Genomic DNA, 40,422 nt, shown 5'->3' with positions numbered 1-40,422 from the left:
CATGCGTCGAGTCTTACGAGACACCTCCAAGGGCTGAGGCCCGTCTCGCCGTTTCGGCCTCGAAAGCGCCGCGCGAAGCGCAAGTCTCGAGGCCGAAACGGCGAGACCAAGGGGGCCTCAACCCCGCGCGCCGAAGGCGCGCCAACTAACGCAGCATCTCCGCGACCAGGAAGGACAGCTCCAGCGACTGCTGCGTGTTCAACCGCGGATCGCAGGCCGTCTCATACCGCCCGGACAGGTCCAGATCGGAGATGTCCTGGGCCCCGCCCAGGCATTCGGTCACGTCCTCGCCGGTCAGTTCGATGTGCAGGCCGCCCGGGTGGGTGCCGAGCGCGTGGTGGACCTCGAAGAAACCCTGGACCTCGTCGACGATGCGGTCGAAGTGCCGAGTTTTGAAACCGGTCGAGGATTCGTGGGTGTTGCCGTGCATCGGGTCGCACTGCCAGATCACCTGGTGACTGGTCGACTGGACCTTCTGCACGATCGCCGGGAGGATCTCGCGGACCTTCGTATTGCCCATCCGGGAGACCAGCGTCAACCGGCCGGGCTCGTTGTTCGGGTCGAGCCGTTCCACATATTCCACCGCCTGCTCCGGCGTGGTGCTCGGCCCGATCTTCACACCGATCGGGTTGGACAGCAGCTCGGCGAGGGCGATATGCGCACCGTCCAATTGGCGGGTGCGCTCCCCGATCCACAGGAAATGCGCGGACAGGTCGTAGAGGGCCGGGTCGCCGGCCGAGTTGTGCGCGAGTCGCAGCATGGCGCGCTCGTAGTCGAGGACCAGGGCTTCGTGGGAGGCATAGATCCGCGCGGATTGCAGGCTGGGGTCGGTGACCCGGCACGCGGTCATGAAGCGCAGCCCGCGATCGATCTCGCCGGCGAGCGCTTCGTACCGCGCACCGGCCGGGGACTGCGCGACGAAATCCCGGTTCCAGTCGTGCACCCTGTGCAGATCGGCCATGCCGGCGTTGGTCAACGCCCGGACCAGGTTCATGGCGGCACTGGCGTTGGCATAGGCGCGTACGAGGCGGGACGGGTCGTGCTCCCGGACGGCCGCGTCGGCGACCAGGGAGTTGACCATATCGCCCCGGTAGGACTTCAGACCGAGGGCGTCGGTATCGGAGGACCGGGGTTTGGCATACTGCCCCGCGATCCGTGCGACCTTGACCACCGGCAGGCTGGCCCCGTAGGTGAGCACCACCGCCATCTGCAGCAGGGTGCGGATATTGCCGCGGATATGCGGTTCGGTGTTGTCGGCGAACGTTTCCGCGCAGTCACCGCCCTGCATGAGAAAGGCCTCACCGCGCGCTACCTCCGCGAGGCCTGCCCGCAGCTCGTCGACCTCCGCGGGAATGCAGATCGGCGGCACGCTCTCCAGTACGGTGCGCATGTTCGCCGCCTGCTCCGGATCCCAGGACGGCTGCTGCAACGCCGGGCGCGAGAGCGCGTCGTCGAGCTGTTTCCGCAGGTCACTGGGCAACGGCGGAAGCTCGGGCAAACGGTCGATGGGAACGTCGACGGTCCAGTTCACTCTTTCAGGATACGTTGCCGGGTTTATCGCCTCACCTCCGGCAGGGCTGGTCGCGGCCCTGGTCGTCGGCCGGTGGTGGTCGACCGTCCGGAGCGGGCGGAGGCTGCACGGGGATCTGTTCCCGGACCGGTCTCGGTAGGCTCACATCACTTGTTCGCTGCCGATGGGAACCCACCTTTTGAGATATTTCTACGATGCGGAGTTCATCGAGGACGGCCGTGTGATCGATCTGGTGTCGATCGCGTTCGTCTGCGAGGACGGGCGTGAGTTCTACGCGGTGTCCTCGGAGTTCGACGCCGGCCGCGCGGGCCCCTGGGTCAGCAGGCATGTGCTGCCGAAGCTGCCGCCGGAGACTTCTCCGCTGCGGCGGACCAGAGAGCAGATCCGCGAGGATCTGTACCGCTTCCTGATTCCGCGTCCGACCGTGGCGCCGGAATTGTGGGCGTGGGTCGGCGCCTACGATCATGTGGTGCTGTGCCAGCTGTGGGGGTCGATGGTGGATCTGCCCGCGGCCCTGCCCCGCTACACCAACGAGTTGCGCCAGCACTGGGAGGCGCACGGACGGCCCGAACTTCCGCCACCGCCGCGGGACGCCCATGACGCGTTGGCCGACGCACGGCACAATCTCGCCAAATTCGAGGCCATCGAGGCAGCTCGCCGGCTCGCGCGGTAGCAGCCGGCCGGATCAACGGCTTGTGGAACGACACAGGCCCCCTGTTTCCAGGGGGCCTGTGTGCGGTGCGCGGTACGGGTCAGTGCCCGTGCTGCCCGTTGCTGCCGTTCGAGCGCGCTTCCTCCTGTACTCGTTTGAGTACGGCGATCTGCTTGTGCTCTTCTTCCAGCTCGTTCGCGAAATGCTGTTCGCTCTCCCCGCGCGGGTCGGCCCGCAGGAAGCTGCCGGTACCCGGCTGGCCGGCCGAACCCAGCTGGTTCATCTTCTTGGGCACCACGGCACCCTGGTATTCCAGCGGCAGCGGGTGGCCGTGGGAGTCGACCGGACCCAGCGGCTGGTGCACCTCGATGTACTCACCGTGCGGCAACCGCTTGATCACGCCGGTCTCGATACCGTGTTCGAGGACCGCGCGGTCGCTGCGCTGCAGGCCGATGCAGAACCGGTACGCGATGAAGTACGCCACCGGCGGCGCGACGAGCAGGCCGATACGACCGATCCAGGTCGTCGCGTTCAACGAGATGTCGAACTTGAGCGCCAGGATGTCGTTGACGCAGGACAGCGTGAGCACCACGTAGAAGGCGATGGCCATCGCACCGATCGCGGTGCGGACCGGGACGTCACGCGGACGCTGCAGCAGGTTGTGCCGCGCCGTGTCGCCGGTCAGCTTCTTCTCGATCCACGGGTAGGCGATCAGCACCACGAACACCAGGCCCATGATCAACGCGACCCAGAACACCGCGGGCACGGTGTAGCGGCCCAGGTACAGCTCCCACGGCGGCATCAGACGGGCCAGACCGTCGGTCCACATCATGTAGAAGTCGGGCTGGGAACCGGCCGAGACCTGCGACGGGTTGTACGGGCCCAGGTTCCAGATCGGGTTGATCTGCAGCACGCCGCCCATGATCGCCACGAAGCCGAGGGTGAACGCGAAGAAGGCGCCCTGGTCGGCGGCGAACACCGGGACGATCCGGGAGCCGACCACGTTGTTCTCGGTGCGGCCCGGCCCCGGGAACTGGGTGTGCTTCTGGTACCAGACGATGGCCACGTGCGCCGCGATGAGCGCCAGCATGATGCCCGGGAACAGCAGCACGTGCGCGATGTAGAGGCGCGGGATGATGATCTCGCCGGGGAAGTCGCCGCCGAACATCAGCCAGTGCAGCCAGGTGCCGACGACCGGGACACCGATGGTGATACCGGAGAACGCGGCCCGCAGACCGGTACCCGACAGCAGGTCGTCGGGCAGCGAGTACCCGAAGAAGCCCTCGAACATCGCCATGATCAGCAGTAGCGAGCCGATCACCCAGTTCGCCTCACGCGGTTTGCGGAACGCGCCGGTGAAGAAGATGCGGAACAGGTGGATGATGATCGAGGCCGCGAACAGCAGCGCCGCCCAGTGGTGCACCTGCCGGACGAACAGGCCGCCGCGCACCTCGAAGGAGATGTTGAGGGCGGTCTCGTAGGCCCGCGACATGCCGACACCGCGCAGCGGCTGGTAGGCGCCGTCGTAGGTGACGTGCGCCATCGACGGGTCGAAGTACAGCGTCAGGTACACACCCGACAGCAGCAGGATGATGAACGCGTACAGCGCGATCTCACCCAGCAGGAACGACCAATGGGTGGGGAACACCTTGTTGATCGATCGCTTCATGAAGGCGGCGGCGCGGTAGCGCTCGTCCACTTCGTTGGCTTGGGCCGCGAGCTTGCGGCCGACTGCCTCTCCAGCACTCATGATCGACGCTCCCAGAAGGCCGGGCCGAGGGGTTCGATGAAGTCACCGTTGGCGACCAGGTACCCCTCTGAGTTTACGGTGATCGGCAACTGCGGCAGCGCTCGGGCAGCAGGACCGAAGATCGGCTTGCCCCATTCGGTCGCGGAGAACTGCGACTGATGGCAGGGGCACAGGATCCGGTTGGTCTGCTGTTCGAACAGCGAGGTCGGGCAGCCGAGGTGGGTGCAGATCTTCGAATAGGCGAAGTAGTCGCCGAAGTTGAAGCTCTCCTGACCCTTGCGTTTGATCGCGTTCTTCGCGTCCTCGGTGCGCAGCCGGATGAGCATCACGGCGTTGCGGATGCCGCGCAGCGACTGCAGGGTGGCGTGCTCGTCGCCGCGCCAGGATTCCTTCCACGGGAAGACGGTCTCCATGGCGCCCGCGTCCAGGTCCTCGGGACGCACCAGCACGATGTCCTGCGGACGGCCGGTGTCGCGACGCAGGTAGACGGTCTCGCCCGGGTAGTCCGGGGTCCAGCCCGAGACCCACAGCGGCGACTTCTCGCGCTGCGCCCACGGGTTCTTGACCATGCCACCGACGAACACCAGCAGCGCGCCGATGCCGAGGATGCCGACGCCGGCACCCGCGGTGCGGGTGATGAGCTTGCGACGGCCCAGGGTGGAGGTGTCGAGGGCGTCGCCCAATTCGGCGGCCAGGGTCCGCCGGTCGACCTCGCTGGACTTACCGTCGTGCCGGTCCTGGACCGACAGTTCCGCGGGAATGAACTTCTTGCGGATCAGCACCACCGCGATACCGATGGCCAGGATCGAGATACCGAAGGTCAGACCGTACAGCGGAGTGGTCAGCGAGTACAGGCCGTGCCCGCTGTCTTCCTTGCCCTTGTACTCCCAGGGCCAGAACAGGAAGACACCCACCAGCGCGGCCGCGGCCAGCCCGGAGATCGCGAACCACAGCGCGACCTGCCGTTCGGCGCGTTTCTCCGCCCGGGTGCCCGGCACCGGCCAGCGTTCGCGCCGATAGGCGACGTCCACGCCGTCACGGGCGGTACCGAGCGCGACCAGCTCTTCCCGCGACATCGCATCCAGTTCGGCCTCGGTCGGGTCGGCCGGGGTCGCGGCCGCGGAATGCTTGTCCAGGCCACCCATCTCGTTTTGCTCCTGTTCGCTCATGACTAGGTCCTCGATCCGATCCAGATCGCCGCACCCACGACCGCCACGATGCCGATGGCCCAGATGGCCAGGCCCTCGGTGGCGGGACCGAAACCGCCCAGACCCCAGCCACCGGGGGACTTCGCCTCGGCCGCGTCCTTCACATAGGCGATGATGTCGCGCTTCTCCTCCGCCGAGAGCTGCCGGTCGGAGAATTTCGGCATGTTCTGGGGACCGGTGACCATGGCGGTCCAGAGCTGCGCCTCGGTGGCCGGCTCCAGCGGCGGAGCGAACTTGCCCGAGGACAGGGCGCCACCACGGCCGGTGAAGTTGTGGCACGAGGCGCAGTTCATGCGGAACAGCTCGCTACCACGGCCGATATCGTCGCCGCGCAGCGATTCCTGCGCGATCTCGCCGTTCGCGTCGCGCGGCACCGTCGGGCCGCCGCCGTTGGCCGCCACGTAGGCGCCGAGGGCGTCGGTCTGGTGCGCGTCGAACTTCGCCGGTTTGCGCTCGGCCTGCGCTTCGTTACGAGTCATCGGCATACGCCCGGACGACACCTGGAAGTACACGGCCGCCTCACCGACACCGATCAGGCTGGGACCGCGGTCGGGTACACCCTGCAGGTTGGCGCCGTGGCAGGTGACGCAGGAGGTCTCGTACAGCTGCTGACCCTCGCGGATCAGCGCCACCGAATCCTCGTTCGCCGTGGCCACCTGGGGCTCGGGGGTGAGCGCCGAGGCGAGGAAACCGGCTCCGACGAGACCCACCATGAGCGCGAGGCCGCCCGCTATCCGTCGGCGGACGCGGCGCTGCCTGCGCGTTTTGCTGGCCTCGCCGTGCCCACCGCTGGCGGGCCCTGGCGCTGTCGGGGGCGATGAACTCATCTGTGTCCCTTTGGAGTAGACGGAACCTTGGGCAGTGTTGGCTTGGGCGCCCGAGCTACGCCTGCGTGGTGACGCTGCGCTACCTCCTCCGGCGCTGACGCTCGGACGCCGGCCGGCGTCACCGGACGAAGTAGATCGTGGCGAAGAGCCCGATCCACACGATGTCGACGAAGTGCCAGTAGTAGGAGACGACGATCGCCGCGGTGGCCTGAGCGGGGGTGAACTTGCTCATCGCGGTGCGCGCGAGCAGGAACAGGAACGCGATCAGACCGCCGATGACGTGCAGGCCGTGGAACCCGGTGGTGATGTAGAACACCGATCCGTAGGAGCTGCCGGAGATCGAGGTGCCCTCCGCCACCAGGTGGTAGTACTCGTAGCCCTGACCGCATACGAAGAACGCGCCCATGAGGAACGTGACGACATACCAGCGGCGCAGCCCGAACACGTCACCGCGTTCGGCCGCGAACACGCCCATCTGGCAGGTGAACGAGGAGGCGATCAGCACGGCGGTGACCGGGATGGCCAGCTTCATGTTCAGCTCGGTCGGCGGCATCGGCCACTCGGGCGCCTGACTTCGCGCGACGAAGTACATCGCGAAGAGGCCGGCGAAGAACATCAGCTCGCTGGACAGCCAGATGATGGTACCGACGCTGACCATGTTGGGCCGGTTCAGCGAATGCACACGCTGGGTTATGGCCGATCCTGAGGTACCTACTGCGGTCGTCACGGGGGTAAGTATGACTCTTCGTAGTACGACAGTCGAAGTCGGGTGCCGAACTCGATCTCCTGTGTCGTGATCGACCGGCCGCGTGCGTGTCTCACGGCGCTCCGGCGTGTCGGTCGCTCCCCCGCCGCTCGGGCCCACCAGCAGCGCCGATGGCGTCGTGCGGTCCGCGCGGCGGTACGCGGTTTAGGGTGTGCACAACCGTTCGGTCACAGATATCGGTGCGACGAGGAGATTGAGATGAGCGTGCGCAGCTGGCCCCGGATGCTCGGGGCGCTCGCCGACGGACAGGACCTCACCGCGGACGATACGACCTGGGTGATCGACGAGATCTTCACCGACAACTCCACCGCGGCGCAGATCGCCGCGTTCGGGGTGGCGATGAAGATCAAGGGCCCCACCCCCGCCGAGCTGGCCGGTATGGCCCGCGGCATGCTCGGGCACGCGCGGCTGGTGACGATCGACGGCGACGCGGTCGACATCGTCGGCACCGGCGGCGATCGGTCGGGCTCGGTGAACATCTCCACCATGTCCTCGATCGTGGTCGCGGCGGCCGGGGTGCCGGTGGTCAAGCACGGTAACCGGGCCGCGTCCTCCAAGAGCGGCGGCGCCGATGTGCTCGAGGCCCTCGGGGTGAAACTGGCCCTGGGACCCGTGTCGGTGGCGCGCTGTGTGCGCGAGGTCGGTATCGGGTTCTGCTTCGCTCCCCTGTTCCATTCGGGTCTGCGGTTCGCCGGCCCGGCCCGCAAACAGATCGGGATCCCGACCGTCTTCAATGTGCTGGGCCCGCTCACCAACCCCGCCCAGCCACGCGCCGGCCTGGTGGGATGCGCTTTCCCGGACCTCCTGGCGACGATCGCCGGGGTTTTCGCCGAGCGGGGCGCCGGTGCGCTGGTGGTGCGCGGCCGGGACGGCCTGGACGAGATCACCACCTCCGATGTCACCGATGTCTTTGTGGTCGCCGGCGGTGCGGTCACCGAGGCGGTGATCGACCCGGCACGTCTCGGGATCGCCCGGGTCGACCTGGACGAGCTGCGCGGCGGCGACGCCGAGGTGAACGCGGGGGTGGCCCGTGACGTGCTGGCCGGCAATCCCGGTGCGGTGCGCGACGCGGTCCTGGTGAATTCCGCCGCCGCCATCACCGCCTACGACCTGTCCCGCGGCGCGGAGGTGACGGCCGAACTCGACGATCACCTGATGGCCGGGATCGAACGCGCGGCCGCCGCGATCGACAGCGGGGCGGCCGCCGCCCTGCTGGATCGCTGGGCGGCGCTCACCCGGACCCTCGGCGACGACTGACCCGCCCGGTTCACTCGCCGATCGAGAACCCGGCCTCGACATCGGCGCGCGAATACGATTTGAAGGCGATATGGGTGACCGTGCGCTGGACGCCGGCGACCTTGTCGATCCGCGCGGTGACCACCTCGGCGACCTCCTCGTGGTCGCGGACCCGCACCAGCGCGATCAGGTCCACATCGCCGGCGCACGAGTACACCTCGGTCACGCCCTCGGTATCGGCCACCGCCTGCGCGGTCTCCGGAATGCGCCCGTTGTCGGCCTGGATCAGAACGATGGCGGTAATCATGGGACCAGCCTAAGCATGATGGCCGCGCGGCCCGGGCCCACACGGTCCGTCGCCGGTATGGACCCGGCAGCGCGGCCCTGGGAAAGCCCCCCTTTGTCGGCCCGAATCGAACCCGAGGCGCTGACCGGAGAACGACCCGAACGGTCGCTGCGCGGCCCGATCGCTCAGCCGCGTTGTTCGTCGTAGGATTCCGCGGCCCGGGCCGCGCCCGCCGCGGCGTCGGCGGCCTGGGCCCAGCCGATCCAGCGGCCCGCGCCGCGGGCAGGTTCGGCGTAGCCGTCGGTGGTACGCACGATCCGTACGCCGGGGCGTTCGAGCCAGCGCGCGATCACCGCGACCTCGTCCGGGGACGCGCCGAGCAGGGGCGGTAGCCGCGGATCGGCACCGGTCAGGAGCGATTCGTCCGCGGCCGACTCACCCGGCTCCGCCCCGGGGGAGCGCACGGTTTGCGCGGCGGCGACGATCCGCTCGACCACCGGCATCGGCGGAACACCGCGCGCGGCCGTGCCCGCGCCGGCCAACCGGCCATGCCGGATGACGGCGAATTCCCACCCGCCGGCGCCGTCGGGATGCGCGGCGATCAGTTCGGCGGGCCGGGCCACCGCGGCCAGCCGCTGGGTGCGGCGCAGCGCGCGGATGAGCGCCGCGGTCCGGTCCCGCAGCCGGGCAGCGGATTCGTACTGCTCGTTCGCCGCGTACTCCTCGATCCGGGTCAGCAGGGCGCGGACCGCGGAGTCGTCGGATCCGGCGAACAGAGCGCGCGCGGCCGCGGGGGCCCCCGCGTAGGCCGCCGCTCCGCGCGGCTCGGGGGCCGCGGCCGGGCAGCCGCCGACCGCCTCCGGCGCACAGGTGTGCAGGGCCGTTCGGGACAGACGGGTGGTGCAGGTGCGCAGACCGCAGTACTCGGCCAGTGTGGCGGCGATCTCGGCGGCAGCGGCCCGGGCGTGGAAAGGACCCACCGCCGGACCTCCGGGTTCACGCACCAGGGTCAGCCGGGGGAAGGCCTCGGCGGTGAGGGCGATCCACCAGGCACGTTTCGGGAATTTGGACCGCCGGTTGTAGGGCGGGGCATGCGCGGCGAGCAGCCGCAGCTCGCGGACACCGGCTTCCAGCCCGTGCGCGCACACCACATGGTCGACCCGAGTGGCCAGCCGCACCATCTCCCGAATCCGGCCCCGGGTCTCCGAGCCGGTGAAATAGCTGCGTACCCGACGGCGCAGATTCACCGCCGTCCCTATATAGAGGACTTCGTCCGAGGGCCCGCGGAACAGGTAGACACCGGGCGCGGCGGGCAGGTCGACGGCGAGGGCGCGTTTGGCCCGCTGGCCGGCGGTGACCTCGGGCAGATAGTCGATCAGTTCGGTGAGACTGTGCACCCCTTGGTTCCCCACCCGACCGATCAGCGCGTGCAGTACGTCCACGGTGGCGCGGGCGTCGTCGAGAGCACGATGGGTGGGGGTGGTGCCGGCCCCGAGCAGCTGAGCGAGTACCCCGAGCCGGACCGAGGGCGCCTCGTCCCGGCCGAGCACTCGCCGCGCGAGCCGGACCGTGCACACCACCTGGGCGCGCGGCCAGGAGGTATCGCAGCGCGCCGCGGCGGCTTTGAGGAACCCCATATCGAATCGGGCGTTGTGCGCGACGAGCACCGCTCCCGCGGCGAACTCCAGGAACCCCGGCAGTACCGCCTCGATCGGCGGCGCGGCCCGCACCATGGCGGTCGTGATGCCGGTGACCTGGACGACTGCCGGCGGCATGGCCCGGCCGGGGTCCACCAGGGTCGCGAATTCGCCGAGCACTTCGCCTCCGCGGACCTTCACCGCGCCGATCTCGGTGATCGCGTCGTCGACCGGGCTGGTCCCGGTGGTTTCCAGGTCCACCACCACGAAAGTCGTGTCGTAGAGGGGGGTGTCGAGCTGATCGAACGCCAGTTGCCGGGCAGGCAGCGGGGCGGGTTCGGACACGGCGGCAGGTTACTCGGCGGGTACGACAGGTTCGCGGGGCCGGATCGCCGGGCGCGACCGCGAGAGGGGCGTCGAATTCTCCCGTATCCCCCCTCCGGGCATCGCCACCACGAAACTGTGCGCCAGTTCACATTCGATGTCCGGTTGCTATTCAATTGCTCTATTTCCCGAAAAATGGTCGGGGAATCCAAAAGGCAGGGGCCGCGGCGGAGCGAACCGGAACGGACGTCCCGGCAAGACCCCTGTCCAGTACCGGACATCCGCCCGCTCGAACTGGGAAAAACGAGCGATTCCGCCGCCCGGACACTTCCGGCGGGAGAGCTACACGAACCCGTGCCCCATCCATACGTAACCTCGTCGCAATCCGGCGCGACCCTGTGATTTCGCTCGCACAATTTGCCAGGTGAAAGCTGCACGCCGCACGTTTATCGAGCCCAGGGGCTTTACAAATGACCGTGATCTGTTCGTAATCTTTTCGAGACCTCGCGGAGTTCGGCGCACCACCGGCGGTGCGACCGGGCGGGGAGATCGGAAGGACCGCATCATGGCGTTCAACACCGTCAAGCGACAGGCACGGCGCGTAGCCGTAACCGGAGCCGTCGGCGCTGCCACCCTGGGCGCATTCCTGCTCCCCGCCGCACCGGCCGCCGCCCAGCCGGTGACCATCGACGGCTTCGGCACGTTCGAGGTGCCCAACGAGATCCCCATCCCGGCGGGCATCCCCGGGATACAGGCGCCCGGCGCCGCTGTCGCGCCGCCGTTCGTCACCCCCACCAAGACCGCGGGCCAGCTGGCACTCGACGCCGCGCTCTCGAAGGTCGGCGCCCCCTACGTCTACGGCGCGGCCGGCCCGAACGCCTTCGACTGCTCCGGGCTGGTGCAGTGGTCCTACAGACAGGCCGGGCGCGAACTACCGCGCACCAGCGACGCGCAGCTCGCCTCGGGCGCGCCGGTCTCCATGGACAACCTGCAGCCCGGCGACGTGGTGTCGTTCTACGGCGGCGGGCACTCCGGGCTGTACGCGGGCGACGGCAATGTCGTGCACGCCTCCACCGCCGGCTCGCCGGTCGCGGTCGCGCCCATCTCGTCCATGCCGGTCGCCGGCGCACGACGGTACTGAGCGCCACCCGCGGGGCCTCCGCGTGCGATCCCCGGCTCCGGCCGCTCACCGGACAACCGTGCCGGGTCGTACTGGACACCCCGCGGGCCCGTCCGTAATCTAATCGAGACCTTTACGGGCTACTTCGCACAGAGCGTCATACGGAGAGCGGGGCACGGCAGGCTGTGGCAGGACACGAACAGCGGCAACGGCGTCGGCAGGACAGGCGGCGCGGGCCCGGCCACAGGCGAGACCGGCCTCGGGGACGTACCGCTCTGGCGGCCGGCCTCCTGGCTGCGGCCCTCTACGGTGGCGGCCCGGCCGGAGCCGATCCAGCCCCCGCGCCGACCTCCGCCACCGAAGCGGTCCAGCAGATGATCGACCTGTCCCGGCAGGCCGAACAGCTCAATCAGCAGGCCCTCACCGCGCAGGCCGACCTCGACGCGAAACTCGCCGTCCAGGCCGACGCCGACGCCAAGGTCGCCGCGGCCGGCGCCGCCGTCGACGCCGCGCGCAACGAAGTGGCCCGCTACCGGCCGATGATCGACCGCACCGCCATCGCGGCCTATCAGGGAGCGCGCACCAACCGGCTGTTCTCGGTGCTGGTCAGCGACTCCCCGCAGCAGTTGCTGGACCAGATGTCCACGCTGGACGTGGTCGCCACCCAGACCTCCGACCAGCTGAAACAGTACAAACGCGCCACCGACGCCGCGACGGCGGCGCAGTCGGCGGCCCGCGCGGCCGCGGATACCGCCCGCGCCGCCGCCGATCAGGCGAACACCGTGCGCGACGACGTCGGGCGCAAGCAGACCGATCTCCAGAACGCGGTCGCGCGGGTCATCGAAGTCTGGGGCAGTCTGTCGACCGCGGACCGGACCGCGCTGGCCGGATCTCCCTTCCCACCCGGATTCGACCGCGACAGCCTGCTCCGCGACCTGGTCCCCGGTAGCGGCACCAGCGCCCTGGCCGCCGGGCTCACCCGCGTCGGCGACCCCTATGTATGGGGCGCCACCGGACCCGACCAGTTCGACTGCTCCGGCCTGGTGCAGTGGGCGTTCAAGCAGGTCGGCAAGGATGTGCCGCGCACGAGTTCGGCGCAGGCCGCCTACGGCACCCCCGTAGGCCGCGACGAACTGCAACCCGGTGATGTCGTCTTCTTCTACGACGACATCTCCCACGTCGGTATCTACGCCGGAAACGGTCTCATGCTGCACGCGTCGACCTTCGGCGTCCCGGTGGCCGTGGCCCCCATGGATTCCACGCCCTATCACTCGGCCCGGCGCTACTGACACCCGGAGCGACTCGGCCCACAGCGCGCCAATACTGTGGTTCGTATGGCTCGAACTCTGCTGGTTACCAATGATTTCCCGCCGCGGCCGGGAGGTATCCAGTCGTATCTGCAGGCACTGGCCGGGCAGCTGCCCCCGGACGATCTGGTCGTCTACGCACCGCGGTGGCGCGGGGACAGCCACACCCGATTCGACGCGAAACAGCCCTTCCAGGTGGTCCGCCACCCCACCACCCTCATGCTGCCCACCCCCGCGGTGCTGCGCCGCGCCCGGAAAGTGCTGCGCGCCGAGGGCTGCGAATCGGTGTGGTTCGGCGCGGCCGCGCCGCTGGCCCTGCTCGCCGCGCCGCTGCGGCGCGCCGGCGCCCACCGGATCCTGGCCAGCACCCACGGCCACGAGGTCGGCTGGTCGATGCTGCCGGCGGCCCGGCAGGCGCTGCGGGTCATCGGGGACCACACCGACGTCGTCACCTATGTCAGCAAATACACGCGCCGCCGGTTCGCCGCCGCGTTCGGCCCCGACGCCGCCCTCGAATACCTGCCGCCCGGCGTGGATACCGAAACCTTCCGGCCCGATCCGGCCGCCCGCGCCGAACTGCGCGAACGCTACGGTCTCGGCAACCGGCCCACCGTGCTCTGCCTGTCGCGGCTGGTCCCGCGCAAAGGCCAGGACGTACTCCTGGTCGCCATGCACCGGATCAAGGAACGAATCCCGGGCGCCGTTCTCGTGATCGCCGGCAGCGGGCCCTACGAGGACCGGCTGCGCGGCTTCGCCGACGCCCTAGGCCTCACCGACGACGTGGTGTTCACCGGCCGGGTGCCCGCGGCCGAACTCGCCGCCCACCACACCCTCGCCGATGTGTTCGCCATGCCCGCCCGCACTCGCGGCGCCGGCCTCGACGTGGAAGGTCTCGGCATCGTCTACCTGGAGGCCTCGGCCACCGGCGTCCCCGTGGTGGCCGGAACCTCGGGTGGTGCCCCGGAAACGGTGCTGGACGGGAGGACCGGGCGGGTGGTGGACGGCCGCCGCGCCGACCACGTCGCCGACGCGATCGCCGATATCCTCGCCGACCGCGACGCCGCCGCCGAAATGGGCGCTGCCGGAAGGGCCTTCGTGGAACGCCGATGGCGCTGGGACGCCCTGGGCGCCCGCCTCCGGCAGCTGCTGTGATTTCGGCGCCGCCGATAACACCGCGCGCCGATGAGCGCCTTCTCCGCCATCTACTACGCTCACCCGGGTGAGCAGTATCCAGGTCGCGGACCAAACCTTCCTCGCCGCTCCCGGCGCCGCGGTGGCGGCCGCGCTGGCGGGCCCGGGACACTGGCGGCGCTGGTGGCCCGATCTCGAACTGGATGTCCGGGAAGATCGCGGTGACAAGGGAATTCGCTGGTCGGTGTCGGGCGCGCTGTCCGGCACCATGGAGGTGTGGCTGGAACCGTCATTGGACGGCGTGATCCTGCACTACTTCCTGCACGCCGAGCCGCCGCAGCCGCTGCCGCCGCGCAAACTGGCCGCCGCCAACCGGGCCCGCCGGGTGGCGGGCAAGATGATGTCGTTCGAGATCAAGGACCGTCTCGAGGACGATCGCCCGGCCGGAGTCGCTCCGCACGACAACTGACGGATTTCGTACCGCACCGCCGAAAGGAACCCCTGAGACCCAATGGCCGACCGGACCCAGAGATCGATCGTCATCGCGGCACCCGCCCGGCAGGTGATGTCAGTTATCGCCGATCTGGCGTCCTACCCCGAGTGGGTATCGGCGGCCAAATCGGTGGAAGTCCTGGAGACCGGGCCCGACGGCCGGGCCCGTACCGCGCGCTTCGTGCTGGACGCGGGCGTGGTGAAGGACACCTACGTGCTGGCCTACACCTGGCAGCCGGACGATCTGGCCGTGAGCTGGACGCTGGTGAGCGGTGAGCTGCAGAAGGTGCAGGAGGGCCGCTACGAACTCGTCGAGCAGCCCGGGGGCGGCACCGAGGTGCGATACGAACTGACCGTGGATCTGACGATCCCGATGATCGGCATGTTCAAGCGCAAGGCGGAGAAGGTGATCACCGATACCGCGCTCAAGGAACTGAAGAAACGGGTCGAAGGCTGACCGGGCCGCGGCGCTCGGGAGACGAAGTCCGCGGCGGCGGCCGGCCCGCTCGCGGCGCCCGGTCACGCACGCGGGTCGAATTGTTCGTCGGCAAGGGTGGTGTCGGGAAGACGACACTGGCGTGCGCGCGCGCCATGAGTTGCGCCCGAGCGGGTCAGCGGATTCTGGTGGCCTCGCTCGACCAGGCGCATTCACTCGGTGACGCGCTCGGTTTCCGGTTCGCGCACGATCCGGGCGCCGTCCCCGGGATCACCCGGGTCGTCCCGGGCCTGGAGGCGATCGAACTCGATTCGCTGGCGCTGCTCGAGGAGCGTTTCGGCACGCTCACCGACCTGCTGCGCACCGATCCGGGGCACGATCACGGTGTCGACCTGGCGGCCCTGGATCCGGCCGAGCTCACCGGCCTGCCGGGGGTGCAGGAGCTGCTGATGCTGGTGGAGATCGCCCAGTACGTGGCCGACGACGAATGGGACGCGATCGTCCTGGACTGCCCACCGACGGCCGATATGCTGCGCATCCTCACCATGCCCGAGACAGTGCTCGTGTACCTGGACCGGATCTGGCCGCCGCATCATCGGATGATGAGCTCGATCGGCACCGATCTCCGCCGGGCCGTCCTGGCGGCGACCGTGCAGCGGATCGTCACCGCGGTCGGCGAGGTCCGTGATCTACTCGCCGACCCCGACCGCACCAGTGCCCGGCTGGTCACCCTGGCCGAACGGGTCGCGGTGGCCGAATCGGCCCGGGTACGTTCGGCGACGGCACTGCTCGGGTTGCGGCTCGACGCGGTGGTGGTGAACAAGGTACTCGCCGCGGTACCGCCGCCGGGTCCGGAACCACAGCATCCGGCCGTGCGCTGGTATCGGAACCGCTGCGCCGAACAGTGGGATGTGATCTCCGGGTTGCAGCGCTCGATGCCGGAGGTCCCGGTGCTCGTGGCCGGACATACCGGCGCCGAACCGGTGGGCCTGGGCCCGCTGGCGGCGCTGTCCTGCGTGGTCGCGGAGCAGGATACGGCGCCCGGAAGCGGATACGACGGTGTCCGGCTCGACAGTGGGGGCACGGTGCGCGACGATCCGGGTTCGGCGCCGATACCCGGCGACGGCAGCGCGCACGCCGCGCCCGCGGTGCGACTGGAATCGGGTGCGGGGTTGCAGTCGGTGTACGCGATGCGTATCCATCTGCCGGTCGCCGATCCGGCGACCCTGCGCCTGGGACGAGTGGAGGACGATTTGATCGTGGGAGCGGACGGCGTCCGCCGCCGGCTACGCCTGGCGCCCGTTCTACGCCGCTGCACCGTCAGCACCGCCGAGTTGGACAACGGATACCTCGTCATCCGTTTCCGCCCCGACCCGCAGGAGTGGCCGAAGTGACCGGAACCCGCTACCGCCAGCCCGAGGGCGTCGCCGAATTCGCCGACGAACTGCGGCTGCTCGCCGAAGCCGTGCTGGAACGCGTCGAACCGGTCCTGCGCGAGGCCGCGGCCGAAGGACAACCGGAGTGGAGCAACTGCACCTGGTGCCCCCTGTGCGCCGCGGCCGCGCTGGTCCGCGGCGAACATCACGAGGTACTGGCCACGGTCGCCGCGCACGGCACCGCGATCGTCACCGTGCTGCGTGAGGCCCTGGCCGGGGTACCGGTGGATCCCGTGGTGGCGCACCGGCACGGGCCGGAAGACGGCTCCGCGCACGAAGATTCCCACCCCGCCGCACCCGGCGCCGACGCGGCGGCCGGCGACACCGATGATCCCGGCGCGGCGGCCGGCGGCACCGACGCGACCCCGCCCGGCGACCCCGCCGCGAACGCCGGGAAAGCGCGCTATGTCGGCATACCCGTGAACATCAAGCAGTGACCGGCACCCGCCCCGGTGCCCCGCTGACCGTCGGTATCGATATCGGCGGCACCAATATCCGCGCGTCGGTGGTCGACGCCGCGGGCGAGGTCCTCGACACGGTGCAGTACCCGACCCCGCATTCGGCGGTCGCCCTGGAGGCCGCGCTCGATCGGGCGGTCCGCGAACTCGCCGACCGGCACACGCTCGACGCCGTCGGTCTGGCCGTCGCCGGATTCATCTCCCAGGACCGCACCACCGTCCGGTTCGCCCCGCATCTGCCGTGGCGGGACGCGCCCGTGGCGAAACGGCTCACCGATCGTCTCGGTCTGCCCGTTCTGCTCGAACACGATGCCAACGCGGCGATGTGGGCCGAGTACCGGTTCGGCGCCGCCGCCGGCGGGCACAACGTGGTGCTGGTGGCGATCGGCACCGGAATCGGCGCCGCGCTGCTGCTCGACGGCACTCTGTATCGGGGCACCCACGGCGTGGCTCCCGAACTCGGCCATCTGCAGGTGGTCCCCGGCGGACGCGACTGCGGCTGCGGGAAACGAGGCTGCTGGGAGCGGTACTGCAGCGGCACCGCCCTCGCCGAAACCGCTATCGAACTGCTGGCCACCGATACCGCGCCCGCGGCGCTGGCCCGGGAGATCGTCGCCGACCCCGGTGCGGTCACCGGCCGCCGCATCGCCGACGCGGCCCACGACGGCGACCCGCTCGCGGTCCGGGTGATGGCCGATTTCGCCCGATGGCTCGGGCTGGGACTGGCCTTCGTCGGCGATATCTTCGATCCCGATCTGGTCGTCATCGCCGGTGGGGTGAGCAGTTCGGCGCCACTGTTCCTCGACGAGGCCCGGGAGGAGTACGCGGCGGCGGTCACCGGCCACGGCCACCGGCCGCTGGCCCGGATCCGGACCACCCAGCTGGGCGAGGCCGCGGGCATGATCGGCGCCGCCGAACTCGCCCGCTCGGCGCTCATCGCCGGCGTTTGAGGTGCGGAACATCCGGTTTGCCCGAAAAGAGTCTCGTCACGTTCACGTCACCGAAACGCACTGGTGAAATCTCGGCAGCGAGTGTGAGTGACATTGTTCCCGGGGCTTTGATGTGATCTGTGACCGGCGGTAGAGTCGGCTGACAGAGGCATTCCCCAAATTCCATCCCGGTTCTCGGAGTAAGGACGTCATGTTCTACTGGCTGCTTAAGTTTGTGCTGCTGGGTCCGTTCATCCACCTCTACAACCGACCCGAGGTGGAGGGCGTGGAAAACATCCCGGCCGAGGGCGCGGCCATCATGGCGGGGAACCACCTCTCGTTCGCGGACTGGCTTTTCGCTCCGCTGTCGAGCCCGCGCCGGATCAGCTACCTGGCGAAGGCCGAATACTTCACCACCCCTGGCCTCAAGGGGCGGTTCCAGAAGTTCTTCTTCAGCGCCTCCGGCCAGTACCCGATCGATCGCAGCGGTGCCGATGCCGCCGAGGACGCGCTCATCGCGGCACGCAAACTGCTCGACGAGGGCCGTCTGGTCGGTCTCTACCCGGAGGGCACTCGCTCCCCCGACGGCCGGTTGTACAAGGGCAAGACGGGGATGGCCCGGCTGGCCCTGGAAACCGGTGTTCCGGTGATCCCGGTGGCGGTGATCGGCACCGACGAGGTGAGCCCGCCCGGACCGTTCCGGTGGCGCCGGCGCAAGGTGACGGTGAAGTTCGGTAAGCCGATCGATTTCTCCCGCTACGAGGGTATGGGCGGCAACCGGTTCGTCGAGCGCGCGGTCACCGACGAGGTCATGTACGAGCTGATGCGGATGTCGGGTCAGGAGTACGTGGACGTCTACGCCTCCAGCTTGAAGAAGAACGTGCCCTCGGGCCCGTCCTCTCATCTCCCGCGCATTCCGGAGTCCGCCGCCAGCTGAGGGCGGCGCGTACCATGGTCGGATGACGGTTCGTGCCAAGATCTGCGGTATCCGGTCCCGATCGGACCTGGAAACGGTGGTGACCGCCGGCGCGGATGCCGTCGGATTCATCTGCGGGACAACCCATTACAGCGAAGACACATTGACGGCGGAGGTGGCCGCGGAGCTTTCCGCGGCCACGCCGTCGTTCGTGAACCGGGTGCTGGTCACCCATCTCGAGGAGGCCGGCGCCATCCTCGATCTGGCCGACCGGGTCGGTGTGGACACCATCCAGGTACACGGCCTGGTCGATCGCGCGACCCTGCGGGCCGTCCACGCCGCGGCGCACGGGCGCACCATTGTGCGCGCGGTCCACGTGACCGGCGCGGACGCGGTGGCCCGGGCCCGGGAGATCGCGGCGGACTCCGACGCGGTGCTGCTCGATTCCCGGACCGCCGACCGGCTCGGCGGCACCGGCCGCACCCACGACTGGTCGGTCAGTGCCCGGATCGTCCACGAGCTCGCCCGGATCGGGCGGCCGGTGATCCTGGCCGGGGGTCTGAACGCCGACAATGTGGAGCAGGCGATCGCCGCGGTACATCCATTCGGCGTGGATGTGAACAGCGGCGTCGAAACCGAGACCGGCGACAAGGATTTCACGGCCTGCCAGGCCTTCGTCAAGACGGCACACGAAAGCGATCGGGGCCGGCCAGTTCCAGTCCCACCGCGCCGAGTACCAGAGCTCCAGCGAGCAGGGTCGCGGCGGTGATATCGGACCCCACGACCGCCGCCCCGATCACCGTCGCCACCACCGCCTCGTTGAGTCCCACCAGTCCCGCCACCACTTCGTCGAGGTCCCGCAGCGCCAGCCAGTAGCAGGCGAAACCCGGGCCCAGGAGCATCGCGCCGATCCCCGCGAGAGCGCACGCCTCGCCGGGCGTGGGACCCGCCCCGGTGAGGGCGGCGACCGCGAGCAACGGGGCGCCCAGCACCGATGCGGTGAGCAGCTGCAGACCGGCCGCCGCACCACTGGGCCGGCCCGCCGATTCCCGCACCACCAGCGTGATCAGTCCGGCCACACAGGCCGCGCTGGCGACCGCGAGGACACAGCCGGCCAGCGCCGGCCCCCACGCGGTCTCCGCCGGTTGCTGCGCGGCCACCAGCCAGATCGCCACCCCCACGGCCACCAGTTCCGCCCCGACGGCGGCGGTGATCGCCCGCCCACGCCGGACGATCTGCGTAATGATCATGAGCACCGGCGCGGTGAGATGCAACGCCACCACCACGGGCAGCGGACCGATGTGCAGCGCGGCGACGTAACACACGAGATTCAGCACCTCCAAGGCGCCGAGCCGCAGGAACAGGCCGGGTGAGTTCCGCAGATCCCGCCACGGATCGGTGCCGCGAGCCATCGCGAAAGCCAGCAGGGCCACCGCGCCGCCGGCCGCGACCGGTGCCGCCGCGAACCCCTCGGCGCCCACCCAGGCGATTCCCGCGCTGGAGGCGCCCCACAGGCTGGTCGCCACCACCAGCAGGGTCAGACCGCGGCCGATGCTCCTCACGACAGGAGGAAGGTCACCACGGGCAGGATCACCGCGGTGAACGCCGCGAACACCGCCGCCGCGGTCCGCGCCTTGGGCACCGACGGCAACCGGGTCGCGATCCCGGTGTAGGTGCCCAGTGCCACGAACAACGTCCCCCACACGACCAGTGACCGGCTCACCACGGCACCGAGGTCGTCGGCGAACAGCACGGCCAGCACCGCGATGGTGACCCCCGCGGGCAGCGCCGCCGCGAGGGTCAGCGCACCGGCGTAGTTGTTCATCAGCACGACGCTCCCCTGGTAACCCACCACCTCCTGCGCGTCCCTGGGGTGCACACCCTGCTCCCGGCAGATCATGTCGAACACCGTCGCGGGGTTGACCCGCTCGTTGACCATGCGACGCACCGCGGTCATCGCCTCCAGACCCTGCACCGTCGCGTAGGAGGTCACGAAACCTTCGGTGGAGGTCCGGAAACCGCCCCGGACCGCCGACAGTTCCTGGGTCTCCTGTAGTTCCAGCAGCTCCACCAGGCCGTGGCGCACCCCGGGGTCGAAAACCGTCCGCTCGTCGGCAGTGACCACCGCACAGACCGCGAGATGCAGGCTCAGATGCCGCCAGGTGTCGGCGACCTCGCCGCGGCGGAACGGTTCCTCCTCCACCCGCGCCTCGCCGCGCCGCAGTCCGGCCAGCATGCGTTCGACGGTGAGCGCCCGGACCCGGTCGACCCGTTTCCCGCCCACCACGGCGATCTCCGGCCGGGACAGCAGCAGCGCGGCGTGCGCGCAGGCGTACATCGGCTGGATCCGCGGATCGTCCTCCAGCAGCAGCGAAACCACCAGGGAGGTGCCGTGCAGCAATGCCTCGGCGGCCGTCTCGTCGGCGCTGGCCAGGTCCGCGAGCGCGTGCAGCGCGGCGGTGGTGGCGGTCAGTGATACCGGGCCCACCGGGCCGGACAACCGCCAGCCCCTGGTCTGTGGGTCGCGTGCGGCCCGCAGTTCCCGGAGGCATCCCACCACGGCCGGGTCGGTGGGCGCGACATCCAGGCAGCTCAGCGCCCGCAGGCGCCAGGACAGGTCGATCGGCGACCGGAATTCCCAGGCCCCGCTGTCGGTGTCCACCACATCCCGCCGCACCAGGGTGCGCACCTCGTCGGCGCGCGGCACGGGACGGCCCGCCTCGGTGAGCGCCACCACCGCCTCGGCGGTGTTCTGCGGATTCGGCGGAACATCGGAGACCCAGCCCCAGCCGGCGCCACCGTGCCGGTCACCGAGCTGACCCCGATGCAACCAGTCCACCGCCCAGCCGATCCGCTGATCGATATTGGACACGCCGACCTCCCTCCCGCCCGTCGAGCCGTAATCGACAGGCGCTCAAGGACTTCGACCACCCTACCGCCCGGGTAGCGCGCGGACGGGTCTTTACGTCTACGCTGTGGAGCCGAGGCACGGCGGTGGGAGAACGTGCGGGCGGGGCCGGGAGGAGCTTTCGATGTTCAAGACACTGCTGGGTGCGCTGGGTGCGCAGACCGCCGAGGTGGAGACCGAATTGTCCACGCCCGGGGTGCAGCCCGGGCAGCCGGTGCACGGGATCATCCGGATGCGCTGTCACGATCGGCCGGTCCGGGTGAAGGGCGTCGCGGTGGAATTGATCACCCGGGCCGAACGCGAGTACGACGACGGCGAGGCGCTGGTGGACACGGCCTTCGCCCGGCAGCCGGTGTTCGGCCCGTTCGAACTGCTGCCCGGATATCCGCTGGAGGGCCGGTTCGAACTGCTCACTCCGTGGGAAACGCCCATCACCTTCTACAACGGCCGCCATCTGCACGGAACCGCCGTGGCCGTCCGCACCCGGGTGGATGTGGACGGCGGTTTCGACGCCACCGATACCGACCCCATCGGTGTGGGTGCGCTGCCGCCCCAGCATGTGGTGCTGGCGGCGGTGGAAGCCTGGGGGTTCGGCCTGCGGCACGCCGATGTGGAAGCCGGCCGGGTGGACCGGGTCCCGCATTCGCTGCCGTTCTTCCAGGAGATCGAGTTCGGCCCGTCACCGCGCTTCCCGCGCCTGAACCAGCTCGAAGTGACCTTCCTGGCCGACCGGCACGGAATGTACGTGGTCATCGAGGCCGACAAACGCGCCGCGCTCTTCGCACCCGGCCGCGATGTGATGGATACGATCCGAGTCGATTTCGCCACATTCGAGCAGGTGGACTGGGTCGAGGTGATCGGCCGGCGGCTCCACGGCCTGGCCTGAGCCCGAGCTACCCCACCGCACACCGCGGCAACCGGCCGCTCCCCCGCCGGCGCCGAACAACCCCTCCAAAACCCAGTATCGCCACGGCAGCCCAGCTGTGGTTAGCTTTCGGCCATGAGCACGCCGCACATCGTTTCTCCTACCGAGTATCTGCCTCGCGACACCGCGGATGTCGTTCGCACCGTGCGGAATTCCCGGGACCGCTCCAGGCCGCTCACCGTTCACGGGGGTGATCCCGCCACCGACGGCCTCACCCTGCCCGACCAGCAGACGGTGGTCTCGCTGCGCCGGATGAACGCGATCGTCGACCTGAATCTGGGCCGCCGGACGGTGCGGGTCCAGGCGGGGGCGCGGCTGTCCGATATCGACCGGCGGCTCGGCGCGCACGGGCTGGGGCTGCCGGTGGTCGGCGATCACCGGGACATCACCGCGGGCGGGTTCGCCTCGGTGGGCGGGGTGAGCACCGCCTCGCACCGCCACGGCCTGTTCATCGATCAGATCGTCGACCTCGAATACGTGGATACCGACGGCCGGATCGGCACCTGCGGGCGCACCCATCACACCGAGCGGTTCCATCGCATCCTGGGTGCCGGTGGCCGGGCGGGCATCATCACCGCGCTCACCCTCGACACCGTGCAGGTGGACAAGGACAACACCTGGTTGTCCACCGATTCGCACCGCTTCCTTGATTTCGACAGCTTCGTCGACTATGCCTACGCCGAGGTCACCCGTCCCCGGGACGCGGTGCTGCAGGTGGGCCGCTGGGTGGATACCGCCCCGCTGAAGGTGTCGCGCCCCGTGATCGCCGGTCAGGTGCAGCTCGGCACGGTGCGGTTCGGCCAGTGGTCCAGCCTCTACCCCACCGCGCCCACCCGCTCCCTGCGCGCTCGCCGTGAGGTCGGTAGCCGGGCCCGGAAATCGCTGGGCGCCATCGCCTCGGCGACCCCAGGTAAGGCCGGTATGCCGGTCCGCAACGCCGCCGCGGGCGCCGTGATGTTCACCCCCAAGATCCTGACCCTGCGCGACGCCGAGTACCTCGCCGATACGGTGATCAGTTCCTCCGAGCGCGGCCCGGCCTACCGCGTGGGCGTATTCGCCCCGCTGTCCAACTACACCTCGGTGTTCTACCGGCTGCACGATCTGTTCAACGGCCACCGGGAACGCACCGGCTGCTTCACCGTGATCTCGGCCATGACCTACGGGGTGCGCTCGCCGTACCTGCGAGCCGAATCCGCCGCCAACAACCTGCCCGCCACCGACCACGGCCTGATCACCTTCACCTGCCGGCTCCGCCCGCATGCCCTGCCGTCGGAGCAGCTGCGCGATATCGTCACCGGTATCGAGGAGATCTGCCACTCGGAGAACAGCATGCGCTACGAATCCGTCGACTGAGCTGTATCTATTTGCGCGCCTCCGGCGCGCGGGTCGGGGCCTTGTGACCCCGATTCTTCCCTCCTCCGCTCAGTCGCTGCGCTCCTTCCCTCCGTCAGTCCAGAATCGGGGGCGGGCCCCGACCATGGAGGTAGACCATCCGGAATAGACGGAAGGTGCATGCTGTCGTGCGCCTCGACCGGCCTGGGGAGGCTCACGTCACTGTAAGTCCTCTATGGTCACCGTTCTCTGGGCTGTCTGCTACACACGCTCAGTCGCTGCGTCAGTCCAGAATCGGGGACGGCCCCAACCACGGAGATGGACCATCCCGGAAAAGACGGAAGGTGCATGCTGTCGTGCGCCTCGACCGGCCCGGGGAGGCTCACGTCACTGTAAGTCCTATGGTCACCGTTCTCTGGACCTGTCTGCTGCACACGCTCCAGAAGCCGGAGGGGACGGGCCCACGGGGCCGCTGATCATCCGGAGTAGGCGGAAGGCGTTGCGGTCGTGTGCCCGGCCGAGCACGGGCGGGCCGACACCCACCATCATGCTCACCGTTCGTCGCTCTACGAACGGCAGACGCCCAGCCACCCCGCCGCTGCGGGTAACTCCTGAGGGCGTGCCGACCTACGTCTTGGTCGACGTGGGCGGGCTCACTTCACTGTAGGTGCTCAATGGTCACCGATCTATGGACGGCCGACCGCCCATCGCGGGAGACCGCCACCCACGAAGCGCGAAAAACCCCGCTGCCCGGAGGTCAGTTCAGCGGGGTTTGCTCATGCGGTGACCGGCGCCGGATGCGCCGCGCCCGGCTCAGTGCTTCTCGGGGCCCAGGTAGTACTCGAAGACCAGGCCACCGGCGGCGGTCAGAACCAGGATCACGCCGAGGCCGAGCAGCCACGGCTCGAAGAAGGCGAAGCCCAGGGCCGTCACCGAGGCGGCACCGGCCAGCAGAATGGGCCAGAAGCTACCGGGCGAGAAGAAGCCCAGGTCGCCGGCGCCGTCCACGATCTCGGCGTCCTCGTAGTCCTCCGGACGCAGGTCGAGCCGGCGGGCGACGAAGCGGAAATAGGTGCCGATGATCAGCGACAGGCCGGCGGTCAGCACGATCGCCGTGGTACCGGCCCATTCGATACCGGTCCGCGACTGGGCGGTGAAGAAGCCGTAGATGACGCCCACGAGAATGAAGAACACCGTGAGCAGTTCGAACAGCCGTGCTTCGATCCTCATCTCAGATCAGTCCTCACTTGCTTTCGGTGGTGTCGGTCTTGACCGTGCGATCGGTGTTGAACGGCTGGGTCGAGGTGGCCACCGGCGACTCACCGATGGACTCGAGCGCGGCGGCATTGGTCATACCCGATTCCCGCGCCTGGATGTAGCGCTGGAACTTGTCCGGCGAGACGGCGCGGACCTCGAAGTTCATCATCGAGTGGAACGTGCCGCACATTTCCGCGCAGCGGCCCACGAACGCGCCTTCCCGGTCGATCTCGCTGATCTGGAAGACATTGTCGGAGTTGTTCTCCTTGGGGTTCGGCATGACGTCCCGCTTGAAGAGGAACTCCGGAACCCAGAACGCGTGGATGACGTCCGCGGCGGCGAGCTGGAACTCGATCACCTTGCCGGTCGGGAGCACGAGGACGGGGACCTCGCTGCTGCTGCCGATCGTTTCGATCTTGTTGTAGTGCAGGTAGGAGAGGATGTCGTTCTCGGGACGGCCGTGCACCGGGCCGGGCTGCGGATGACCCTCTTCGTTGGTGCGGTCGGCGTACTCCTTCAGCTGCTGCTGATTGGCGTCCTCACGCACGGTGTCGACACCGTTGTAGGTGAACCCGTTCTTCAGGTCGACATCGCGGTAGCCGAACTTCCAGTTCCACTGGAACGCGGTGACGTCGACGACCACATCCGGGTTGTCGACCTTCTCGTGCACGTAGTTCTGTACGACCACGGTGAAGTAGAACAGCACCGCGATGATGACGAAGGGAATCGCGGTGTAGGTCAGTTCGAGCGGCACGTTGTAGCCGGTCTGCCGGGGGAACTCCGGCGAATTCTTCTTCTTGCGGTGGAAGACCACGGTCCAGAAGGTCAGACCCCAGACCAGCACACCCATGATGAGAGCGGCGACCACCGACCAGGTCCACAGTTCCCGCATCCGGTGCGCCTGCGGGGTGACACCCGAGGGCCAGCCGAACCGCAACCACACATTGTCGATCGAGCAGCCGGATACGAGCATGGTGGTGATCCCGAGGGATACCGCCAGCCCGGCCCGCCGCAGGACACGACCCCGCCGCCGGGCAGGCCGTGCCCCGATCTCGTCGCTCGCCTTGTGCGCCACGCTCAACGCCTTCCTGGTCGCCACACATTCCGACACCGCATCCCCGGGGCGGGAGCCGCCGGCGGGGATACTGACAAACAGCTGGTTCGGGCTTCCCGGGCGGCTCCGCGCACCGCGCGACACCACCCGGAGCAGTCCGAGTACTACGCAGCGTAGACCAAACACGCGTCCGGTATGCCGTCGGGTCGGCTCCGACACTCCGTATGGTGGCGGATCGGCCGGACGGAGGTGTATCGCACGGGGAATCGATACGTGCGGCATACTCGGACACTAGATTTCGCCCGCCGCGCCGGCTCCCCCGCGCGCGGATCCCCGACCAGTGGAAACGAGGTTAGCGCCGCAGTGTGTGGACTGCTCGGATTTCTGACGTCCGATACCGCAGCGCCGGAAACGGTGCAGCGGGTATACGACGCGCTGCACTGTGTGCGGCACCGCGGGCCGGACGAGCGCGGCACCTGGCACGACGACCAGCTGATCTTCGGTTTCAACCGGTTGTCGATCATCGATATCGAGCATTCGCATCAGCCGCTGCGCTGGGGTCCGGCCGATGACCGGCAGCGGTACGCGCTGACCTTCAACGGCGAGATCTACAACTATCTGGAGCTGCGCGAAGAACTGGCCCGCGAGCACGCGGCCGAATTCGGTGACGAACCCATGTTCGCGACCGAGGGCGACGGCGAGGCCATCGTCGCGGCCTTCCACTACTGGGGCCCGGAGGCGGTCCGGCGGCTGCGCGGCATGTTCGGCTTCGCGATCTGGGACACCCGGACCCGGGAGCTGTTCCTCGCGCGCGACCCGTTCGGTATCAAACCGCTGTTCCTGGCCACCGGTCCGGGCGGTACGGCGTTCGGCAGCGAGAAGAAGAGCCTGCTGGAGCTGCTGCCCGATCTCGGCCTGGACGAATCCCTCGACCACCGGGCGCTCGAGCACTACACCGTGCTGCAGTACGTCCCGGAGCCGGAGACGCTGCATGCCGGTATCCGCCGGCTGGAATCGGGCAGCTACGCGGTCGTCCGTCCGGGGACGCAGCCGGAGATCACCCGCTATTTCGTCCCGGGGTTCGGCGTCCGGCCCTTCGCCGCGGGCTCCGAGCAGGCCCGGTACCGGGAGATCGCGGCGGCGCTCGAGGATTCGGTCGCCAAACATATGCGCGCCGATGTCACCGTCGGTTCGTTCCTGTCCGGCGGTATCGACTCCACGGCCGTCGCGGCGCTGGCCATGCGGCACAACCCGAACCTGATCACCTTCACCACCGGTTTCGAGCGGGAGGGCTATTCCGAGGTCGATGTGGCCGCGGAGAGCGCGGCCGCGATCGGGGCCCGGCATATCGTCAAGGTCGTCTCCCCGGCGGAGTTCGCCGCCGCCATCCCGGAGATCGTCTGGTACCTCGACGACCCGGTGGCCGATCCGGCGCTGGTGCCGCTGTACTTCGTCGCCAAAGAGGCGCGTAAGCACGTGAAGGTGGTGCTCTCCGGCGAAGGCGCCGACGAACTGTTCGGCGGCTACACCATCTACCGGGAGCCGCTCTCGCTGGCGCCGTTCGAGAAACTGCCCCGCGGTCTGCGCCGGCTGGCCGGCAAGGTCTCCGACCTGATCCCGGACGGCACCCGCGGCAAGAGTCTGCTGCACCGGGGTTCGCTGTCGCTGGAGCAGCGGTACTACGGGAACGCCCGCAGTTTCAGCGACGCCCAGCTGCGGTCGGTGCTGCGGGAGTTCCGTCCGGAGTGGACGCATCAGGACGTCACCGCCGCGATCTACGACCGGTCGGCCGGCTGGGACCCGGTGGCCCGGATGCAGCATCTGGATCTGTTCACCTGGTTGCGCGGCGACATCCTGGTCAAGGCCGACAAGATCACCATGGCGAATTCGCTGGAACTGCGGGTGCCGTTCCTGGACTCCGAGGTCTTCCGGGTGGCCGAGCAGATCCCGCTGGAGCAGAAGATCACCAAGGACACCACCAAGTACGCGCTACGGCAGGCGCTCGAGGGCATCGTGCCGGGTCATGTGCTGCACCGCGCGAAGCTCGGGTTCCCGGTGCCGCTGCGGCACTGGCTGCGCGGGACCGAACTCTATGACTGGGCCCGGCAGCAGATCGCCGAATCGCAGACCGATCACCTGCTGGACAAGGGCGCCGTCACCGCCATGCTCGACGCGCACCGGGCCGGGGATTCCGATCACAGCCGCCGTCTGTGGACCCTGCTGGTGTTCATGATCTGGCACGGGATCTTCGTGGAGGAACGGATCAAGCCGGAGATCGCCGAGCCCACCTATCCGGTCCACGTCTAGTAGCCCCGCGAACACCGAGGGCCCCGCTCATCCCGATGAGCGGGGCCCTCGTGCGTTCCGTCGACGCGACCGTTCAGCGCAGGAGCGGCTCGATCTCGGCGGCCGCCTCCGCGCCGTATGCCTCGCCGAGCCGTTTGAGCGCGGCATCGGCGTCGAGGGTCCATTCCTGGGTGCCCACCGTCTCCAGCACGAGTACCGCGACCAGCGAGCCGAGCTGCGCCGCGCGTTCGAGGCTCAGGCCGGCGGCGTGGGCGGTGAGGAAGCCGGCCCGGAACGCGTCGCCGACGCCGGTCGGATCCACCTTGGCGTTCTCCGGCACGGCCTCGACGCGTACCTGGCTGCCGTCGGTATCGACCACCAGCACACCGTTCTTGCCGAGGGTGGTGACCCGCACCCCGACCCGGGTGGCGATCTCGTCCTCGGTGAGACCGGTCTTCTGCTTGAGCAGGCCCCATTCGTATTCGTTGGTGAACAGGTAGGCGCTGCCCTCGATGAGCTGGACCGCCTGGTCGCCGTCCAGGCGCGCCAGCTGCTGGGACGGATCGGCGGCGAAGGGCACACCCAGTTCCCGGCATTCGGCGGTATGCCGCAGCATCGCCTCGGGATCGTTCGCACCGACCAGGACCAGGTCGAGTTTCCGTTCCTCGGCCAGCGCCATGAGCGAGATATCCCCCGCTTCGCTCATCGCGCCGGGATAGAACGAGGCGAGCTGGGCCATGTCCTCATCGGTGGTGCAGACGAACCGGGCGGTGTGCGCGGACTCGGACACCCGGACCACCGAGCAGTCGACACCGTGGGACTCCAGCCACTGCCGGTACTCGTCGAAATCACGCCCCACCGAGCCGATGAGCAGCGGCGACTGCTTCAGCAGACCCATGGCGTAGGCGATGTTGCCGGCGACCCCACCACGGCGGATCACCAGGTCGTCGACGAGGAAACTCAGCGAGACATGCTCGAGCTGATCGGGCAGCAGCACATCGGCGAATCGGCCGGAGAAACGCATGAGGTGGTCGGTCGCGATGGATGCGGATACAGCTATGGACACGTAGGTCGGCCCCTTCGGAATCAGCGCGAACAAGAAAGTGAACGGGGCCTTGCCCCCGGGTTCACCGTATCAATTCGCCGGGGCTACGACTACGTGTCGTAACCGGCCTCGTGACATGTAATGGTCACGTAACCCGGATGTATCCAGAAGGCCGGGCCGGCGCTGTCACCGGCCCGGGAACACTCAGTTGAAGGAGTCGCCGCAGGCGCAGGAGCCGGTGGCGTTGGGGTTGTCGATGGTGAAGCCCTGCTTCTCGATCGTGTCGACGAAGTCGATCGCCGCACCCTGGACGTACGGTGCGCTCATCCGGTCGACGGTCAGGGTGACGCCGCCGAATTCCGCGGTCAGGTCGCCGTCGAGGGTGCGATCGTCGAAGAAGAGCTGGTAACGCAGACCCGCGCAGCCGCCCGGCTGCACCGCGATCCGCAGCGCGAGGTCGTCCCGGCCCTCCTGATCGAGCAGCGCCTTGGCCTTGCCCGCGGCAGCATCGGTCAGTTGCACACCGTGGGTGGTGGTGGCGGTGTCGTTCTGCACACTCATGAACTCTCCTATGGACAGCGTGGTCGGTCCGTGAACAGCGCACGGTTCCGGGTGTCACAACACCCTCGGACGGGCTGCTATTCCCCATCTTGCCATCTCCGGGGCCCGTGGCCACACCACCCGTACAACACTGAGCGCCATGTCCGGGTGAGCCGGGCCACTACCGTCCCGGCGGGTGACCGGCCGCACCCCGGCCACCGCCCCGTTCACGGCCGGGGTGAGTGACCGATTAGCCTGGTTACCGTGAAGTTGTTCCGACGCGGTGAGCCCAGCGGTACCGACGTGTCCGCTGACGGCTCGCGGGCCGCGACCGCCACCGCGAGCGCCACCGAGGCCGACGCGGCCCCGGGCAAGGCCGCGCCCACGGCAGGCAAGGGCCGGCCCACCCCGAGTCGGCGCGAAGCCGAGGGCAGGCGCCGCGGCCCGGTCGCCCCGCCTCCCATGACATCGAAGGAAGCGCGCGCCCGCCGCAAGGAGACCCGCGGTTCCAAGGAAGAGCGTAAGGCGGCCTCCGCCGAGCGTCGCGCCGCCGCCCAGGACCGTCGCGCCCGAATGCTCGCGGGCGAGGACAAATACCTACTGCCCCGCGATCAGGGTCCGGTGCGCGCGTTCGTGCGCGATATCGTCGACGGCCGCCGCAATCTGGTCGGCCTGTTCATGCCGATGGCGCTGCTGCTGATCCTGTCCATGTTCGCGGCTCCCGCGTGGCAGTCGATCATCACGCTGGCCATGCTGGTCATGATGGTGTTCATGATGGCCGAGGGCTTCCTGCTCGGCCGGATCGTCAACCGCCGGGTGCGCGAGCGGTTCCCGAAATCCACCGATACGGGGTTCCGGCTCGGCTGGTACGCGTTCGTGCGCGCCTCGCAGATGCGCAAGATGCGCGCGCCGAAGCCGCGGGTCTCCCCCGGCGACGCGATCTGATCCACGGGTGCCCGTCTCCACCCCTGGACAGCGCACCCTGGTACTCGGCGGTGCGCGCTCGGGGAAATCCGCGTTCGCCGAAGGTCTCGTCACCGGCGGCGCGGTGCGCTATCTGGCGACCGCGATCCCCGATCCCGCGGATACCGATTTCGCCGACCGGATCGCCGCGCACCGGGCCCGCCGCCCCGCCGACTGGACGGTGATCGACGCCGCCGACCCGGCGGCCGAACTGCGCCTCGCTCACCCCGGCGCCACCCTGGTCGACGATATCGGTACCTGGCTGACCGCCCGGCTCGACGCCCGCGCCGGCTGGGACGCCCCCCGCGGCACGATCGGCCCGGATACCGATGGTCTCGTCGACGCCGTCGCCGGCTATCGCGGCCGGTTGGTGCTCGTCACCCCGGAGGTCGGTCTCGGGGTGATTCCCGCGACCCGCTCGGGGCGTGTGTTCCGCGACGAGATCGGCACGCTGAACCAGCGGCTGGCCCAGATCTGTGACGAGGCTTTCCTCGTGGTCGCCGGACTGCCACTGCGCCTGAAATGAGCCCGGCGCGGATACCGCCGTACCCCTGCCGCGGACGCCCGGTCTGTCCGCCGCTCCTCTTGTCGGAGCCCGGTGCTTGAATCGTGCGGTGCAGACCATGCCCCGCGCCGATATCTGGGCGGCGATCCATCGGGAACGGGCCGCCCTGGCCGACGAACTCGCCGACCTCACCCCCGCGCAGTGGTCGGCGCCCTCCCTCTGTGGACAGTGGTCGGTGCGGGAGGTCGTCGCCCATCTCACCGCGGCCGCGAGCACCGGGCGCCTGCGCTGGATCCGCAGCATGATCGGTGCCCGCTTCGACGCCGACCTGCACAATCAGCGGCGCCTGCGGGAACATCTCGGAACCGGTCCGGCCGAGACGCTCGAGCGGTTCCGCGCGGCCGTCCCGAGCACGGCGGCGCCGTCGGGGCACACTGCGGCCTGGCTCGGCGAAGTCGTGGTGCACGGCACCGATATCCGGCGCCCGCTCGGACTACCCGGAGCCCCCGCGCTCTCCTCGGTGATCGAGGTCGCCCGGTTCTTCGCCGCCCGCGATTTCACGGTTTCCGGCCGCACCGCCATCGCGGGTCTGCACCTGCGGGCGACCGACGGGCCGTTCGACACCGGCACCGGTCCGTCGGTGCGGGGCAGCACGCTCGCCCTGGTGATGGCGATGGCCGGGCGCGCCGAATACTGTGCCGAACTCGGCGGCCCGGGGGTGCCCACCCTGCGCGAGCGAACAGGCGTCTGAGGCCGTACCGGGTTGCCCGCGCCATCGCCACCGACCCAGGACAATGAGGGTCGACCGGGTACCTCACGGCGGGCCCCGCGCACCGGGCAATATTGTCCGGAAGGTGGACCCGTCCGCCGGAGCGGATCCGGCGCGGCGCCACCGCGACAGCACCCGATCGGAAGGCTCGAACAGTGACAGAGGGATTCGCACCCGTTCCCCCGCCGGATGCCGGTGCCCGCGCGGCCGCCGAGCAGCGGCAGGCGTCGCTGACCAAACCGCCCGGCTCGCTGGGACGGCTGGAAGAGCTCGGCAACTGGGTGGCGGCCTGCCAGGGCGTGTGCCCGCCGAAACAGTTCGAACAGGCGCGGGTGGTGGTGTTCGCCGGTGACCACGGGGTCGCGCGGCACGGCGTCTCGGCGTTTCCCAGTGAGGTCACGGCGCAGATGGTCGCCAACTTCCGGGCGGGCGGAGCCGCGGTGAACGCGCTGGCCGGGATCGCCGGGGCCACCGTGCGGGTGGTGGATATCGCGGTGGACGCCGACACCGATCCCGCGGTGAGCGCCCACAAGGTGCGGCGGTCCAGTGGCGCGATCGACCGCGCGGACGCGCTCACCTCCGAGGAGGTCGCCACCGCGCTCGCCGCCGGTGCGGCCATCGCCGACGAGGAGATCGACGCCGGGGCCGATCTGCTGATCGCCGGGGATATGGGGATCGGCAACACCACTCCCGCCACCGCGCTCATCGCCACCCTCACCGGTATCGAACCGGTGCGGGCGGTCGGCCGGGGCACGGGTGTCGACGATCACGGGTGGATGCGCAAGGTGGCCGCCGTCCGCGATGCCATGTGGCGGGCCCGGCCTGTCGCCCGGGACAGTGTCGAACTGCTACGCGTCGCCGGTGGCGCCGATATCGCCGCCATGACCGGCTTCCTGGCCCGCGCCGCCGCCCGGCGGACCCCGGTACTGCTCGACGGTCTGATCGTCACCGCGGCCGCGCTGATCGCCGAAGATCTGGCGGCCGGTGCGGTGAAGTGGTGGGTGGCCGCCCACCGGTCCACCGAACCCGCGCACAACGACGCGTTGCGCAAACTCGCACTCACCCCGGTGCTGGATCTCGACATGCGTCTCGGGGAGGGTTCGGGCGCACTCACCGCGTTGCCCGTCCTGCGCGCGGCCGTCGCGGTCCTCGCGGAGATGGCGACCTTCGCCGATGCGGGAGTCAGCACCGCGGACGCCGAACCGGCAGCCATCCCGGACCTGCGGAAATGACCGCCGCGACGAGCCGGGCGCGATGCTGACTTCCCTGCGGCTGACCTTCTCCTGGCTCACCGTCCTGCCGGTGCGTGGGCCGAGCGAGGTGGACCGGCGGGCGGCGGGCCGGGCCATCGCGCTGGCGCCGATCGCCGGGATCGGGCTCGGGCTGGTCGCCGCGGGGCTGCTCTGGGTGCTGGCGCCCACGGGCATCGCCGCCGGATTCGTCGCCGTCGCGGCCCTGGCGTTGCTGACCCGGGGTATGCATCTGGACGGGCTGGCCGACACGTTCGACGGTCTCGGGGTCTACGGGTCGCCCGAGCGCGCCCGGGAAGTGATGAAGAGCGGTGGCGCCGGACCGTTCGGGGTGGCCGCGATCGTGCTGATAGCCGGCATCCAGGCGGGCGCGTTCACCGCGCTGGCGGGCGCCGGGTATTGGGCAGCGGTCGTCGCGGCGGTGGGTCTGGGCCGGGTCGCGGTGGTCGCCGCCTGCCGCCACGGTCTCGATCCCGCGCCCGGCGCCTGGTTCGGCGCGATGGTCGCCGGAACCCAATCCCGGCCCGCGGTTATCGGCTGGACGGCGGCGGGCGCCGCAGCGGCGGTCGTCGCGATACCGGAGCTGCCGTGGGCCGGGCCGCTGGTGGCACTGGCGGCCCTGGCCGCCGCGAATGGGCTGGTCGGTCACGCGGTCCGCCGGATCGGCGGTCTCTCGGGCGATCTCCTGGGGACGGCGGTGGAACTCACCACCGCGCTGGCCGCCGTGGGGTTCGCCCTGGCCGCGAATGCTGTCTGAGCCACCTGTGATCGATCTGGTTCACAAAGCCCGGTCCGGTCCGATGTCGCCAGGCCTCACTATTGCGAACGCAGCGTCTCACCGCTCGGCCGCGCCCCATAAGGTGGGGGTATGTCAGCCGAGCGCTTCTACTTCCGTCAACTCCTGGCAGGCCGGGATTTCGCCGTCGGGGACCCGATCGCCACGCAGATGCGCAATTTCGCCTATCTGGTGGGTGACCGGGACACCGGTGAATGTGTCGTCGTCGATCCGGCCTACGCGGCCGGTGATCTGGCCGATATCGCCGAGAACGACGGACTGAAGCTGTCCGGGGTGCTCGTCACGCACCATCACCCGGACCATATCGGCGGCACCATGATGGGGTTCACCCTGCGCGGGGTGCGGGAACTGCTGGAGCAGACCACGGTCCCCGTGCACGTGAACGATCAGGAGAAGACCTGGGTCGCCGAGGTCACCGGTATCGCCCCGAGCGAGCTCACCGGCCACGGCCACGGCGACAAGCTGAGTGTCGGCGCCTTCGAGGTCGAGTTCTTACACACCCCGGGCCACACCCCCGGCAGTCAGTGCTTCCTGGTCGACGACAAGCTCATCGCCGGGGACACCCTGTTCATCGACGGTTGCGGGCGTACCGATTTCCCCGGCGGTGACTCCGACACCATGTTCCGCAGCCTGCGCTACCTGGCGGATATGCCGATCAATCCGGAGGTCTACCCGGGTCACTGGTACTCCCCGGACCCGCACGCCTCCCTGGATACGATCCGCGACAACAACTATGTGCTGCGGCCGCGGTCGCTCGGCGAATGGCACGCCCTCATGCCCGGCTGACCGGCGCGACCCCGGGTACCGGGCCCGGCGCCCGGTACCCGGGTGACCTGCGGTTTCCGGTCAGAGCACCCGCATCCACCGGTGCACATCGGCGAAGGTACCGCGCTGGATACCGGTGAGGGTGTCGCGCAGCGCCATGGTCACCTCGCCCGGCTCGCCGCCGCCGATGGTGAATTCACCGTCGGGCCCGCACACGGAACCGACCGGGGTGATCACGGCCGCGGTGCCGCAGGCGAAAACCTCGGTGATCTCGCCGGATTCCGCTCCGGCCCGCCAGTCGTCGACGGAGATCTTGCGTTCGGTCACCGGATAGCCGGAATCCGCCGCCAGGGTCAGCAGCGAATCCCGGGTGATACCCGGCAGCAGCGACCCGGACAGTTCCGGGGTGACCAGCCGCGCGTCCGAACCGGAGCCGTAGACGAAGAACAGGTTGTTGGTACCCATCTCCTCGACATAGCGGCGTTCGACCGCGTCCAGCCACACCACCTGATCACAGCCCTTGGCGGTGGCCTCGGCCTGCGCCAGCAGCGAGGCCGCGTAGTTGCCGGCCACCTTGGCCTCACCGGTGCCGCCGGGCGCGGCCCGCACGTACTCGGTCGACAGCCAGACGCGCACCGGTTTCACACCGCGCGGGAAATAGGCACCGGCCGGGGAGCCGAGCAGCAGGTATTTATAGGCGGAGGCCGGTTTGACACCCAGCCCCGCTTCGGTGGCGAACATGAACGGCCGCAGGTAGAGCGACTCCTCGCCACCCGCCGCGGGGACCCACTCCGCGTCGACTTCGAGCAGTTGGCGCACCGATTCGATGAACAGTTCGTCGGGTAGTTCGGCCATCGCCATCCGGCGCGCGGACCGGCGGAACCGGGCCGCGTTGGCGTCGATCCGGAAACAGGCGACCTGCCCATCCGGCTGACGATAGGCCTTGAGCCCTTCGAAAATCGCCTGGCCGTAGTGGAACACCATGGTGGCCGGATCCAGGGTCAGGGCGGCGTAGGGTTCCACGACCGCGTTGGTCCAGCCGTCGGCCTCGGTGTAATCGATGGTGACCATATGGTCGGTGAAATAGCGGCCGAAACCGGGGGCCGACAGAATCTCCTGTACCCGCTGCGCCGGGGTGGGCGCAGGATGAGGGATACGGGCGAACTGTGCAGCAGCGGTCATGACCAGCAGTCTATGTCCTGGGCCCGCGCCGAATCCGCGGTGGTCCGTCTCGCGCGCCGGGCCCGGTTCGCACCGGCCGCGCCACCGCCGGTCCCGGTGACCGGGCCCGGCCGTCTCAGCTGGTGCGTGCCTCGACGAACGGCGGCCGCACCACCGTGCAGCGCAGCGACCGGCCGCGGACGTCCACCGCGACCTCGGTACCGACCTTCACCGCCGGATCCAGCAGCGCCAGCGCGATCCCGGCCTGCTTGGTGGGCGAGAAGGTCCCGGAGGTGGTCACCCCGACCTTCGCACCGTCGAGCAGCACGTCCTGGTTCTCCCGCGGGATCCCGCGGTCGAGTGCCTCGAGGCCGAGCAGGGTGCGACGCGGTCCGGCCGCCCGTTCCGCTTCCAGCGCGGCCTTGCCCCAGAAATCCGGTTTGGCCCAGCCCACCGCCCAGGACGCGCGCGCCTGCACCGGCGTGATCTCGGCGGACAGTTCGTGCCCGTGCAGCGGATAGCCCATCTCGGTACGCAGGGTGTCGCGGGCGCCGAGCCCGGCCACCTGACCACCGAGCGCGCGCACCTGTTCGACCAGGGCCCGGAACAGTGCCTCGGCGCCGTCCCAGCGCGGCAGCAGCTCGTAACCGTGTTCACCGGTGTACCCGGTCCGGCACACCCGCACCTGCTGCCCCGACCAGTCCGCGTCGGCGAACGCCATATAGGACAGGTCCACCGGCAGCCCCAGCGCGGTGAGCACCGCCGCGGACCGCGGCCCCTGGACGGCGAAGACACCGTAGGCGCGGTGTTCGCCGGTGACCGTGATGGCCGGCGGGGCGGCCGCCGCCAGTTTCTGGACCACCGCGGCGGTATTGGCCGCGTTCGGCACCAGGAAGATCTCGTCGTCGCGCACGAAGTAGGCGATGAGATCGTCGACCACGCCCCCGTCGGGGTGGCAGCACAGCGTGTACTGCGCCCGCCCGGGCCCGATCCGGCCCAGGTCGTTGGTGAGCGCGGAGTTCACGAATTCGGCCGCGCCCGCACCGCGCACGGTCGCCTTCCCGAGATGACTCACGTCGAACAGTCCCACCGCTTCCCGCACCGCGGTGTGCTCGGCCACGGTGCCCGCGTACGAGACCGGCATCTCCCAGCCGCCGAACGGGGCGAATTTGGCTCCGAGTTCGACATGTACTCCGTGGACAGGGCCCTGTTGCAGCGCGGCGTCACTCACCGGGCGAGCTTATCCCGGGGCCCGACGGGGCCGGGATCACACCGCGCCGGGCCCGGCCGACGGCCACCGCGGCGGGATCGACGGGTCAGGCCTCGAACCACATGGGGATCAGCGTGGGCCCCTCCTCCGGCAGGGTGTGGGTTTCGCCGGTGCGGACGAAGCCCTGCCGGGTGTAGAGCCGTGACGAGCGTTCGGTGCTGGCCTCCAGGCACGCCGGGAGCCCCGCCGCACTGAACTGCCGGGTCCGTTCGGTGAGGATCGCCGCGCCCGCGCCTCCCCCGCGGTACTCCGGCACCGTGATGATCAGCTCCAGGTAGCTGTGCGGGAACCTGCGCGGATGCTCCCGGGCCAGCAGTTCGGTCACATAGGCCGACCGTTGCAGCGGCCGCACTTCCGGTGCCCGCTCCGCGTGGCCCCGCATCGTCTCGGCCTCGGCGATCAGCCGGTCGGCGGAGGTGAGCTTCTGCCAGATCGAGATCGCCCAGATCTCTCCGTCGCTTCCGGCGACCCAGATCTCGTCGTCGCGCAGGCCGCGGTCGATGATCTGCGGCACCCATTCGTCGAGGAACTGGTCCACCGGGTAGTCACGCAGGATCCACGCGGTGACCGCCTCGTCCAGGGTTGCCTTCCGGAAAGCTTCCGTCAGCGGTTCGAGATCACTCGGTCCGACGCGCCGCACGGTCAGTTCTGTTCCCATACCGCCTCCTGTGAATGGTGTTACCACCAGCGAACTTATGCGCTCCATCTGCGGAAAACCACCATTTCGTCACGGTATTTCGTGTGATGGAATAGCACCGTGACGGCGTGTGCGATATGCGGTGGAGTGCTGCGGCAACCGGCCCGCGGCCGCCGGCGGCGATACTGTTCGCGTTCCTGCCAGGCCCGCGCCTACCGGGCCCGGCGCCGCGCACCGGCCGCCCCACCGCGGCCGCGACCCCAGCGGTTGTCGAAACTCACGATCGCCCACGCGGCGGTCGACCTGGCCGACCGTGCGGGCACCGACGGCCTGACGATGCGCCGGCTGGCCGGCGAGCTGGGAGTGGCCACCGCCGCCCTGTACCGATATTTCGACGATCGGGAACAACTACTCGTCGCGATGACCGATCTCGTCCTCGCCGAAACCCCGCCACCGCCGCCGCATCCGGCCGACCGGCGGGCCCGGATCAGGTACGAGGCGCAGCAGGAATGGCAGATCTACCGGCGGCATCCGTGGATCCTCACGGTGCTGGCGCGGATCCGCCCGCCGCTGGGGCTCTCCCTGTTCGACACCTTGGAACGGACGCTGAGCGCGCTCGACACACCGGACCTGTCCCGGACACAACTGATCTCGACATATCTGAGCTACTCCGCGCTGGTGCAGGGCCTCGCCCTGGTGTGGACCGCCGAACGGTCCGACCGGATCGGCGGCCCGGACGCGGCCGGAGTGCCGGCCGGGGTGGCCGCACTCGTCGACCCCGTCGCGCGCCCGGCCCTGTACAAGGCGTTCGGCCCGACCGGCCCCCCACCCGACCTCGATTTCGACGAACTGCTCACCGACGCGGTGGACATGCTGCTCGACGGCGTCGCGGTACGCCACCGGTGGTCCACCGAATAGCCTGGGGCCATGACCGCAGTCGCAGATCGTCCGCTCGGACCGGAATTGGCACGTACCCAGACCATCGAACCCGGCACCGATGTCCTCGTCGTCGGCCTCGCCACCACCGATGACGGTCCCGTCCTCGTCCCCGAGGACCTCTTCGGCGATGTGCTCGACAGCGAGGTGCGCGGCCGGCTGCTCGACCAGTTGACCGCGGTCGGCGCCACGGGCAAAGCCGAACAGCTGGTCCGGATCCCCGCCCCCGCCGGCCTGGACGACGTCGTCAGCGTGCTGGCCGTGGGCCTCGGCAGCGCCGCGGAGATCGACGCCGAGCAGATCCGCCGCAGCGCCGGCGTGGCGGCCCGCTCCCTGACCGGGGTCACCCGGGCGGTCACCACTCTGTCCGGCCTGGACATCGGCGCTGCGGTGGAGGGTTTCTACCTCGGCGCCTATTCGTTCACGCCGTTCCGTTCCGCCAAATCCGCGCCGAAGCCGGAGGCCGCGCCGCCCGCCCGCGTCGAACTGCTCGTCCCGGAACCCGAATTCGGCGGCGACGCGCTGCTGCGCGCCCAGCTCATCGCCGAAGCCGTGGCCACCGCGCGGGATTTCGTCAACACCCCGCCGAGTCATCTGTACCCGGCCGAATTCGCCCGCCGCACCGCCGTGCTGGCCGAGGGCGCCGGCCTGGAGGTCGAGGTACTCGACGAGAAAGCCCTGGAAGAAGGCGGTTTCGGTGGAGTGCTGGGGGTCGGCAAGGGATCGTCGCGGCCGCCGCGCCTGGTCCGGCTCACCTATCGGGGCGGCGACCGGAAAGTCGCGCTGGTCGGCAAGGGCATCACCTTCGACACCGGCGGTATCTCCATCAAACCGGCCGCGAACATGGAGAACATGACCTCGGATATGGCCGGGGCGGCCGCGGTCGTGGCGACCACCCTGCTCGCCGCGCGGCTGAGTCTGCCGGTGACCGTGATCGCGACCGTCCCGATGGCGGAGAACATGCCGTCGAGTACCGCCCAGCGCCCCGGTGATGTGCTCACCCAGTACGGCGGCACCACCATCGAGGTCACCAATACCGATGCCGAGGGCCGGCTCATCCTGGCCGACGCCATGGTCCGCGCCGGTGAGGACGACCCGGACTATCTCATCGACGTGGCCACCCTCACCGGGGCCCAGATGGTGGCGCTGGGCACCCGCACCCCGGGCGTGATGGGTACCGACGAATTCCGCGACCGGGTGGCCCGGATCTCCCAGGAGGTCGGCGAGCACGGCTGGCCGATGCCGCTGCCCAAGGAGCTGCGCGCCGATCTGGACTCCAAGGTCGCCGATATGGTCAACGCGACGTCGCATCGGTGGGGCGGCATGCTCGTCGCGGGCACGTACCTGAAGGAGTTCGTGCCCGAGGGGGTCGAATGGGCCCATATCGATATCGCGGGCCCGGCCTACAACACCGGTGGCCCCTTCGGCTACATCGGCAAGGGCGGCACCGGCGTCCCGGTCCGCACCCTCGTCGCCGTGCTGGAGGACATCGCCGCCGAGTAGCCGCCCGCGGTTTGCCGGGCGGCCGTCCGGCCGCTCCGGCAACCGGAACGGGACAGTGCGTCGCGCCGCCGGCCCGCG

General features: G+C 69.6%; 39 protein-coding genes. 23 read left to right on the top strand and 16 right to left on the bottom strand.

Annotated elements, in window-relative coordinates; all coding sequences use genetic code 11:
- Window positions 1-145: 145 nt before the first annotated feature.
- Window positions 146-1,531: a class II 3-deoxy-7-phosphoheptulonate synthase gene (locus tag ABZV91_RS25320; RefSeq protein WP_355246414.1), complete on the bottom strand. Its 1,386-nt coding sequence runs from the start codon at window positions 1,529-1,531 to the stop codon at window positions 146-148.
- Between the two features lie 178 nt (window positions 1,532-1,709).
- Here ABZV91_RS25320 and ABZV91_RS25315 point away from each other — a divergent pair, with 178 nt between their 5' ends.
- A complete protein-coding gene (locus tag ABZV91_RS25315; RefSeq protein WP_355246411.1) occupies window positions 1,710-2,204 on the top strand; it encodes a polyadenylate-specific 3'-exoribonuclease AS in 495 nt (164 codons plus the stop codon).
- Window positions 2,205-2,283: 79 nt separating this feature from the next.
- Here the strand turns inward: ABZV91_RS25315 and ABZV91_RS25310 are convergent, their stop codons facing one another.
- The 4 genes from ABZV91_RS25310 to ABZV91_RS25295 form a co-directional block, all read right to left on the bottom strand.
- Window positions 2,284-3,933, bottom strand: coding sequence for a cytochrome bc complex cytochrome b subunit (locus ABZV91_RS25310; RefSeq protein WP_355246408.1), 1,650 nt, complete (start codon window positions 3,931-3,933; stop codon window positions 2,284-2,286).
- Window positions 3,930-5,078, bottom strand: coding sequence for a ubiquinol-cytochrome c reductase iron-sulfur subunit (locus tag ABZV91_RS25305; protein WP_355246429.1), 1,149 nt, complete (start codon window positions 5,076-5,078; stop codon window positions 3,930-3,932). Before ABZV91_RS25305 ends, ABZV91_RS25310 begins: the two co-directional genes overlap by 4 nt.
- A gap of 26 nt (window positions 5,079-5,104) precedes the next feature.
- Window positions 5,105-5,968 carry a cytochrome c gene (locus ABZV91_RS25300; protein ID WP_355246405.1) on the bottom strand — a complete coding sequence of 288 codons (864 nt, stop codon included), beginning with the start codon at window positions 5,966-5,968 and terminating at the stop codon, window positions 5,105-5,107.
- Window positions 5,969-6,086: 118 nt separating this feature from the next.
- On the bottom strand, window positions 6,087-6,695 hold the full coding sequence (locus tag ABZV91_RS25295; RefSeq protein WP_083872408.1) for a heme-copper oxidase subunit III: 609 nt from the start codon (window positions 6,693-6,695) through the stop codon (window positions 6,087-6,089).
- Between the two features lie 237 nt (window positions 6,696-6,932).
- Here ABZV91_RS25295 and trpD point away from each other — a divergent pair, with 237 nt between their 5' ends.
- On the top strand, window positions 6,933-7,991 hold the full coding sequence (gene trpD / locus ABZV91_RS25290; RefSeq protein WP_355246401.1) for an anthranilate phosphoribosyltransferase: 1,059 nt from the start codon (window positions 6,933-6,935) through the stop codon (window positions 7,989-7,991).
- Between the two features lie 10 nt (window positions 7,992-8,001).
- On the opposite strand, the gene ABZV91_RS25285 is transcribed toward trpD, so the two are convergent.
- The gene (locus ABZV91_RS25285; RefSeq protein ID WP_355246398.1) at window positions 8,002-8,277 is read right to left on the bottom strand and encodes an Lrp/AsnC ligand binding domain-containing protein; all 276 of its coding nucleotides are present in this window, start codon (window positions 8,275-8,277) and stop codon (window positions 8,002-8,004) included.
- 164 nt (window positions 8,278-8,441) lie between these two features.
- A complete protein-coding gene (locus ABZV91_RS25280) occupies window positions 8,442-10,238 on the bottom strand; it encodes a DEDD exonuclease domain-containing protein (protein ID WP_355246395.1) in 1,797 nt (598 codons plus the stop codon).
- Between the two features lie 544 nt (window positions 10,239-10,782).
- On the opposite strand from ABZV91_RS25280, the gene ABZV91_RS25275 reads away from it, so the two are divergent.
- The 10 genes from ABZV91_RS25275 (at window position 10,783) to ABZV91_RS25230 (ending at window position 19,211) form a co-directional block, all read left to right on the top strand.
- The gene (locus tag ABZV91_RS25275) at window positions 10,783-11,358 is read left to right on the top strand and encodes a C40 family peptidase (RefSeq protein WP_355246392.1); all 576 of its coding nucleotides are present in this window, start codon (window positions 10,783-10,785) and stop codon (window positions 11,356-11,358) included.
- A 269-nt stretch (window positions 11,359-11,627) separates the two neighbouring features.
- Entirely contained in the window at window positions 11,628-12,626 is a 999-nt protein-coding gene (locus ABZV91_RS25270; protein ID WP_355246426.1) for an NlpC/P60 family protein, read from the top strand.
- 45 nt (window positions 12,627-12,671) lie between these two features.
- Window positions 12,672-13,796: a glycosyltransferase family 4 protein gene (locus ABZV91_RS25265; protein WP_355246389.1), complete on the top strand. Its 1,125-nt coding sequence runs from the start codon at window positions 12,672-12,674 to the stop codon at window positions 13,794-13,796.
- A gap of 67 nt (window positions 13,797-13,863) precedes the next feature.
- A complete protein-coding gene (locus ABZV91_RS25260; protein WP_355246386.1) occupies window positions 13,864-14,244 on the top strand; it encodes a polyketide cyclase / dehydrase and lipid transport in 381 nt (126 codons plus the stop codon).
- A gap of 42 nt (window positions 14,245-14,286) precedes the next feature.
- Window positions 14,287-14,724 carry an SRPBCC family protein gene (locus tag ABZV91_RS25255; RefSeq protein ID WP_030523884.1) on the top strand — a complete coding sequence of 146 codons (438 nt, stop codon included), beginning with the start codon at window positions 14,287-14,289 and terminating at the stop codon, window positions 14,722-14,724.
- An 80-nt stretch (window positions 14,725-14,804) separates the two neighbouring features.
- A complete protein-coding gene (locus ABZV91_RS25250; protein ID WP_355246383.1) occupies window positions 14,805-16,097 on the top strand; it encodes an ArsA family ATPase in 1,293 nt (430 codons plus the stop codon).
- Window positions 16,094-16,576: a hypothetical protein gene (locus tag ABZV91_RS25245; protein WP_355246380.1), complete on the top strand. Its 483-nt coding sequence runs from the start codon at window positions 16,094-16,096 to the stop codon at window positions 16,574-16,576. Before ABZV91_RS25250 ends, ABZV91_RS25245 begins: the two co-directional genes overlap by 4 nt.
- Window positions 16,573-17,547 carry an ROK family protein gene (locus tag ABZV91_RS25240; protein WP_355246377.1) on the top strand — a complete coding sequence of 325 codons (975 nt, stop codon included), beginning with the start codon at window positions 16,573-16,575 and terminating at the stop codon, window positions 17,545-17,547. The genes ABZV91_RS25245 and ABZV91_RS25240 overlap by 4 nt, the downstream gene beginning before the upstream one ends.
- Before the next feature lie 190 nt (window positions 17,548-17,737).
- Window positions 17,738-18,463 carry a lysophospholipid acyltransferase family protein gene (locus tag ABZV91_RS25235; RefSeq protein ID WP_355246374.1) on the top strand — a complete coding sequence of 242 codons (726 nt, stop codon included), beginning with the start codon at window positions 17,738-17,740 and terminating at the stop codon, window positions 18,461-18,463.
- Between the two features lie 22 nt (window positions 18,464-18,485).
- Complete coding sequence (locus tag ABZV91_RS25230; RefSeq protein ID WP_355246371.1) at window positions 18,486-19,211, top strand: phosphoribosylanthranilate isomerase; 726 nt, start codon at window positions 18,486-18,488, stop codon at window positions 19,209-19,211.
- Here the strand turns inward: ABZV91_RS25230 and ABZV91_RS25225 are convergent.
- Both ABZV91_RS25225 and ABZV91_RS25220 read right to left on the bottom strand, forming a co-directional pair.
- Entirely contained in the window at window positions 19,120-20,004 is an 885-nt protein-coding gene (locus ABZV91_RS25225) for a DMT family transporter (protein ID WP_355246368.1), read from the bottom strand. The genes ABZV91_RS25230 and ABZV91_RS25225 overlap by 92 nt on opposite strands.
- Complete coding sequence (locus ABZV91_RS25220; protein WP_355246365.1) at window positions 20,001-21,314, bottom strand: hypothetical protein; 1,314 nt, start codon at window positions 21,312-21,314, stop codon at window positions 20,001-20,003. Before ABZV91_RS25220 ends, ABZV91_RS25225 begins: the two co-directional genes overlap by 4 nt.
- Before the next feature lie 160 nt (window positions 21,315-21,474).
- Here ABZV91_RS25220 and ABZV91_RS25215 point away from each other — a divergent pair, with 160 nt between their 5' ends.
- Both ABZV91_RS25215 and ABZV91_RS25210 read left to right on the top strand, forming a co-directional pair.
- On the top strand, window positions 21,475-22,236 hold the full coding sequence (locus ABZV91_RS25215; protein WP_355246362.1) for a sporulation protein: 762 nt from the start codon (window positions 21,475-21,477) through the stop codon (window positions 22,234-22,236).
- 114 nt (window positions 22,237-22,350) lie between these two features.
- The gene (locus ABZV91_RS25210) at window positions 22,351-23,628 is read left to right on the top strand and encodes an FAD-binding oxidoreductase (protein WP_355246359.1); all 1,278 of its coding nucleotides are present in this window, start codon (window positions 22,351-22,353) and stop codon (window positions 23,626-23,628) included.
- Between the two features lie 792 nt (window positions 23,629-24,420).
- On the opposite strand, the gene ABZV91_RS25205 is transcribed toward ABZV91_RS25210, so the two are convergent.
- Window positions 24,421-24,837 carry a cytochrome c oxidase subunit 4 gene (locus ABZV91_RS25205; RefSeq protein ID WP_063036634.1) on the bottom strand — a complete coding sequence of 139 codons (417 nt, stop codon included), beginning with the start codon at window positions 24,835-24,837 and terminating at the stop codon, window positions 24,421-24,423.
- A gap of 13 nt (window positions 24,838-24,850) precedes the next feature.
- On the bottom strand, window positions 24,851-25,837 hold the full coding sequence (locus ABZV91_RS25200) for a cytochrome c oxidase subunit II (RefSeq protein ID WP_355246423.1): 987 nt from the start codon (window positions 25,835-25,837) through the stop codon (window positions 24,851-24,853).
- A 444-nt stretch (window positions 25,838-26,281) separates the two neighbouring features.
- Here ABZV91_RS25200 and asnB point away from each other — a divergent pair, with 444 nt between their 5' ends.
- Window positions 26,282-28,225, top strand: a complete 1,944-nt coding sequence (asnB, locus tag ABZV91_RS25195) for an asparagine synthase (glutamine-hydrolyzing) (protein ID WP_355246356.1) — start codon at window positions 26,282-26,284, stop codon at window positions 28,223-28,225.
- 73 nt (window positions 28,226-28,298) lie between these two features.
- Here the strand turns inward: asnB and ABZV91_RS25190 are convergent, their stop codons facing one another.
- Window positions 28,299-29,270 carry a carbohydrate kinase family protein gene (locus tag ABZV91_RS25190; RefSeq protein ID WP_355246353.1) on the bottom strand — a complete coding sequence of 324 codons (972 nt, stop codon included), beginning with the start codon at window positions 29,268-29,270 and terminating at the stop codon, window positions 28,299-28,301.
- A gap of 183 nt (window positions 29,271-29,453) precedes the next feature.
- Window positions 29,454-29,810 carry an iron-sulfur cluster assembly accessory protein gene (locus ABZV91_RS25185; protein ID WP_030523898.1) on the bottom strand — a complete coding sequence of 119 codons (357 nt, stop codon included), beginning with the start codon at window positions 29,808-29,810 and terminating at the stop codon, window positions 29,454-29,456.
- A gap of 282 nt (window positions 29,811-30,092) precedes the next feature.
- Here ABZV91_RS25185 and ABZV91_RS25180 point away from each other — a divergent pair, with 282 nt between their 5' ends.
- The 6 genes from ABZV91_RS25180 (at window position 30,093) to ABZV91_RS25155 (ending at window position 34,858) form a co-directional block, all read left to right on the top strand.
- Window positions 30,093-30,734 carry a DUF3043 domain-containing protein gene (locus ABZV91_RS25180; protein ID WP_355246420.1) on the top strand — a complete coding sequence of 214 codons (642 nt, stop codon included), beginning with the start codon at window positions 30,093-30,095 and terminating at the stop codon, window positions 30,732-30,734.
- A 7-nt stretch (window positions 30,735-30,741) separates the two neighbouring features.
- The gene (locus ABZV91_RS25175; protein ID WP_355246349.1) at window positions 30,742-31,278 is read left to right on the top strand and encodes a bifunctional adenosylcobinamide kinase/adenosylcobinamide-phosphate guanylyltransferase; all 537 of its coding nucleotides are present in this window, start codon (window positions 30,742-30,744) and stop codon (window positions 31,276-31,278) included.
- 97 nt (window positions 31,279-31,375) lie between these two features.
- A complete protein-coding gene (locus tag ABZV91_RS25170; RefSeq protein WP_355246417.1) occupies window positions 31,376-32,008 on the top strand; it encodes a maleylpyruvate isomerase family mycothiol-dependent enzyme in 633 nt (210 codons plus the stop codon).
- 173 nt (window positions 32,009-32,181) lie between these two features.
- The gene (gene cobT, locus ABZV91_RS25165; RefSeq protein WP_355246346.1) at window positions 32,182-33,258 is read left to right on the top strand and encodes a nicotinate-nucleotide--dimethylbenzimidazole phosphoribosyltransferase; all 1,077 of its coding nucleotides are present in this window, start codon (window positions 32,182-32,184) and stop codon (window positions 33,256-33,258) included.
- Window positions 33,259-33,280: 22 nt separating this feature from the next.
- Window positions 33,281-34,033: an adenosylcobinamide-GDP ribazoletransferase gene (locus tag ABZV91_RS25160; RefSeq protein ID WP_355246343.1), complete on the top strand. Its 753-nt coding sequence runs from the start codon at window positions 33,281-33,283 to the stop codon at window positions 34,031-34,033.
- Between the two features lie 111 nt (window positions 34,034-34,144).
- Entirely contained in the window at window positions 34,145-34,858 is a 714-nt protein-coding gene (locus ABZV91_RS25155; protein ID WP_355246340.1) for an MBL fold metallo-hydrolase, read from the top strand.
- Window positions 34,859-34,918: 60 nt separating this feature from the next.
- On the opposite strand, the gene ABZV91_RS25150 is transcribed toward ABZV91_RS25155, so the two are convergent.
- The 3 genes from ABZV91_RS25150 to ABZV91_RS25140 form a co-directional block, all read right to left on the bottom strand.
- Window positions 34,919-36,019 carry a branched-chain amino acid aminotransferase gene (locus ABZV91_RS25150; RefSeq protein ID WP_355246337.1) on the bottom strand — a complete coding sequence of 367 codons (1,101 nt, stop codon included), beginning with the start codon at window positions 36,017-36,019 and terminating at the stop codon, window positions 34,919-34,921.
- Between the two features lie 115 nt (window positions 36,020-36,134).
- On the bottom strand, window positions 36,135-37,229 hold the full coding sequence (gcvT, locus tag ABZV91_RS25145) for a glycine cleavage system aminomethyltransferase GcvT (protein ID WP_355246334.1): 1,095 nt from the start codon (window positions 37,227-37,229) through the stop codon (window positions 36,135-36,137).
- A gap of 85 nt (window positions 37,230-37,314) precedes the next feature.
- Window positions 37,315-37,926, bottom strand: a complete 612-nt coding sequence (locus ABZV91_RS25140) for a GNAT family N-acetyltransferase (protein ID WP_355246331.1) — start codon at window positions 37,924-37,926, stop codon at window positions 37,315-37,317.
- 246 nt (window positions 37,927-38,172) lie between these two features.
- On the opposite strand from ABZV91_RS25140, the gene ABZV91_RS25135 reads away from it, so the two are divergent.
- Window positions 38,173-38,823 (top strand): helix-turn-helix domain-containing protein, encoded by a 651-nt coding sequence (locus tag ABZV91_RS25135; RefSeq protein ID WP_355246328.1) that lies wholly within the window; start codon window positions 38,173-38,175, stop codon window positions 38,821-38,823.
- A gap of 9 nt (window positions 38,824-38,832) precedes the next feature.
- Window positions 38,833-40,344: a leucyl aminopeptidase gene (locus ABZV91_RS25130; RefSeq protein WP_355246325.1), complete on the top strand. Its 1,512-nt coding sequence runs from the start codon at window positions 38,833-38,835 to the stop codon at window positions 40,342-40,344.
- The last annotated feature ends 78 nt before the right edge of the window (window positions 40,345-40,422 follow it).

The organism is Nocardia sp. NPDC004568 (genome assembly GCF_040609955.1).
Classification (GTDB): Bacteria; Actinomycetota; Actinomycetes; order Mycobacteriales; family Mycobacteriaceae; genus Nocardia.
Note: the sequence above shows the minus strand (reverse complement) of the source record. Positions and strands in the feature narration are given on the sequence as shown.

Coding starts and splice junctions, on each gene's coding strand:
- ABZV91_RS25310 (WP_355246408.1), bottom strand. CDS start 3,933: ATGAGTGCTGGAGAGGCAGTCGGCCGCAAGCTCGCGGCCCAAGCCAAC.
- ABZV91_RS25305 (WP_355246429.1), bottom strand. CDS start 5,078: ATGGGTGGCCTGGACAAGCATTCCGCGGCCGCGACCCCGGCCGACCCG.
- ABZV91_RS25300 (WP_355246405.1), bottom strand. CDS start 5,968: ATGAGTTCATCGCCCCCGACAGCGCCAGGGCCCGCCAGCGGTGGGCAC.
- trpD (WP_355246401.1), top strand. CDS start 6,933: ATGAGCGTGCGCAGCTGGCCCCGGATGCTCGGGGCGCTCGCCGACGGA.
- ABZV91_RS25285 (WP_355246398.1), bottom strand. CDS start 8,277: ATGATTACCGCCATCGTTCTGATCCAGGCCGACAACGGGCGCATTCCG.
- ABZV91_RS25275 (WP_355246392.1), top strand. CDS start 10,783: ATGGCGTTCAACACCGTCAAGCGACAGGCACGGCGCGTAGCCGTAACC.
- ABZV91_RS25265 (WP_355246389.1), top strand. CDS start 12,672: ATGGCTCGAACTCTGCTGGTTACCAATGATTTCCCGCCGCGGCCGGGA.
- ABZV91_RS25255 (WP_030523884.1), top strand. CDS start 14,287: ATGGCCGACCGGACCCAGAGATCGATCGTCATCGCGGCACCCGCCCGG.
- ABZV91_RS25235 (WP_355246374.1), top strand. CDS start 17,738: ATGTTCTACTGGCTGCTTAAGTTTGTGCTGCTGGGTCCGTTCATCCAC.
- ABZV91_RS25230 (WP_355246371.1), top strand. CDS start 18,486: ATGACGGTTCGTGCCAAGATCTGCGGTATCCGGTCCCGATCGGACCTG.
- ABZV91_RS25215 (WP_355246362.1), top strand. CDS start 21,475: ATGTTCAAGACACTGCTGGGTGCGCTGGGTGCGCAGACCGCCGAGGTG.
- ABZV91_RS25210 (WP_355246359.1), top strand. CDS start 22,351: ATGAGCACGCCGCACATCGTTTCTCCTACCGAGTATCTGCCTCGCGAC.
- ABZV91_RS25205 (WP_063036634.1), bottom strand. CDS start 24,837: ATGAGGATCGAAGCACGGCTGTTCGAACTGCTCACGGTGTTCTTCATT.
- ABZV91_RS25200 (WP_355246423.1), bottom strand. CDS start 25,837: ATGCTCGTATCCGGCTGCTCGATCGACAATGTGTGGTTGCGGTTCGGC.
- ABZV91_RS25185 (WP_030523898.1), bottom strand. CDS start 29,810: ATGAGTGTGCAGAACGACACCGCCACCACCACCCACGGTGTGCAACTG.
- ABZV91_RS25170 (WP_355246417.1), top strand. CDS start 31,376: ATGCCCCGCGCCGATATCTGGGCGGCGATCCATCGGGAACGGGCCGCC.
- ABZV91_RS25160 (WP_355246343.1), top strand. CDS start 33,281: ATGCTGACTTCCCTGCGGCTGACCTTCTCCTGGCTCACCGTCCTGCCG.
- ABZV91_RS25155 (WP_355246340.1), top strand. CDS start 34,145: ATGTCAGCCGAGCGCTTCTACTTCCGTCAACTCCTGGCAGGCCGGGAT.
- ABZV91_RS25150 (WP_355246337.1), bottom strand. CDS start 36,019: ATGACCGCTGCTGCACAGTTCGCCCGTATCCCTCATCCTGCGCCCACC.
- ABZV91_RS25140 (WP_355246331.1), bottom strand. CDS start 37,926: ATGGGAACAGAACTGACCGTGCGGCGCGTCGGACCGAGTGATCTCGAA.
- ABZV91_RS25130 (WP_355246325.1), top strand. CDS start 38,833: ATGACCGCAGTCGCAGATCGTCCGCTCGGACCGGAATTGGCACGTACC.